The organism is Bradyrhizobium sp. CSA207 (genome assembly GCF_029051685.1).
Classification (GTDB): Bacteria; Pseudomonadota; Alphaproteobacteria; order Rhizobiales; family Xanthobacteraceae; genus Bradyrhizobium.
Window position 1 is genome coordinate 57672 of the sequence record NZ_JAACFT010000017.1, and the last position, 57671, is coordinate 115342.

The 57671-nt window shown below is 62.2% G+C and carries 53 protein-coding genes and 1 pseudogene (1 of these 54 only partly in view); 19 read left to right on the forward strand and 35 right to left on the reverse strand.

All coding sequences use genetic code 11. The features are described from left to right. On the forward strand, positions 1–648 hold the 3' portion of the coding sequence (locus GWG65_RS20240; protein WP_275197300.1) for a cyclase family protein. Its footprint begins 129 nt before the window's first position; the window shows 648 of its 777 coding nt (coding positions 130–777); its start codon lies off the left edge, out of view; it ends in the stop codon at positions 646–648. A gap of 10 nt (positions 649–658) precedes the next feature. Here GWG65_RS20240 and GWG65_RS20245 read toward each other — a convergent pair whose 3' ends face one another. Together GWG65_RS20245 and GWG65_RS20250 are read right to left on the reverse strand one after the other, a co-directional pair. Then, positions 659–1387 carry a Crp/Fnr family transcriptional regulator gene (locus GWG65_RS20245; protein ID WP_275197301.1) on the reverse strand — a complete coding sequence of 243 codons (729 nt, stop codon included), beginning with the start codon at positions 1385–1387 and terminating at the stop codon, positions 659–661. Between the two features lie 488 nt (positions 1388–1875). Next, positions 1876–2589, reverse strand: coding sequence for a helix-turn-helix domain-containing protein (locus GWG65_RS20250; protein WP_275197302.1), 714 nt, complete (start codon positions 2587–2589; stop codon positions 1876–1878). A gap of 159 nt (positions 2590–2748) precedes the next feature. Here GWG65_RS20250 and GWG65_RS20255 point away from each other — a divergent pair, with 159 nt between their 5' ends. Then, positions 2749–3066 (forward strand): cytochrome c, encoded by a 318-nt coding sequence (locus GWG65_RS20255; protein ID WP_275197303.1) that lies wholly within the window; start codon positions 2749–2751, stop codon positions 3064–3066. Between the two features lie 6 nt (positions 3067–3072). Here GWG65_RS20255 and GWG65_RS20260 read toward each other — a convergent pair whose 3' ends face one another. The 3 genes from GWG65_RS20260 to GWG65_RS20270 are packed head-to-tail and all read right to left on the reverse strand — an operon-like array spanning position 3073 to position 6098. Then, entirely contained in the window at positions 3073–4176 is a 1104-nt protein-coding gene (locus GWG65_RS20260) for an ABC-type transport auxiliary lipoprotein family protein (RefSeq protein ID WP_275197304.1), read from the reverse strand. Positions 4177–4179: 3 nt separating this feature from the next. Then, positions 4180–4959, reverse strand: a complete 780-nt coding sequence (locus GWG65_RS20265; protein WP_275197305.1) for an ABC transporter ATP-binding protein — start codon at positions 4957–4959, stop codon at positions 4180–4182. Positions 4960–4961: 2 nt separating this feature from the next. After that, entirely contained in the window at positions 4962–6098 is a 1137-nt protein-coding gene (locus GWG65_RS20270; protein WP_275197307.1) for an ABC transporter permease, read from the reverse strand. A gap of 163 nt (positions 6099–6261) precedes the next feature. On the opposite strand from GWG65_RS20270, the gene GWG65_RS20275 reads away from it, so the two are divergent. Further along, on the forward strand, positions 6262–6537 hold the full coding sequence (locus GWG65_RS20275; protein WP_275197308.1) for a hypothetical protein: 276 nt from the start codon (positions 6262–6264) through the stop codon (positions 6535–6537). Beyond that, positions 6538–7026: a phage holin family protein gene (locus tag GWG65_RS20280; protein ID WP_275197309.1), complete on the forward strand. Its 489-nt coding sequence runs from the start codon at positions 6538–6540 to the stop codon at positions 7024–7026. It abuts the gene before it with no gap. Positions 7027–7036: 10 nt separating this feature from the next. Here GWG65_RS20280 and GWG65_RS20285 read toward each other — a convergent pair whose 3' ends face one another. Beyond that, on the reverse strand, positions 7037–9730 hold the full coding sequence (locus GWG65_RS20285; RefSeq protein WP_275197310.1) for a bifunctional acetate--CoA ligase family protein/GNAT family N-acetyltransferase: 2694 nt from the start codon (positions 9728–9730) through the stop codon (positions 7037–7039). Positions 9731–9799: 69 nt separating this feature from the next. Then, positions 9800–10639 carry a universal stress protein gene (locus GWG65_RS20290; RefSeq protein ID WP_275197311.1) on the reverse strand — a complete coding sequence of 280 codons (840 nt, stop codon included), beginning with the start codon at positions 10637–10639 and terminating at the stop codon, positions 9800–9802. Positions 10640–10814: 175 nt separating this feature from the next. On the opposite strand from GWG65_RS20290, the gene GWG65_RS20295 reads away from it, so the two are divergent. From GWG65_RS20295 to GWG65_RS20305, 3 genes are all read left to right on the forward strand, one after another. Next, the gene (locus GWG65_RS20295) at positions 10815–11798 is read left to right on the forward strand and encodes a zinc-dependent alcohol dehydrogenase family protein (protein ID WP_275197312.1); all 984 of its coding nucleotides are present in this window, start codon (positions 10815–10817) and stop codon (positions 11796–11798) included. Positions 11799–11823: 25 nt separating this feature from the next. Beyond that, the gene (locus tag GWG65_RS20300) at positions 11824–13383 is read left to right on the forward strand and encodes a bifunctional aminoglycoside phosphotransferase/ATP-binding protein (protein ID WP_275197313.1); all 1560 of its coding nucleotides are present in this window, start codon (positions 11824–11826) and stop codon (positions 13381–13383) included. 116 nt (positions 13384–13499) lie between these two features. Further along, entirely contained in the window at positions 13500–14384 is an 885-nt protein-coding gene (locus GWG65_RS20305) for a CHAD domain-containing protein (protein ID WP_275197314.1), read from the forward strand. On the opposite strand, the gene GWG65_RS20310 is transcribed toward GWG65_RS20305, so the two are convergent. After that, entirely contained in the window at positions 14381–16222 is a 1842-nt protein-coding gene (locus GWG65_RS20310) for an alpha/beta fold hydrolase (RefSeq protein ID WP_275197315.1), read from the reverse strand. The genes GWG65_RS20305 and GWG65_RS20310 overlap by 4 nt on opposite strands. A 201-nt stretch (positions 16223–16423) precedes the next feature. Between GWG65_RS20310 and GWG65_RS20315 the strand changes: the two genes are divergently transcribed. After that, positions 16424–17152, forward strand: a complete 729-nt coding sequence (locus GWG65_RS20315) for a CBS domain-containing protein (protein WP_275197316.1) — start codon at positions 16424–16426, stop codon at positions 17150–17152. Between the two features lie 39 nt (positions 17153–17191). Here GWG65_RS20315 and GWG65_RS20320 read toward each other — a convergent pair whose 3' ends face one another. From GWG65_RS20320 to GWG65_RS20330, 3 genes are all read right to left on the reverse strand, one after another. Then, positions 17192–17656: a RidA family protein gene (locus GWG65_RS20320; protein ID WP_275197317.1), complete on the reverse strand. Its 465-nt coding sequence runs from the start codon at positions 17654–17656 to the stop codon at positions 17192–17194. 15 nt (positions 17657–17671) lie between these two features. Then, positions 17672–19363: a benzoate-CoA ligase family protein gene (locus tag GWG65_RS20325; protein ID WP_275197318.1), complete on the reverse strand. Its 1692-nt coding sequence runs from the start codon at positions 19361–19363 to the stop codon at positions 17672–17674. Positions 19364–19511: 148 nt separating this feature from the next. Further along, a complete protein-coding gene (locus GWG65_RS20330; RefSeq protein ID WP_275197418.1) occupies positions 19512–20003 on the reverse strand; it encodes a MarR family transcriptional regulator in 492 nt (163 codons plus the stop codon). A 278-nt stretch (positions 20004–20281) separates the two neighbouring features. Here GWG65_RS20330 and GWG65_RS20335 point away from each other — a divergent pair, with 278 nt between their 5' ends. Both GWG65_RS20335 and GWG65_RS20340 read left to right on the forward strand, forming a co-directional pair. Continuing rightward, positions 20282–21457 carry an ABC transporter substrate-binding protein gene (locus GWG65_RS20335; protein WP_275197319.1) on the forward strand — a complete coding sequence of 392 codons (1176 nt, stop codon included), beginning with the start codon at positions 20282–20284 and terminating at the stop codon, positions 21455–21457. 30 nt (positions 21458–21487) lie between these two features. After that, entirely contained in the window at positions 21488–21943 is a 456-nt protein-coding gene (locus tag GWG65_RS20340) for a cupin domain-containing protein (protein ID WP_275197320.1), read from the forward strand. Positions 21944–21951: 8 nt separating this feature from the next. Here GWG65_RS20340 and GWG65_RS20345 read toward each other — a convergent pair whose 3' ends face one another. From GWG65_RS20345 to GWG65_RS20360, 4 genes are all read right to left on the reverse strand, one after another. Beyond that, positions 21952–23202, reverse strand: a complete 1251-nt coding sequence (locus GWG65_RS20345) for a flavin-dependent oxidoreductase (protein WP_275197321.1) — start codon at positions 23200–23202, stop codon at positions 21952–21954. A 54-nt stretch (positions 23203–23256) separates the two neighbouring features. Then, positions 23257–25608, reverse strand: a complete 2352-nt coding sequence (locus GWG65_RS20350) for a bifunctional salicylyl-CoA 5-hydroxylase/oxidoreductase (RefSeq protein ID WP_275197322.1) — start codon at positions 25606–25608, stop codon at positions 23257–23259. 97 nt (positions 25609–25705) lie between these two features. Continuing rightward, on the reverse strand, positions 25706–26542 hold the full coding sequence (locus tag GWG65_RS20355; RefSeq protein ID WP_275197323.1) for an enoyl-CoA hydratase family protein: 837 nt from the start codon (positions 26540–26542) through the stop codon (positions 25706–25708). A 41-nt stretch (positions 26543–26583) separates the two neighbouring features. Further along, positions 26584–27345, reverse strand: coding sequence for an SDR family oxidoreductase (locus GWG65_RS20360; RefSeq protein ID WP_275197324.1), 762 nt, complete (start codon positions 27343–27345; stop codon positions 26584–26586). 183 nt (positions 27346–27528) lie between these two features. On the opposite strand from GWG65_RS20360, the gene GWG65_RS20365 reads away from it, so the two are divergent. The 5 genes from GWG65_RS20365 to GWG65_RS20385 are packed head-to-tail and all read left to right on the forward strand — an operon-like array spanning position 27529 to position 33261. Continuing rightward, positions 27529–28359 (forward strand): alpha/beta hydrolase, encoded by an 831-nt coding sequence (locus tag GWG65_RS20365; RefSeq protein WP_275197325.1) that lies wholly within the window; start codon positions 27529–27531, stop codon positions 28357–28359. Continuing rightward, positions 28356–29645 (forward strand): acyl-CoA dehydrogenase family protein, encoded by a 1290-nt coding sequence (locus GWG65_RS20370; protein WP_275197326.1) that lies wholly within the window; start codon positions 28356–28358, stop codon positions 29643–29645. Before GWG65_RS20365 ends, GWG65_RS20370 begins: the two co-directional genes overlap by 4 nt. 2 nt (positions 29646–29647) lie before the next feature. Next, complete coding sequence (locus GWG65_RS20375) at positions 29648–31183, forward strand: long-chain-fatty-acid--CoA ligase (protein WP_275197327.1); 1536 nt, start codon at positions 29648–29650, stop codon at positions 31181–31183. Continuing rightward, complete coding sequence (locus GWG65_RS20380; protein WP_275197328.1) at positions 31180–32268, forward strand: NAD/NADP-dependent octopine/nopaline dehydrogenase family protein; 1089 nt, start codon at positions 31180–31182, stop codon at positions 32266–32268. The genes GWG65_RS20375 and GWG65_RS20380 overlap by 4 nt, the downstream gene beginning before the upstream one ends. A 3-nt stretch (positions 32269–32271) precedes the next feature. Then, on the forward strand, positions 32272–33261 hold the full coding sequence (locus GWG65_RS20385) for a 3-hydroxybutyryl-CoA dehydrogenase (protein WP_275197329.1): 990 nt from the start codon (positions 32272–32274) through the stop codon (positions 33259–33261). Here GWG65_RS20385 and GWG65_RS20390 read toward each other — a convergent pair. The 4 genes from GWG65_RS20390 to GWG65_RS20405 are packed head-to-tail and all read right to left on the reverse strand — an operon-like array spanning position 33258 to position 36734. Next, positions 33258–34304 (reverse strand): peptidase M29, encoded by a 1047-nt coding sequence (locus GWG65_RS20390; protein ID WP_275197330.1) that lies wholly within the window; start codon positions 34302–34304, stop codon positions 33258–33260. The two genes, GWG65_RS20385 and GWG65_RS20390, sit on opposite strands and share 4 nt — an antisense overlap. A 38-nt stretch (positions 34305–34342) precedes the next feature. Further along, on the reverse strand, positions 34343–35110 hold the full coding sequence (locus tag GWG65_RS20395) for an ABC transporter permease subunit (protein WP_275197331.1): 768 nt from the start codon (positions 35108–35110) through the stop codon (positions 34343–34345). Further along, entirely contained in the window at positions 35107–35892 is a 786-nt protein-coding gene (locus tag GWG65_RS20400) for an ABC transporter permease (RefSeq protein WP_275197332.1), read from the reverse strand. Before GWG65_RS20400 ends, GWG65_RS20395 begins: the two co-directional genes overlap by 4 nt. After that, a complete protein-coding gene (locus GWG65_RS20405) occupies positions 35889–36734 on the reverse strand; it encodes an ABC transporter ATP-binding protein (RefSeq protein ID WP_275197333.1) in 846 nt (281 codons plus the stop codon). Before GWG65_RS20405 ends, GWG65_RS20400 begins: the two co-directional genes overlap by 4 nt. On the opposite strand from GWG65_RS20405, the gene GWG65_RS20410 reads away from it, so the two are divergent. After that, positions 36661–36831, forward strand: coding sequence for a hypothetical protein (locus GWG65_RS20410; RefSeq protein WP_275197421.1), 171 nt, complete (start codon positions 36661–36663; stop codon positions 36829–36831). The genes GWG65_RS20405 and GWG65_RS20410 overlap by 74 nt on opposite strands. Before the next feature lie 28 nt (positions 36832–36859). On the opposite strand, the gene ilvD is transcribed toward GWG65_RS20410, so the two are convergent. Next, on the reverse strand, positions 36860–38554 hold the full coding sequence (ilvD, locus tag GWG65_RS20415; protein ID WP_275197334.1) for a dihydroxy-acid dehydratase: 1695 nt from the start codon (positions 38552–38554) through the stop codon (positions 36860–36862). Between the two features lie 77 nt (positions 38555–38631). Next, complete coding sequence (locus GWG65_RS20420; protein ID WP_275197335.1) at positions 38632–39615, reverse strand: ABC transporter substrate-binding protein; 984 nt, start codon at positions 39613–39615, stop codon at positions 38632–38634. A 176-nt stretch (positions 39616–39791) separates the two neighbouring features. On the opposite strand from GWG65_RS20420, the gene GWG65_RS20425 reads away from it, so the two are divergent. After that, the gene (locus GWG65_RS20425) at positions 39792–40700 is read left to right on the forward strand and encodes an NAD(P)-dependent oxidoreductase (protein ID WP_275197336.1); all 909 of its coding nucleotides are present in this window, start codon (positions 39792–39794) and stop codon (positions 40698–40700) included. Positions 40701–40725: 25 nt separating this feature from the next. Here the strand turns inward: GWG65_RS20425 and GWG65_RS20430 are convergent, their stop codons facing one another. The 6 genes and pseudogenes from GWG65_RS20430 to GWG65_RS20455 all read right to left on the reverse strand — a co-directional run bounded on the left by GWG65_RS20430 (position 40726) and on the right by GWG65_RS20455 (position 46638). Continuing rightward, entirely contained in the window at positions 40726–41283 is a 558-nt protein-coding gene (locus tag GWG65_RS20430) for a flavin reductase family protein (RefSeq protein WP_275197337.1), read from the reverse strand. A gap of 9 nt (positions 41284–41292) precedes the next feature. Beyond that, complete coding sequence (locus tag GWG65_RS20435; protein ID WP_342760656.1) at positions 41293–42522, reverse strand: acyl-CoA dehydrogenase family protein; 1230 nt, start codon at positions 42520–42522, stop codon at positions 41293–41295. Between the two features lie 109 nt (positions 42523–42631). Continuing rightward, on the reverse strand, positions 42632–43900 hold the full coding sequence (locus tag GWG65_RS20440) for a CoA transferase (protein WP_275197339.1): 1269 nt from the start codon (positions 43898–43900) through the stop codon (positions 42632–42634). A gap of 229 nt (positions 43901–44129) precedes the next feature. Further along, on the reverse strand, positions 44130–44558 hold the full coding sequence (locus GWG65_RS20445) for a GNAT family N-acetyltransferase (RefSeq protein WP_275197341.1): 429 nt from the start codon (positions 44556–44558) through the stop codon (positions 44130–44132). Positions 44559–44980: 422 nt separating this feature from the next. Beyond that, positions 44981–45601: pseudogene (locus GWG65_RS40455) on the reverse strand (phage terminase large subunit); the annotation flags it as partial. A gap of 662 nt (positions 45602–46263) precedes the next feature. Beyond that, a complete protein-coding gene (locus GWG65_RS20455) occupies positions 46264–46638 on the reverse strand; it encodes a hypothetical protein (protein WP_275197344.1) in 375 nt (124 codons plus the stop codon). Positions 46639–47294: 656 nt separating this feature from the next. On the opposite strand from GWG65_RS20455, the gene GWG65_RS20460 reads away from it, so the two are divergent. After that, the gene (locus tag GWG65_RS20460) at positions 47295–48815 is read left to right on the forward strand and encodes an FAD-dependent monooxygenase (RefSeq protein WP_275197345.1); all 1521 of its coding nucleotides are present in this window, start codon (positions 47295–47297) and stop codon (positions 48813–48815) included. A gap of 150 nt (positions 48816–48965) precedes the next feature. Here the strand turns inward: GWG65_RS20460 and GWG65_RS20465 are convergent, their stop codons facing one another. The 8 genes from GWG65_RS20465 to GWG65_RS20500 form a co-directional block, all read right to left on the reverse strand. Beyond that, entirely contained in the window at positions 48966–50624 is a 1659-nt protein-coding gene (locus GWG65_RS20465) for an AHH domain-containing protein (RefSeq protein WP_275197346.1), read from the reverse strand. 435 nt (positions 50625–51059) lie between these two features. Continuing rightward, complete coding sequence (locus GWG65_RS20470) at positions 51060–51701, reverse strand: DUF1629 domain-containing protein (protein ID WP_275197347.1); 642 nt, start codon at positions 51699–51701, stop codon at positions 51060–51062. Between the two features lie 281 nt (positions 51702–51982). After that, a complete protein-coding gene (locus GWG65_RS20475; protein ID WP_275197348.1) occupies positions 51983–53605 on the reverse strand; it encodes a hypothetical protein in 1623 nt (540 codons plus the stop codon). A gap of 677 nt (positions 53606–54282) precedes the next feature. Next, the gene (locus tag GWG65_RS20480) at positions 54283–54639 is read right to left on the reverse strand and encodes a DUF1629 domain-containing protein (protein WP_275197349.1); all 357 of its coding nucleotides are present in this window, start codon (positions 54637–54639) and stop codon (positions 54283–54285) included. Between the two features lie 71 nt (positions 54640–54710). Then, a complete protein-coding gene (locus tag GWG65_RS20485; RefSeq protein ID WP_275197350.1) occupies positions 54711–54995 on the reverse strand; it encodes a hypothetical protein in 285 nt (94 codons plus the stop codon). Continuing rightward, complete coding sequence (locus GWG65_RS20490; RefSeq protein ID WP_275197351.1) at positions 54982–55758, reverse strand: DUF4261 domain-containing protein; 777 nt, start codon at positions 55756–55758, stop codon at positions 54982–54984. The genes GWG65_RS20485 and GWG65_RS20490 overlap by 14 nt, the downstream gene beginning before the upstream one ends. 578 nt (positions 55759–56336) lie before the next feature. Next, positions 56337–56612, reverse strand: coding sequence for a hypothetical protein (locus GWG65_RS20495; RefSeq protein ID WP_275197352.1), 276 nt, complete (start codon positions 56610–56612; stop codon positions 56337–56339). A gap of 178 nt (positions 56613–56790) precedes the next feature. Beyond that, positions 56791–57096 (reverse strand): hypothetical protein, encoded by a 306-nt coding sequence (locus GWG65_RS20500; RefSeq protein WP_275197353.1) that lies wholly within the window; start codon positions 57094–57096, stop codon positions 56791–56793. A 288-nt stretch (positions 57097–57384) separates the two neighbouring features. Here GWG65_RS20500 and GWG65_RS20505 point away from each other — a divergent pair, with 288 nt between their 5' ends. Further along, complete coding sequence (locus GWG65_RS20505; RefSeq protein WP_275197354.1) at positions 57385–57570, forward strand: hypothetical protein; 186 nt, start codon at positions 57385–57387, stop codon at positions 57568–57570. The last annotated feature ends 101 nt before the right edge of the window (positions 57571–57671 follow it).

Below are 57671 nucleotides of genomic sequence, written 5' to 3' on the forward strand. Positions count from 1 at the left end.
GACGGCCTCAAGGCGCAGGATCTGCCGGATGGCCAGGGCTGGGCCGTCGAGCAGGTCTCGCTCTCCACGCATAACGGCACGCATCTCGACGCGCCCTGGCACTTTCATCCGACTATGAACCGCGGCGAGCGGTCATGGACCATCGACGAGGTCCCGCTCGAGTGGTGCTTTCAGCCCGGCGTCAAGCTCGACTTCCGGCATCTCCCTGATGGATACGTGGCCACCGCCGACGACGTCGAGAAGGAGCTCAAGCGCATCGGACACACGCTCTCTCCGCTGGAGATCGTCGTCGTCAACATCAGCGCCGGCGCGAAGTTTGGGCAAGCCGATTACGTCAATTCCGGCTGCGGCATGGGCTATGAAGCCACCATGTACCTGCTCGAACGCGGCGTGCGGCTGACCGGCACCGACGCCTGGAGCTGGGACGCGCCGTTCGTCTTCACCGCAAAGAAATATGCTGAAACAAAAGATGCCGGCCTGATCTGGGAAGGCCACAAGGCGGGACGGCACATCGGCTATTGCCATCTCGAGAAGCTGCACAATCTCGACAAGCTGCCCCCGACCGGATTCACGATCTCATGCTTTCCGGTGAAGATCGAACGCGCCTCCGCGGGCTGGACCCGCGCCGTTGCGATCATCGACAGCTAGCCAAGCACCGTCAGTTGCCGCCGAGGCCACTTTCGACAAGTTCGCGCAGCGCCTCGGTATCGAGTACGACGATGGCACCATGCTCGAGACGAACCCAGTTGCGTGCGGACCAGGCGCGCAATTGCTTGTTGATGCTCTCGCGCGTCATCCCCACCATCTCGCTGATCTCCTGCTGCGTGATGGCGAGCGTGCCGCTGCCGGAGTCGAACTTGCGCTCTTCGGTGAGACCCAGCAGCGCGCTTGCAAGCCGGCCCGGAAGATTCTGCAGGATCACCTGCTCGACTTGTTGGCTGGTCCAGCGCAGCCGCGCACAGAGCAGCTCGATGAATTTCATCGCCAGCGCCGGCTGGCTCTTCACGAACGGCAGGAAGTCGCGGCGGTCGATGATGTAGAGCTCGCAATTGGTGTTGGCGGTCGCATCGGCCGACCGCGGCGCACCATCGAGGACGGCGATCTCGCCAAATATTTCTCCAGGACCGATGAGATTGAGTATGGCATTCCGGCCATCAGGCGACGAAGAGGATATCTTCACCGTCCCCGAGATCACCGCGAACAGGTTGTTACCGGGATCGCCTTTTGCGGCGATGGTCACACCGCGCTTCACCGTGGTGTGCTTGGCGTAGCGGCAAAGCTGATCGAGCGCATCCGGCTCCAGATCCGCGAAGATCGGGTGCTTGCGCAGGACCGATAGCTTATTGCCCGCTGATTGTCGGGGATCGCCGGTCTTGTCCTGAGGCACGCCGGGGCTCCTAAGACTGCGAGGCACTGGAGTTCCTGCGTAGTCAACGTTGCCCGGCTTTTCAACCGTAAAGCATGCACGCGGTTTTAGTCGAATGCCGCAAAAATGCCGCGGTCAGGCTCGGATCTGCACGTGAAGGATGCGCCGACGCATTCCGCTCGATGCAGAGTTGCGGGCACCGCAGGTCGCGATTGCGTTAAGGCGCTGCCGCACAGCCGATAATTGGCCGAGCAAACACCCCGCGGTCCTGCGATCTCAGGAGCTTCGGCGCTTGGACTCCGCATCGAGCCGTACAGCGCTGGTTTGTCGGTCTGCCCAGGCCAAAGCCGCGGCGAATGTGACAAAGACGGATACGACGGCAATTGTCATTAGCAATGCGTCAGTCGGCATCATGACCTCCCGGATTATGCGACGCATTATCTCCGGCACACGGCCGGCAGCATTGATCGGGATCAAAGATTGGAGAGGCCTGCGGTATGGCCGGGCTCTTAGGCTGCAGCAAGGGCCTCGACCTGTGCGGGGTCGAGCAGGCTGATGCCGCCATGGATGATCTCGATCACACCGCGGCGCTCCAGCTTGGTGAAGGTCCGGCTAACGGTTTCGATGGTCAGACCGAGATAGTCGGCGATGTCCTGGCGGCTCATCGGAAGTGGGACCGTGTCCGACGATCCCTTGAGCGAGAACAGCCGCTCGCGCCAGCCGAGCAGAAAGGCCGCGATCTTCTCGTCCGCCGAACGGCGGCCGAGAAGGACCATATGGTCGCGTGCATGGCTCAACTCCCGAATCGCCAGTTCATTGATCCGCCGCAGCAGATGTGGTCGGGCCTCGATGAAGCGCCCGAAAGCGGCTTTTGCGAACTGGCACGCGGTCACCGCGACGATCGCATCTGCCGAAAAATTGTGGCGGCCGGAGACATTCATCCCCAGGAAATCGCCGGGCAAGGCAAAGCCTACGATCTGCCGGCGACCGTCAGGCAGCAGCTTGTACAGCCGCATGACGCCCTCAAGGACATTGTAGAACGATGTCGTGATGTCCTCCTCGGAGAACGCGGTGCCGCTCGCGGCAAAATGGACGCGGCGTCCCAGGTGCTCGAACTCCCTGAGCTCGGCTGGGTCCAGCGACGAACAGACCGCGAAGTCGCGGACCGCACAGTCGCTACAGAAATGCCCGTTCGGCTCGATCGTCACTACGGAAGGTTTCATCCATGCCCCAAGCGCCAGCTGCCCCCGCATCAGGCCGAGTGCACCGCGCGAGCTGCATTTTACTGCACTGAGGCAAAGGCAGTTGACGCAGATCAATTTTGACCAACATCGCCGCTCTATTCTGCATTCCGCTTCCAGAGTTCGACGGGATCACCTTCCATGCTGCAAAGCACGCTGCGTCACGGCCTGATCGGACTGATTCTGATCACTCCTGCCTTCGCCGCCCCGACCGCCGAACAGCGCGGCAAGGCCTTCGCGCGGGCCAATTGCGCGCGCTGCCACGCGATCGACCGTGTCTCGGAGAGCCGGCTCAAGATCGCGCCGCCGCTTCGGGCCCTACACCAGCGTTATCCTATCGAGACCCTCGGCGAAGCGCTGGCCGAAGGCATCTACACAGGCCACGCCGACATGCCCGCCTTCGAGCTCAGTCCTGACCAGATCCACGACCTTCTATCCTACCTGAAGACACTGGAATAGCCGACGTCACACCGCCTGCACGGTCCAGCCGATCAAATCCTTCGCGATGCGAGCAAAGGCGGCGTCGAACGCCGCGACGGCCGCGGCTGGCTCGACCTTGTCGAGCTTCTCACTGGTCTCGACCAGACGTGATGCGATCACCTTGCCATTCTTGTCGACGAGGCGCGCAGACAACCCGATCTCCACCCGTGTCTCACCCTCGGTGGCGATTCGAAAACGTCTGATGTCGATCAGGAGCTGGTAATCGGCCTGTCCGAAGTCGGTCGTTCGCAATGGCGCGTGGGCGATATCGTAGTTCTCGAAACTGTCGATTAGCCGCGCCTGCACCAGCTTTGGAATGCTGTCGGCCCAGAGGAAATCGGCAAAGCCCGGATTCTCCCCCACCGGCGAAAACAGCATGCGCTGCGTCTGGAGCATCGCGACCGCGGTCGGCTCGGGAATGGCCAGGGACGCTGGGAGCGTCTTGCCGGCCGGCCCGAGATTCTGCGGCGTGCGCAGGTCGTAGGTGAGCTTCTGCGCGGGCGTGCCACCGCCGGTCATCTTTTCGAGGCCTGCCAGGATACCGTCGAGCTTGCCGGTATTGCGCGCAAGGCTGTCGGAGAACGTCTTGAAATTCGCGATGGTGTCTTTGAGCGGACCGGAATTGTCCTCCAGCACGGAATCGACCCGCCGCAGCGCCTCGCGCGCCGCCTGCGTCATACTCTGGCCAGCGCCGGCTTCGGCGATCAAGGTCAAGGGCTCGCGGGATTTGGCGACGATCACGCCGCCCTCCAGCGTCACCACCGGCACGCCGGTCAAGCCCTGGAAATCGAGCCCGACCTTGGTATCGGCACGCACCGGCGTCTTCGATGCAACCGAGATCGTCGCATTGACGAAGCGCGGATTATCTGTTGCGAGCCCGAGTTCGGTCACCTCACCTACGCGGATGCCGTTGAACAGCACGCCGGCGCCGGCCAGGAGACCGGGCACCGGTCCTTGGAATTCCACATGGTAAGTCGTGCGCGGCCCGATGCCAGCAGTGTTGTTCAGCCAATAAACGAAGCCGAACAACGCAAGAATGGCGGCCAGCACGAAGGTGCCGATCAGCACGTAGGGAGCTCGGGTTTCCATGTCTCATCTCATCTGGGGTTGCAGCATCTGCGAGCGCTTGCCGTGGAAATAGGCGCGCACCCAGGGATGCTCGGATTGAAGCAGTTCGCGCATCGGACCGATCGCCACGATCCTGCCGTCGGCAAGCGCCGCGACGCGGTCGCAAACCGTCGTGAGGCTGGCAAGGTCATGGGTCACCATGAACACGGTCAGCCCAAGGGTCTTCTGCAAGGTCTTGATCAGCACATCGAAGTCGCCGGCTGCGATCGGATCGAGCCCTGAAGTCGGCTCGTCCAGGAACAGGATCGGCGGATCGAGCGCCAGCGCGCGCGCCAGCGCCACGCGCTTGGTCATGCCGCCGGACAATTCCGCCGGATATTTGTCGCCGTCCTGCGCCCGCAGCCCGACCATCTCGAGCTTGGCGATCGCGACCTCGTCCATCAGTTCCTGCGACAGCACGAGGTTCTCGCGCAACGGAAACTGAACGTTCTGCCGGACCGTGAGCGAGGAGAACAACGCGCCCTGCTGGAACAGGATACCCCATTTCGCGGCCGCGCCTTGCGTCGTGCGGTCGTGCGTGCCGCCGATCGGCTGTCCCATGACTTCGATGGTCCCGCTTTGACGCGGAATGAGGCCGATGATCGTGCGCATCAACACCGACTTGCCACCGCCGGAGGCACCGACGAGACCGAGGATTTCGCCCCGGCGGACGTCAAGCGACAGATGGTCGAGCACGGTCTGGCGGCCGAAGCCGACCATCAGGTCGCGAACGCGGATCGCGAACTCCTGCTGCGCTTCGGGCATCATCACATTCCGATCGAGGCAAAGAAGATCGCGAACAGGCCATCGAGCACGATCACCAGGAAGATCGACTTCACCACCGAGGTCGTGGTCTGCCTGCCGAGCGACTCGGCGCTGCCTTTCACGCGCAATCCCTCGCTGCAGGCGACGATCCCGATCACCAGCGCCATGAACGGCGCCTTCAGGATGCCGACCTCGAAATGGGTGACGGAAATGGCCTCACGTAGCCGCGCGATGTAAATCGCCGGCCCCATATCGCCGTAGAACTGCGCGACCAGGCCGCCGCCATAGAGCGCGGCAATCGATCCGATAAAGGCAAGAATGGGCAGCGCTATGACCAGGGCTGCCACGCGCGGCAGGATCAGCACATCGATCGGGTCGAGACCCATGGTCGAGAGCGCATCGATCTCCTCGCGCATCTTCATCGAGCCGAGCTCGGCCGTGTAGGCACTTCCCGAACGGCCGGCGACCATGATGGCGACAATCAGCACGCCCAGCTCGCGCAGCACGAGGATGCCGACCATGTCGACAGTGTAGGATTCCGCCCCGAACCGGCGGAAATGGAAGAACCCCTGCTGGGCGATAATGGCGCCGATCAGGAACGTGATCAGAACGACGATCGGAATCGCCTGCCATCCGATCCGGTAAAGCTGATAGACGAGCGATGTCAGCCGCAACGAGCGTGGCTTGCGCAGCACGCCCACCACGGCCATGAACAATGCGCCGAGCATTTGAAGAAAGATCGTGATGTCTTCGCGAGCGCCGATAGTTGCCTTGCCGAGATCGCTCAGCCTGAGCAGAACCGGGTTGGGCGCGGAGGCCGGCGCCGGCGGGTGACGGTTGACCTGGCGCACCTCGTCCATCAAGCCGCTGAAATTATCAGCGACTCCGACGAATTCGGCCGATCTGCCGGATGACGTTGCCCCGCGCAACAATTTCTCCAGGAGCCAAGCGCCGAGCGTGTCGAGCTCGCTGACACCCGCCATATCGAGCGTCACGGCTTTCGATCGGGCCACATCCTTGCCGACCGATTGCGAAAGCGCTTCGAGCTTCGACACGTTGGCGGAAATCCATGGCCCCTCGGGGCGCAATTCGAGGCCCTCACCGGACGGCGTCGCCAGCAACAGAGGTTCCGAGTTCACGTTCATATCCTCAGGGGGCGATGGGCCCCCGATAGATGGTGTTCTAGGCCGGCATAAGGCCGCTCGATTGACCTGCCTCAAACACGCCGCATCCGCCCCTTGACGCAAATCAATGGCTGGCTGGCTCGCTCGCATAGGCTTTCGCCATTCAATGGAGACCGCAATGTTCGATACCGGCAGAATGAGCGACGAACTGAAGGCGCTGAAGGTCGACGTCAGACGCCTGCTGAACACCGCCGGCGAGGAGATGCTCGATGGATCGAAGGACCGCGCCGAGGCGCTCGCCGAGCAGATCAAGGCCGCGCTTGCCGAACTCGGCGAGACCGTCGGCGAGGAGCAGGAGCAGCTCCATGACCTCGTCACGGGGCGCCCGGTCGCCTCGCTTGCCTCCGCTTTCGCGCTCGGTGTTGTCGTAGGCTTCATGCTGAGGAGGCACTAAGTGAACGCCGAGAATGTCGTCAGGCATCTGCGCGTGCTGTGGCGCACGGACAAGATCATCGCGGACATCAGGCTGCGCCACCTGCTAGTCGGGCTGGGCCTGCGCGCTTTCGCGGCGCTGATCGCCGCATTCGGACTTGTGATGCTGGAGCTATCGGCCTATTTCGCGCTGGTCCAGATCTGGAGTGCGATCGCGGCGGCCGCCGTTCTCGGTGCGATCAATTTCGCCATTGCGGCGATCCTGTTCGTTGTCGCCGGACGTCCCCCGTCGGGCCGCGACATCGAACTCGCCGATGAAATTCACGGCGCGTCGGTCGAAGCCCTGCAACTTGAGGCCCGTGCGCTCCAGACCCAGATGACCGGCGCGATTCATCATCCGCTCAGCACGATCCTGCCAGTGCTGGTGCCGCTGATCGCGATCATCGTCAAGAGCCTGGGGAAGTCGGCCAAGAAGGCCGACGCGGCAACGACGGCTGAAGCGCGCTCGTAGCCGGCGGCACTCAGAGTTTCAGCCTGACGTCGCAAATGTCGGGTTCGGTCGGATCCGGCTTCACCTCGAAGCCGAGTTGCCGGCACATGGCGAGCATCACGATATTTTCCTTGAGCACGTCGCCCGATATGGTCTTCAGGCCTTCCGACCTCGCATAGTCGATGATCAACTGCATCAGCGCCCATCCGAGTCCCCTGCCCTTGAGGTCGGAGCGCAGCAGAATAGCGTATTCGCCGGTCTCGTAGATCGAGTCCGAATGGAGCCGGACCACGCCCACCATCTCGTTAGCTGCTTCGTCGAATGCGACGAAGGCCATCGCGCGTGCATAGTCGAGCTGGGTTAGGCGCGCGATAAATTCGTGAGTGAACTCCTTCATCGGTGCGAAGAAGCGCAGGCGGAGGTCGTGGGGCGTCACGTGACGCAGGAATTCGTGGATGGTGGGCTCGTCATCCGGGCGTAGGGGCCGCACGAAAATGCGCCGGCCTTCCTTGAGCTCCATGTGGCGCTCCCACTGCGACGGGTAGGCACGAACGGCGAAATTGGCGGGACCAGAGCCTACGAACTTCCGCTCCGGCGGCCCTACCGCGACCCGTGCATCGACTGCCGTCACGCCGGTTTCATCCGCCAGCAGCGGGTTGATGTCGAACTCCCGGATCTCGGGGATGTCGGCCGCCATCTGAGCGAGCTTGACCAGCACCATCGCGACGGCGTCCTGCTTGACCGCGGGCACGTCCCGGTAGGCAGGCAGCAGCCGCGAGACGCGCGTGCGGTCGATCAGGTCGCGGGCGAGCTGCAAATCGAGTGGCGGCAACGCCAGCGCCTTGTCGTTGATGATCTCCACCGCCGTCCCGCCCCGGCCGAACACGACGACGGTACCGAAGGTCGGATCGTCGGCGAGACCCAGGATCAACTCGCGTGCCTTCGCCTTGACGACCATCGCCTGCACGATGACGCCGCCAATACGAGCCTCCGGACGCAGCTTCTTCGCCCGCGCCAGAATGTCGGACGCAGCGGCGCGCACGGCAGCCGGCGTGGTCAGGTTGAGAACGACGCCGCCGACATCGGACTTGTGGACGATGTCGCGCGACATGATCTTCAGCACCACTGTTGCGCCTTGCGCGAACATTTCGTTCGCATAAGCCACCGCCTGCTCGACATCGGTCGCGGCATAGGTCGGAACCATTGCGATGTCATAGGATTCCAGCAGGAGCTTGATCTCGACGGGTTCGAGCCATTCGCGGCCGTCGGCGATCGCAGTCGTAACAATCTGCCTGGCAGCCCGGGCATCAGGCACGAACGTGTCGGGCATCGCGGGAGGAACCTGGCTCAGCTCCTCGACGACCTCGCGGTGCCTCACGAGATACATGAAGCCGCGCACCGCGTCGTCTTCGGTCGGATAATTCGGGATGCCGGCGCCGGACAGCGTTTCGATGATGTTCTGGTCGGCTCCGATCCAGGAGGCGAGCACGGGCTTCATCCATCGGCGCTGCTGCTCGCGATATTTGCCGACGAGCTCCGTCACCGTGGTCGCGATATCGGCGGCCGAGGCGATCGCGGTCTGCACGTTGAGGACCAGGACGGCGTCATTGCCGGGATCGGCAAGCAACACTTCCAGCGCCGCCGCATAGCGCGATGCATCCGCATCGCCGACGATGTCGACAGGATTTGCGCCGGACCAGGTCGGCGGCAATACCGCATCGAGATTTTGACGCACGTCCGCAGTAATGGATGCAGGAATACCGCCAAGCTCCACCAAACGGTCGATAGCCAAGACGCCGATGCCACCGCCGTTGGTCAGGATCGCAAGACGCTTCCCCGCCGGCGATTCGACGCGGCCGAGTGTTTCAGCGCAGTCGAACAGCTCGCGAAGATCGGACACCCGCAGGACACCGGCGCGGCGGAACGCCGCGTCATAGACGGCATCTGCACCCGCGAGCGCGCCCGTGTGCGTGGCGGCCGCCTTCGCGCCCTGCGCCATGCGGCCGGACTTCACGACGACGACGGGCTTTACGCGAGCCGCCGCGCGCGCCGCCGACATGAACTTCCGCGCGTCCTTGATGGCCTCGATATAGAGCAGGATCGCACGGGTCTTATGATCCATTGCGAAATAGTCCAGCAGGTCGGCAATGTCGACGTCGATCTGGTCGCCAATCGACATGATGCCGGAAAAGCCGACGCCGCGCTGCGCAGCCCAATCCACCATGCCGGCGGCAATCGCGCCCGATTGTGAGATCAGCGCCAGGTTTCCCGCCCCAGGCATATGCGCGGCGAAACTGGCGTTGAGGCTCACGCCCGGCATCATGATGCCGAGGCAGTTCGGGCCAATCAGCCGCATGCCATATTTCCGCGCGGCAGTCATTGCGGCCTCGTGCAGAGATCCCGCTCCGTGACCGAGCCCGGCCGAGACAATCAGAGCTCCCGCCGAGCCGCTACGCCCGGCCTGATCAATGATGCCGGGAACCGCGGCAGCCGGCGCCGTAATGACAACGAGCTCGGGCACGAACGGCAGCTTGTCCAGGCTGCTCACCGCTGCCACGCCGCAGATCTCGGAATGGCGTGCATTCACCAGGCCGAATGCTCCCTTGAATTCGGCGCTTCGAATGTTCTCTAGAACGGCGCGCCCTACTGACCCCTGACGAGGGCTCGCACCGACGAGCGCGACTGACCTAGGCGACAGCAGGTTTTTCAGGCGGTAGGTCGACATGATTGCAATCGTCCGATCGGCGGCGGGTCCGACAGTCGCGAAGCTGGCCCGGATATCGAGCTAACACAGTTAGTGCGACATCATAACCCAGCACGGTGGCTGGCCGATGACGGTCTTGGTCACGCCGCCCCAGACGATCTCGTTGAGGCGCGAATGGTGGTAGGCCCCCAGGATGATGGCGTCGATGGCGTGGGAATGAGCCCAGCTCCCGAGCACCTTGCCGGTCGAGCTGCCGCTGCCCTTCACCGTTTCGAAGGACGCGTGGACGCCGTGTTCCCTCAGATGATCGACGAGATTCGCTCCGGATTGCATGATCGCATCGGTCTTGTCGTCCGCCACCGTGATCACACGCACCGAGGCGGCCGCCTGGAGGATCGGCAACGCGTCGCCGACCGCGCGTGCCGCACGTGCGGAGTGATCCCAGGCGATCACGACGTTCTCAAATTCCGCCCGCAGATTGTCCACCTGCTGCTCCGGACAGAGCAGCAGCGGCCGGCCGGATTCGAACAGGAACGTTTCGACGATATTCTCTGTTTGGCTGTCGTGCGGCCTCACGGGGATAAGGATGAGATCGCTGAAGCACGCATACTCGGCCAAGGTCGATGCGATCTGGTCGGCCGGAACCTTGCCCGATCGGCTTTGGGCGCGAATGCCCGTGCGGGAGGCGGCATTGGTGAACGCATTCAGGAGCTGCTGCATATCGCTCACCTCGCGCACGCCTTCGAGCTCGGCAGAATCGCGACCGCCTGGAACCACTACCTTCGGCCGCACAAAAACATCTTCCTCCAGCGCCAGCGCGGTGATCCTGGCACCGAGGTCGGCGGCGACGGCCACGCATCTTTCGATCGCGGCAAGCGCCGGTCCGCGAGGCTGGCCGACAAGTGGCAGAAAGACGTCCTTGATGGGCATCGAGATTCTCCTCGGCCGCCAAAATAGGCTGCCTTTCGTCGGGACGCTTGATCCTCGTCAAGCCGCCGGGGGAACCTTCCGGCCGGACACAGGCGGGCATTGATGAAAATCAAGGAGTGGCCGCACTGCCATTCTATTAGTAGTTCGATCGGAACGGTCGGCCCCGGAGAGACTGATGCGTGCGATGGTGTTGGCTGGCCCGCGAGCGCGGCTCCGAATGGAGGAGCGCCCCGATCCCTTCCCCGGCGAAGGCCAGATCCGGGTGAGGGTCAGCGCTTGCGGCGTCTGCCGGACCGATCTTCACGTCGTCGACGCCGAACTGCCCGACATCCGCTATCCAATCGTACCAGGCCATGAAATCGTCGGCCGCATCGATCTCATCGGCCCAAATGTCACAACGCATGCGCCGGGTGACCGGGTCGGCATTCCCTGGCTCGGGTTCACCTGCGGAGACTGCCGGTTTTGCCGGGAAGGCATGGAGAATCTCTGCGACAGGCCGCTCTTCACCGGCTACACGCGGGACGGTGGCTATGCCACGCACACGATCGCCGATGCCCACTACGCGTTCCCGCTCGGCGAATCCGAGGACGACGTGGCCCTTGCCCCTCTGCTATGTGCAGGCCTGATCGGCTGGCGTTCGCTGGTCCTGGCCGGCCAGGCCGACAGGCTAGGCATCTACGGCTTCGGCGCCGCCGGCCATATCATCGCCCAGGTCGCGGCTTGGCAGGGGCGATCGGTCCACGCGTTCACACGACGCGGCGATACGGCCGCACAGGACCTCGCCCGCCGGCTCGGGGCAGTCTGGGCGGGCGCTTCGGACGACATGCCGGACAAGCCGCTCGACGCCGCCATTATCTACGCTCCCGCTGGCGAGCTCGTGCCGGCCGCGCTGCGCGCCGTGCGCAAGGGCGGCCGCGTGGTATGCGCCGGCATCCATATGAGCGACATCCCGAGCTTTCCGTACGATCTGCTCTGGCAGGAACGGCAGTTGCTCTCGGTCGCCAATCTCACCCGGCAGGACGGTCTCGATTTTTTCAGAATCGCCGCGCAAGCCGGCGTGCACACCGAGACGACCGCATTCCCGCTCGACCAGGCTAATCAAGTCCTGGGCATGCTGCGGAACGGACAGATTCTCGGCGCAGCCGTGCTCAAACCCTGACCGCATCTCGGGACACCCAGCTTCGATGGCAGACGAAACGGCTATCCAGGACCGCATCTTCACAGCGCTCTGCGCGCATCCCGGCGTGACAAGGATCGATACGCACGCGGCTTCAGTTTTTCTCGAGGGGACCCGCGCGCTGAAGATCAAGCGGGCGGTCCGGTTTCCGTTCCTCGACTATTCGACCCTCGAGAAGCGCAAGGCGGCTTGCGAGGAAGAGATCCGGATCAACAGGCCCCTGGCGCCGCAGATCTATCATCGCGTCGCGGCGATCACCGAGGAGCCGGACGGATCGATAAGGGTCGACGGACATGGCCGGCCGATCGAGTATGCCGTCGACATGTCGCGCTTCGACGAAAACCGGACGCTGGATCATCTGGCCAAGGCTGGCCTGCTGGACGCGGACCTTGCCTCGGCCGTTGCGCGCGCGATCGCGGCCTCCCATGCTGCGGCGCCCCGCGACGAGAAGACATGGGCTTCCGGCGAGACTTCGGATGAGACGTCGGGTGAGGCTTGGGCTTCCTCCATCCCGGCCCTGATCGATGGCAACACCAATGGCTTGCGGAAAGGCAAGCATTTGGCGACGGCGGAGATCGGACAGCTGGGCAAAGCCTCCCACGAGGCATTCAAACGCGTCCGCGCTTTGCTCGATGAGCGCAGCCGTCGAGGCTTCGTGCGCCGCTGCCATGGCGACCTGCATCTTGCCAATATCGTGCTGATCGACCGGCAGCCCGTGCTGTTCGACGCCATCGAGTTCGATGCACGGATAGCAACGGTCGACGTGCTCTACGATCTTGCGTTCACGCTGATGGACTTGCTATGCCACGCCCAGCCGCTGGCGGCCAATGTCGTCCTGAACCAATATCTCGCTGGTACGCCCGTCGAAAATCTCGATGCGCTCAGCGCCCTGCCGCTGTTCATGTCCATTCGCGCAGCGATCCGCGCCCAGGTGGCACTGGCACGGCGAAAGCCGCAGTCCGACGATCCCGGCATCCTTGACGAGTCGCGGCGCTATTTTGACCTTGCCCGGGCGCTCATCCATCCGCCCTCCCCTCGCTTGATTGCCGTCGGCGGACTGTCAGGTACCGGAAAGACGGTTTTGGCTCGTGCGCTCGCGCCCGCCGTGACGCCGGCACCCGGGGCTGTCGTGCTGCGGAGCGACGTCGTCCGCAAGCAGATGTTCGGGGTCAAGGATACCGACCAGCTGCCAACATCGGCATATCAGCCCGAAGTGACGGAGCGCGTTTACGAGACATTGGCCCAACACGCCCGACGCGTTCTAGGCCAGGGCCATTCGGCGATCGTCGACGGCGTATTTGCCCGCGATTTCGAACGAGACGCGTTCTCAGCACTGGCCCGGGAATGTAACGCGCCTCTGAGCGGCCTATTTCTGGTTGCGGACCTGGCGACGCGGCAAGCACGAATCGGAAGCCGTCACGGGGACGCATCCGACGCCACGCAAGAGGTTGCCGCGCTGCAGGAGCACTATAATATCGGCCATGTTGGTTGGGCGACCATCGATGCATCCGGGACACCAGAGCAGACGCTCTGGAGCTGCCGGGACGCGATCGCTGAGGGCAAATAAGGCAATCTTGATTGACGCGGGCAAGGAAGTCGCGACCCACCACGACCCCGACAGCGATCGCTCGCGCCAGGCCCGCGACGAGACGCAATGCCCTGCCCGGCCGGCTGAGCGCCGGCATGGCCTGTGACACCGCCTTTCGGATCATCGCTCGCCGTCACCTCGACGCCGTCCTCGCCCAACATGAGGGCACCTGCCGTGGCGATCCGGACGCGCTGCACCAGATCAGGATCGCGCTGACACATCTGCGGACCGCCATTCGCTTCTTTACGCCGATGGTCGGCGACGCGCTGCGGCCGGAGGTCTGGAGAGAACTGAAGTGGCTGAACAGCCAGCTCGGCATGGTACGGGACCTCGACGTGGCGATTGAACGCGTCGTTGCCGAGAGCGGCGACGAGCTCGCCGTGATTGCCGAGCTCCAGCATTGGGACGAGAAGCGCGCCGAGAGTCATCGCCTGCTGGCGCGCGCGCTGCAATCGGCGCGATATCGCCGCCTGGTCGAGCAGACCTCGGCCTGGATCGAGAGCGGGCCCTGGTCGACCAGGCGCAGCAAGGAGGCCATCCGACTTCGCCGCTGCTCGCTCGCCGACCACGCCACTGCGCAGCTGGCCGGATGGGAAAAGACGTTGCTCAAGAAGGCTCGGAAGCTCAGCCAGCTCAACGTCAAGAAGCGGCACAAGCTGCGGCTTCTCAACAAGAGAATGACCTATTCGATCGAGTCGCTGGAGGATCTGTTCACCGACAGGTCGCTGACGAAGCAGAAGTCCATCCTCAAGCAATTGCGCAAGGCGCAACGATCGCTCGGACAGCTGAACGATGACGCGCGAGGCCAAGCGCTGGCGGCATCATTGAACGGAGCCGGCCTCGAGGCCGGCGCCCGTTTCCTCAACCGCAAGCGCGAAAAGAAGCTGCTGCAAATCGCCTCGACGGCCTACCGAAGACTGGGAAAGGCCAAGCCCTTCCGTTCCTCCGATCTCGCGCCGAATTCGGAACCTGGGGACTAGCTATGGACGTAGTCTCCCGGCGCGTCGGGCAGGCCGTCAACGTCTCCAAACCCGATCGGCGGTGGACCTCCGAACTCACCAGAGCGGGAGGCGAGCCATCCGGCCCATTCCGGCCACCACGCCCCCTCAACATGCGGTGCCAGCTTCAGCCATTCGTCCGGGCCGACATAGGGCGCGTCCGCGGCCTTGATCATCACCTGATAGCTGTGTCCGGGCTCGTCGGGCGGCGCGACGACGCCGGCATTGTGGCCGCCGCTGGTCAACAGGAACGTCACGTCGGCGTCGACCTGATAGTGGATCTTGTAGACCGACCGCCACGGCGCCACGTGATCGGCCAGCGTGCCGACCACGAAAGTCGGCGCATGGATGTCGGAGAGGGAGATACCCCTGTCTTCGACGCGATAGCGGCCCTCGGCCAGATCATTGTTGAGAAACAGCTTGCGTAGATACTCGGAGTGCATGCGATAGGGCAGCCGCGTGGCGTCGGCGTTCCAGGCCATCAGGTCGCTCGGCGGCGCCGACTCCCCCATCAGATAGTCGTGCGACAGCCGCGACCAGATCAGATCGTTCGAGCGCAGGAGCTGGAATGCGCCCGCCATCTGCGTCGTATCGAGATAGCCGCGCTCCCACATGACGTCTTCGAGGAAGGAGACCTGGCTCTCGTTGATGAAAAGCGTCAGCTCGCCGGCCTCGGTGAAGTCGGTCTGCGCGGCGAGGAGCGTGATCGTGCCGAGACGGTTGTCGCCATCGCGCGCCATCGCGGCGGCGGCGATCGATAGCAAGGTACCACCCAAACAATAGCCGAGCCCATGTATCTTCCGAGCGGGCATGATCCGGCCGACCGCACCCAGAGCGACCATCACGCCCAGCTTGCGATAGTCATCGAAAGCGACGTTCCGGTCCTTCGCATCCGGATTACGCCAGGAGATCATGAACACAGTAAAACCCTGACCGGTAAGATACCTGACCAGCGAATTCTGGGGCGACAGGTCGAGGATGTAGTATTTCATGATCCAGGCCGGCACGATCAGGATCGGCTCCGGCCGCACTTTTGCGGTCGTCGGCTGGTACTGGATCAGTTCGATCAGCTCGTTGCGGTAGACGACCTTGCCAGGTGAAGCCGCAACCGTCTTGCCGACGACGAACTGCTCATCGCCGGCCGGCTTTGCGGCAGAGAGCAGGCGCATCAAGTCGCTGCACCAGTTCTGCCAACCGAAGACAAAATTCTCTCCGCCGCTCCTGAACGCCTTCCCCAGCACCTCCGGATTGGTCACGGCGAAATTCGACGGCGCCAGCATGTCGAGCATCTGGCGCACCGAGAACTCGACAATGGCTTCATTTGCACGCGAAACACCCCGCACGCCGATCGCCGCGTCGTGCCACCAGCGCTCGCCAAGCAGAAATGCCTGCGCAAGCAGATTGAACGGCGCGGTCTCCCATTGTGAGTCCCTGAAGCGGCGATCTCGCCCCTGCGGCTGGATCACCGACCATGGCTTTTGCTCCGGAGAGGTCGCGTGTGCGACAGCTTCCAGCAACCGGCCGGTGTCGCGAAGGACGTTGCGCGCTATCTCCGTCTGGCGCTGCGGCGCCGCGGCCAGATGCGCACTCCAATCGAGCCAGGCAAGCGACAGAGCCACCGGCGAAATCCCGCTCGTGAAGCGCGCCAGCATCGCATGGAATGCGCGATCGAGAGGATATGGTTCCGACGCCGGCTCGGGATTCGCGGCTGGATTGTTGGCAAGCCTTTTGGTGGTTGTCGTAGAGGGAGCAATGCGCTGGACGGAGGGCGCCAGCGCCGCCGGCTCTTGGGTCCGCGGAACGATCGGTACGACGCTCATGGCTCAATATTCCTGCGCGGTTCTGTTCTTCGTCGGCAGCAGGATATGGCCACGCGGTTCGTACGCGTTTGAGCTGCATCAATTTCGCATGCCAATCACAAGGCACGACCGGCCTTCCCCGCTTGACCTGGGTCAAACCGCGCCTTGCCGCCTGCACTAGATTTTGCCTATCGAAATTGTCCACACCTGCGGAGTTCCACCATGCGCGCCCACCAGATCATGACCCGGTCGGTCATCTCGGTTACCCCCGACGCCAGCATTGTCGAGGCGGCGAACATCATGCTGCAGCGGCATGTCAGCGGTCTCACCGTGGTCGACGAAGCGGGCAAGCTCGTCGGCATCGTTTCAGAAGGCGACTTCATCCGCCGCAGCGAAATCGGCACCGGACGCAAACGCGGGCGTTGGCTGAAATTCATCCTCGGTCCCGGCAAGTCGGCGAGCGACTTCGTCCATGAGCATGGTCGCAAGGTCTCGGAAGTGATGACCGCCACGCCCGTGACCATCACCGAGGATACCGCACTCGCCGAGATCGTCGATCTCATGGAACGCAACAATGTGAAACGGCTGCCGGTGGTCCGCGGCGACAAGGTCGTCGGCATCGTGTCGCGCGCCAATCTATTGCAGGCGGTGGCGGGTCTCGCCCGCGAGGTGCCGGATCCGACTGCCGACGACGATCACGTTCGCAGCCGCATCATCGACGCCATGGAGAAGAGCGACTGGTGCCCGTTCGGCCTCAACGTCATCGTTCGCGATGGCATCGTTCACCTCAGTGGCGTCATCACCGAAGAGGGAGCCCGGCAGGCAGCGGTCGTTGCAGCTGAGAACGTAGATGGCGTGAAAAAGGTGCACGACCATCTATGCTGGGTCGACACCATGTCGGGCGTCTATCTGAACTCGCCTGAGGACGACGAGCTTGCCAAGGCAAGCTGATCGGCGGTCAGGATCGAAGGGTAGAGCGCCGAACGCAGCTTAGCGCGGAACGACGGCGGTGGCCTCGATTTCGACGCGCGCTGCCTTCTCGACGAGACGGACGACCTGAACCAGCGCCATCGCAGGATAGTGCGCGCCGAAGATCGTCCGATAGATCTTTCCGAGCTCCTTCAGGTTCGCCATGTATTCGTCCATCTCGACGACGTACCAGGTCAAGCGAACGAGATGCTCGGGTCGCGCGCCGGCCTCGGCGAGAATTGCCGCAATATTGCGCAGGGTCTGCCCTACCTGCCCGACAAAGCCATCCGCCAGACGCTCCTCGGCATCCCAGCCGATCACCCCGCCGGTCACGACGATGCGGCCATCCGCGGCCATGCCGTTGGCATAGCCCTTCGGCATCGGCCAGCCGGGCGGCTGAAGCACTTGCACCGGAGAAGGAGCTTCATTCTCGGCGGCGGTCGGCAGCACCGCAACCTGCGGCCCCTTCGGCGTCGTCCCGGACACTTTTCTATCCTTTTCTCATTCTGCCGCGACGCCCGATGACGTCGCTGCGGCTTGCGCCAGTTGCCGCAGGGCAAAGCGCTTCAACTTGCCGGTCTCTGTCTTCGGCAATTGCGTCACAAACTCGATCGCGCGCGGATATTTGTAAGGCGCGATCTCGCGCTTGACATGCTCCTGCAATTCAGCCGCGAGCTGGGCATCCGGCGTTACGCCGGGTGCGGCGATCACATAGGCCTTCACGATCATTCCGCGCGCCTCGTCCGGCGCACCGACGACTCCACACTCGACGACAGACGGATGCGTGAGCAGCGCCGCCTCGACATCCGTGCCGGCGATATTGTACCCGGCCGACACGATCATGTCGTCGGAGCGTGACTGATACCAGAAGTAGCCGTCGGTATCCATCAGGTAGGTGTCGCCGGTGATGTTCCAGCCGTTCTGGACGTATTTGCGCTGGCGGTCGTCAGCGAGATAGCGACAGCCGGTCGGCCCGCGCACCGCAAGGCGCCCCATCGTGCCCGGTGGCACATCATTGCCGGCGTCATCGACGATCTTTGCCTCATAGCCCGGAACGGGCTTGCCGGTCGCCCCAGGGCGGATCTCATCTTCGGTCGCGCTGATGAAGATGTGCAGCATCTCGGTCGCGCCGATGCCGTCCATCAGCTTGATGCCGGTCGCCTTGAGCCAGGCATCGAAGGTCGGCTTGGGCAGCGTCTCGCCCGCCGAGACGCACTTGCGGAGCGAGGAAATGTCGCGGCCTGCGAGCTTGCCGATCATGGCCCGATACGCCGTTGGCGCCGTGAAGCAGACGGTGGTCTTGTACTGCTCGATCGCCGTCAGGATATCGTCGGGCGTCGTCTTCTCCAGCACAACGAAGGAAGCGCCGATATGCATCGGGAACAGCACGCCGCCGAAACCGAAGGTGAAAGCAAGCGGCGCCGAGCCGACGAAGCGGTCCTTCTGCTCGGCCCGCAAAATATTGTGCGCATAGCCGTCGCACACCGCCAGCATGTCCCGATGGAAATGTATGGTGCCCTTGGGATCGCCGGTCGTGCCCGACGTGAAGGCGATCAGGCAGATGTCGTCGGAGGCGGTATCGACCGCCCTGAACTCGGGACTTGCGTCGGCGATCAACGCATCGAGCGAGTCCGCCGCACCGTCGCCCCAATACACGACCCGCTTGAGAGCGGGCGCGACCGCTTTCGTCTTTTCCATCTCGTCGGAAAGCTTCCCGTCACAGAGCGCGAGCGCGATCTCGGCCTTCTGGATCGGATAGGACAGCTCCTTGGCGCGCAGCAGCGGCATGGTGGCGACGACGATGCCGCCGGCCTTGATCACCGCGAGATAGGTCGCAACCATCATCGGATTGTTGGCCGAACGCAGCAGCACGCGGCCGCCGGTCACCAGACCGAGCTCGCCGACCAGCACATTGGCGATGCGGTTCACGAGCGCTTGCAGCTCGCGATAGCTGTAGCTGACGGCGGGACTGATGACGCAGGGCGCATCGCCATGCCCCTGCTCGACCCAACGATCGAGGAAATAGCTGACGCAGTTCAATCGCTGCGGATAGTGCAGCTCCGGCCGCGTGAAGATGAATTCGGGCCAGAGCTCTCGCGGCGGCAGATGTTGCCGCGCAAACGTATCGACATGGGCGGTCGCGGCGTTGCCGTCATGCGAGCCCGAGACTTGAACCTTGGCGGCGTTGGCCATCGCACGCTCCTTTCAGCATGGAAAGCACCCGGCAGCACTAACTTGGAAACATTTTAGGCTTAAAACAATTTCGCGCAATAGCCGATTTTGGGCAGCCCATGCTTTTTCCTGCGGCAAATGGGGTCGGTGGGCGCGGAAGCCCGCTGACCTAGGTGCGGCGGCGACCGGCCGATTTCTGGGCCGACGCCTTGGTCTTGGCCAGCAGCCGCATCAGCTCGCGCACATCCTTCGGAGAAAGATCGGCGAAGAGATCCGCGATCCAGGTCTCGTGTTCCGCAGCCATTCTGCGAAAATCGGCCCGACCAAGCTTGGTGAGCCGGATCACCTGAACCCGACGGTCGGTGTCGGACGTGCGACGATCGAGATGGCCGGATTCCACGAGCCGCTCGACGAGGCCGGTGACGTTGCCGTTGGACACCATCATGCGCTTGGAGACATCGGAGAGGGTCATGCCGTCAGGCGCCTTGTCGAGCTGCGCCATCAAATCGAAACGGGGCAACGTGACGTCAAAGCGCTGCCGCAACCGGCCGCGGACCTCGCCCTCGATCAGGGTCGTGCAGGTCAAGAGGCGCAGCCACAGCCGCAGCTCTTCGGCGTGGTCCTCCGGCGTTTCAACGGCCTTGGTCTCGGAATCGAGCATCTGGGGTGCAGTCACTGGCGGCTGGCATTGGCGCCGGCACGGATTCCCTAACATTTTGAGCTTCAAATAAATTGGCGGTCGCCGCAAGTCCAAAGCTGCAACAATCGACCGCAGCCAATTTCTTTTAGGCTTCAAATAATTGGCCCGCAGCTTGCATGAATGCTGCCCGCGATGAGGCTACGCGCGCGGCCTTGCTTGCCGCGGAAGCCATCATCGGCATAAGCTCGGATCGGATTACACGGCTTGCGACGCAAGCCCGACAGTCACGGGGACAGATCATGAAGACCCAATTGATTTTTGCCACGGCCGCTTTGCTGCTCGGCACCGCGGTGAACCCTGTCCTCGCGCAAGAGAAGATCAAGTTGGGTGTGATCGTGACCCTGTCGGGACCCGCCGCCGCGCTTGGCCAACAGGTGCGCGACGGCTTTGCGCTCGCGGTGAAGGATCTCGGCGGCAAGATGGGCGGCCGGGATGTCGAGGTCGTCGTGGTCGACGACGAGCTCAAGCCGGATGCGGCGGTGACCAAGGTCAAGGGTCTGCTGGAGCGCGAAAAGGTCGACTTCGTGGTCGGCCCGATCTTCTCCAATATTCTCCAGGCAATCCACCGGCCTGTCACGGAATCGAAGACCTTTCTGATCAGCCCCAATGCCGGTCCGTCCACCTTCGCCGGCAAGGACTGCAATCCGTTCTTCTATGTGACGTCGTACCAGAACGATCAGGTCCACGAGATCCTCGGCAAGGTGGCGCAGGATCGAGGATACAAGCGGATGTATCTGATGGTGCCGAACTATCAGGCGGGCAAGGATTCGGTCGCCGGCTTCAAGCTCGATTACAAGGGCGAGATCGTCGAAGAATCCTACATGCCGCTGAACACGCTGGACTTTCAGCCGGAGCTTTCCAAGATTTCGTCGCAGAAACCCGACGCGCTCTTCACGTTCATGCCGGGCGGCCTCGGCGTCAACCTCGTGAAGCAATACCGGCAGGCGGGCCTTGCCGATAGCATTCCGGTGCTCTCGGCCTTCACCGTTGATGAATCGACCCTGCCGGCGCAGCAGGATGCCGCCGTCGGCATGTTCGGCGGCGCGAACTGGGCGCCCAATCTCGACAATCCCCAGAACAAGAAGTTCGTTGCCGCCTATGAGGCTGCCTATAACGGCGTGCCCGGCACCTATGCCTTCCAGGCGTACGATGCCGCGATGCTGATCGACAGCGCCGTCAAGGCGGTGAAGGGCGATCTCTCCAACAAGGACGCCGTTGGGGCCGCGTTGAAGAAGGCCGACTTCACTTCGCTGCGCGGCTCCTTCAAGTTCAACGCCAACGGCTATCCGATTCAGGACTTTTATCTCACCAAGGTCGCCAAGCGTCCGGACGGAAAGTTTCAGACCGAGATCGTCCAGAAGGTCTTTGAGAACTACGGCGATCGCTATGCCAAAGATTGCAAGGCGGCGAACTAGGGCCGCGCGTCAAGTTACGGGAGGACATCAATGAAAAGCGAAATCACCGGCATCACGCGGGCCAATGAGGGCATCCAGGGCATTTCCTGGAACATCCTCGGCCAGACCTACGTACCAAAGAGCTACGCCGAGCACAGCTTCTCCTGGCACGCGACGCTGCCGCCGGGCACATTCGTGCCGCCGCACATTCATCCCGACCAGGACGAATACCTCTATATGCTCGAGGGTAAGCTCGACTTCATGCTCGGGAATTCGGAGTCGCAGGCGACCGCGGGCGACCTGATCCGTCTCGGCATGGGCGTGCCGCATGGCATCTTCAACAAGTCGGAGCAGACCGCCAAGGTGCTGTTCTGGGTCTCGCCGACCCGCAAGCTTTTCGACCTGTTCTGGGGCCTTCACAACATGAAGGAACAGAAGCCGGAGGACGTGGTGGCGATGGCCGCCGAGTTCAACATCCACTTCCTGCCGCCACCTCCCGGCGGCTAGCGGCGGTTTTAAGCGCGCACTGCCGCGAGGCCAGGCACCGCGGCGAAGCCGGCTTTGGTGGCATAGCCGCGCACGATCGCCTCGCGCTGGGAATAGCTCAGCACGTTGTCGACATTGTCGAACCCGTCAGGCGCAAGTTGCTCAACCGCGTCGATGACGCCCTCGGGACCGCCGCGCCGGTTGGATCGGACAATATCCGCGGTCATCGGCAGGCGCTTCTTCTCGTATTCCAGCAGCGCCTGGCGCGGGTGCTCGGCACGTACCAGCGCGTCGGCGAGGCAGCGCGCATCGAGGATCGCCTGCGATGCGCCGTTCGAGCCGACCGGATACATCGGATGCGCGGCATCGCCAAGCAGCGTGACGCGGCCGAACGACCAATAGGGCAAGGGATCGCGGTCGCAGGTCGGATATTCGTAGAATTCAGGCGTCGCCGAGATCAGGCTCTTCACGTCGATGTAGGGCACGGAAAAGCGCGCGACATGCGGCATCAGATCTTCACGCCGGCCCGGCCGCGACCAGTCTTCTTTCCGCGGCGGTGGGGCATTGCCCTCGCCGACCTTCACAAGCACGGCCCAATTGGTCAGGCGGCTCGCGGGGCTCGATCCCTCGGCAATCGGATAGATCACCACCTTGGCATTGAGCCCACCAGCCACGATCATCGATTTTCCGGTGAGAAACAGCGGCCAGTCGCGCGCCCCGCGCCACAACATCAGCCCGTTCCAGCAGGGCGGCCCCTCGTTCGGGAACAGCGTCTCGCGGACGCGCGAGTGGATGCCGTCAGCGCCGATCAGGATATCGCCGCGCGCGGTGTGAATGTGCGCGCCCGCGCGATCGAAGAAATAGGCCGTCACGCCGCCTTCATCCTGCGTGAAGGCGCCAAGCCGGGAGCCGGCGTGAATCGCCTCGGGCCCGAGCCGCTCCTCGACAGCGCGATGAATGACGCCCTGAAGCCGGCCGCGATGAATCGAGAATTGCGGAACGTCGTGTCCTGCGTCGATGCCGCGGGCTTCGCGCCAGACTTCCTGGCCGTGGCGGTTGAGGTAATAGAGTTGGTCGGTCCGAATTGCGACGTCATCGAGCTTCTGCAACAGGCCGAGGCCTGCGAGCTCGCGCATGGCATGCGGCAGTGTGTTGATGCCGACGCCGAGTTCTCGGATGGTATCGGCCTGCTCGAAAATCTCGCAACCGACACCGCGCGAGCGCAGCATCAATGCCGTGGTGAGACCACCGATACCGCCACCGACGATAATCGCCTTCATCGCCCTAACTCCACTCGATACACGCAGGCAATGGGGTTAACGTCGCATGGGCAGTCACTCCGCCGCAAGCGGCTTTGTCGCCTCCGCCTTGAGTTCGGCCCGGGTCTTGGGCTTAGCCTTAATTCTCAGCTCCTCGAGATCCTGCCGGTCGCGCTCGCTGTTGCGGAAAATTTGCTCTTTTCCAGGTAGATATTGCGGCGGGCAGAACGTGCCGTCCGCCCCGTACCAGGCCGCCGCCTTCATGGTGAAGAAGGGGTCAACCAGATGCGGCCGCCCCAGCGCAACGAGATCCGCCCGGCCGGCGGCCAAAATCGTATTGGCCTGGTCCGCGGTCGTGATGTTGCCGACGCACATGGTGGCAATGCGGGCCTCGTTGCGGACCTGGTCGGAAAATGGTGTCTGGAACATGCGCCCGTAGATTGGCTGCGCATCGCGCACGGTCTGCCCGGTCGAGACGTCGACGAGATCGACACCGGCTTCGGCAAAGGCGCGCGCGATGGCGACGGCTTTGTCACCGTCAATGCCGCCTTCGGCCCAGTCGGTTGCGGAAATACGTACCGACATCGGCTTGTGCGACGGCCACACCGCCCGCAACGCTTCGAACACCTCGAGCGGAAAGCGCAAGCGGTTCGCCAGCGAGCCGCCGTATTCGTCCGTCCGGGTATTCGTCAGCGGTGAGATGAAGCTCGCGAGCAGATAGCCGTGGGCGCAGTGCAATTCGAGCATATCGAAGCCGCAGCGCTCGCCGCGCTCGGCCGCCACAACGAATACATCTCTCACCGCGTCCATGCCCGCGCGATCGAGCTCGCGCGGCACCTGGCTGTCGGGGAAATAGGGCAGCGGCGATGCCGAGAACACTTCCCAGCCACCCTCGTCCAGCGGCCGGTCGATGCCGTCCCACATCAGCTTGGTCGCACCCTTGCGGCCGGCGTGGCCCAGCTGCAGGCAGATCTTCGCCGCCGAATTGCCGTGGACGAAATCCACGATGCGTCGCCAAGACGCCTCTTGCTCGTCGTTCCAAAGGCCAGCGCAGCCCGGCGTGATCCGGGCGTCGCGGCTGACACAGGTCATCTCGGTGAAGATCAGGCCGGCGCCACCGATCGCGCGCGAGCCATAATGCACCAGATGAAAGTCGGTCGGCACGCCTTCCTTGGCCGAATACATGCACATCGGCGATACCACCGCGCGATTGACGATCTCCATCTCGCGCAAGCGGAATGGCTGAAACAGCGGTACCATCGGCTTGTTGGTATCGACATCAAAGCCGTCGTCGCGAACCTGCTTGGCAAACGACTTATCAACCTCCGCGACGAAATCCGGAGCGCGTAGCTTCAGGTTATCATAAGTGATCGCCTTCGACCGCGTCATCACGCCGAACGCGAACTGCACGGGATCAAAATCCCAGAAGCGATCGACGTGCTCGAACCACACCAGTGAGACGTCGGCAGCGTGTTGCGTTTTCTCGACTTCCTCGCGGCGGCCGTGCTCATAGACCTCCAGCGCAGCCTTGATGCTGGGCGCGTTCTGCATCGCCTCGGCAAGCGCAATGGCGTCTTCCATCGCGAGCTTGGTGCCGGAGCCGATGGAGAAATGCGCGCTCGCCTTGGCGTCGCCAAGCAGCACCATGTTGTCCTTGACCCAGCGCTTGCTACGGATCATCGGGAAATTGCGCCACATCGAGCGGTTGGTGAGCAGCTGGTGCCCGTCGAGGAACCAGCCGAAGATGTCGGCCATCCGCGCCGCGGACTGGGTCTCGTTCAGCCCGGTCAATCCTGCCCGCTCGAACGTCTTCGGATCAGTCTCGAAGATCCAGGTCGAGTGCCCGGCTTCGTATTGATAGGCGTGGGCGATGAAAGGCCCCCACTCCGTCTCCTGGAAGATGAAGGTGAACGCATCAAGCGGCTTGGTCGAGCCCATCCAGGCGAACTTGTTGCTGCGGACGTCGACTTCCGGCTGGAAGTGGTCGACATATTTTTCGCGGAAGCGGCTGTTGATGCCGTCGGCAAGCAGGATCAGATCGGCGTCGGCGAAGCGGGCATCATCGTCGATATCCACTTCGAAAAGCAATTTGACGCCGAGCTCGCGCGCCCGCTCCTGAAGGATCAGGAGCAGTTTCTGCCTTGAGCAGCCGCAGAAACCGTTGCCGCCGACCCGATGCACCGCGCCGCGAAAATGCACGGCGATGTCGTCCCAATAGGCGAATTCCTGCGTGATGCGCCGATAACTCGGAAGATCATGTTTTTCGAAGTTGTCCAGCGTGGCGTCCGAGAATACCACCCCGAAGCCGAAAGTGTCGTCGGCCCGATTGCGCTCATACACCGTGATCTCGGCACTTGGTCGCTGCTTCTTGAGCAGGATCGCAGCGTAGAGACCCGCAGGTCCACCACCGATGATCGCGACTTTCATGGGAGCCTCGCCAATTCAACCGGGCACGAAACTATTTTAAGCCTAAAATAATTTCGCGGCAAGCCCCCATTCCGTTGGGTGGATAGCAAGGCCCGATTTAGTCGCCCCTGAAGACCGGCTTGACCTTGTTGGCGAAGGCCTCGAAGGCGCGCCCGAAATCGGCTGTCGTCATGCACAGCGCTTGAGCAATAGCCTCCGCTTCGATCGCCTCTTCCACCGACATCGCCCATTCCATCGCCAGCATCCGCTTGGTCATGGTGTTGGCGAAGGTCGGTCCTTCGGCGATTTGCCTGGCCAGCAGCTGCGCCTGGGGCAGCACCTGCTCCGGCGTGACGATGCGGCTGAAGAAACCCCAGCGTTCCCCCTCCTCAGCGGTCATGAACCGGCCGGTATAAAGTAGCTCGGAAGCGCGGGACTGTCCGATGATACGCGGCAGGATCGCGCACGCACCCATGTCGCAGCCGGCAAGGCCCACCTTATTGAACAGGAATGCAACCTTGGCCCCGCTCGCGGCGAGGCGCATGTCGGAGGCCATAGCGACGATTGCACCGGCCCCCGCACAGATGCCCTCGACTGCCGCCACGATCGGCTGCGGGCACGCCCGCATCGCCTTGACAAGGTCACCCGTCATTCGCGTAAAGGCGGTCAGCCCCTTGGTGTCCATTTTGACGAGCGGGCCGATGATCTCGAACACGTCGCCGCCGGACGAGAAATTGCCGCCGGCGCCGGTGACGACAATGACCTTGACCGCATCGTCGAACGCACAGGCTCGGAAAAAATCGGTCAGCTCTCGATAGCTCTCGAACGTCAATGGATTCTTCCGCTCGGGACGATTGAGCGTTACGGTGGCAACCCCATCGACCACGGCCAACAGGAAGTGCTCCGGCGAATAGTCCGCGAGCGGCACGGTCACGGGATTGGCTGGTCTGCTCATGCGATCTCCTTAGCTTCCTTGTTCCGCGCGTGCTGTGCGCGCTAGATCTCGCCACCGGCGACGGCAATCGCCTGTCCTGTGATCGCGCCCGCGCCCTCGCCGCACAGCCAAAGCACGGCGTCTGCTACCTCCTGAGGTGCGATCAGACGCCCCTGCGGATTGTGCTTCGCAAGCTCGGCAACCGCCTGCTCGCGGCTACGACTGGTCTTCTTCATGATATTTTCGATACTGCCGGCAACCAGATCGGTGTCCGTGAAGCCCGGACACACCGCATTCACGGTCACGTTGCTGCCGGCCATCTCAAGGGCAAGCGAACGTACCAAGCCGATCACGGCGTGCTTGGCGGCAGTGTACGCGCTCACATAGGCATAGCCTTTCAGTCCGGCCGTTGATGCAATAGCCACGATGCGTCCGTAGGGACGATCCTTCATTCCCGGCAGCACCGCGCGGACGGCGTGGACCACGCCCATGAAGTTGACGTCCATCATGCGCGCGAAGAGCGCACTGTCTGACTTCGAGAACGGCGCGGATTCAGCGCTGCCGGCGTTGGCGATCAGGATATCAATGGGTTGTCGTGCGTGCGCTTCGGCGATGGCCGCCTTCAACGCAGCTTCGTCCGAAACGTCGGCGACAGCGCCGAAATGTGCCGCCCCTGCGCTGATCGCCTCATCGAGAGTTGCTGCATTCCGGCCCAGCACCGTGACCGTGGCACCGGCACCGACAAAAGCCGCCGCAATCGCGCGACCTATGCCGCGGCCGCCACCGGTCACCAGCGCGTGCGTCGAATGCGGCAATCCGGACATGCGCTGACTCCCTGACATCTATTGGTCGCCCCTCGATATATTTTAACCTTCAAGTTTTTGCAACGAAGCGTCTCAAACGGGGCGCGGTGAGGCTCGGCCCGAAAATTGCTTTAAGCATAAAATTATCTCTTCCCATCCCCTGCAGGCCTGTTAGCATCCTCAGACGAAGCAAAAGGATATCACGTGTCGCAACCCGCGCCGATGATAACAAAGGACGGTCGCTTCGCCTACGAAAGCGCAGGCGATCCGGGCGCGATACCTTTGATCTTCCTGCATGGAATCGGCGGCGCGGCGCGGGCCTGGCGGCATCAGCTTGCTAGGTTCGGCGACCGCTTTCATGCGATCGCGTGGGACATGCCTGGCTATGGCGGCTCGGCGCCGCTTGCGAGCGTCAGTATCGCTGCCTTGGCGGATGCACTCCAGCAATTCATCGAGCAGCTTGGCGTCGCCAAGCCCATTCTGGTCGGTCATTCGATCGGCGGCATGATCGTCCAGAAGTGGCTCGTCCAGTTTCCGCAGCTGGCACGTGCAGTCGTCCTGGCCCAGACGAGCCCAGCCTTCGGCAAGGCCGATGGCGACTGGCAGAAATCGTTCATCGCTGCGCGGCTCGGGCCGCTTGATCGGGGCGAAACCATGAAGTCGCTGGCGCCTTCCCTAGTGAAAGAGCTGGTCGGCGATGATCCCGATCCGGAAGGGATGGAACTCGCACGCGAGTGCATGGCAAGTGTGCCAGAAGCAAGCTATCGCGCGATGATGCTGGCCCTGATCGGGTTCGACCAGCGTAGCTCCCTCAAGGATATTTCCGTACCGACGCTGCTGCTGTCCGGTTCCAGGGATAACAACGCCCCCGCCCCGATGATGGCGAAGACGGCGACGTACGTTCCTTCAGCCGAATATGTCGAGCTTGCCGGTGTCGGCCATCTCGCCAATCTTGAGCGCCCTGAGGCTTTCGACGCGGCTCTCAGTCGGTTCTTGGAAGCTGTCGTGGCCAAAACACAGGTGACCGCACAATGACCCTGCAAGTCAGCAAGACCATTGGCGCCACGGATAAGGTCGCACTTGATGCGCCGATCTTCGATCCAGTCGCGTTCCGCTTGAGCGACGAGCAGGCCGGCATCATCGCGCGGGCGCGCGAGATCGGCCAGAGCGTGTTCGCCGCTCGCGCTGCGGCCTACGACCGCGAAGCTATCTTTCCGTCCGAAAATTATCGCGACCTGCATCGCGTCGGTCTGCTCGGCATTGCCGTTCCCAAGAAGCACGGCGGTCTCGGCGCGAGCTACCAGACGTACGCGCTGGCAGCAGCCGAGATCGGCCGCTATTGCGGCGCAACGGCGCTCACCTGGAATATGCACGTCTGCTCGACCCTGTGGTCGGGCCCCCTTGCCGACGATCTCGACATGGATGCCGGGACTCGCGCTGAACACGAGCGGCGACGGGCAATCCACTACAAGCGCATCGTCGAGGACGGCGCGATCTATTCGCAGCCATTCTCGGAGGGCGGTGCAGCGGCGGCAGGTGGCGTCGCCTTCGGCACGGAAGCAAGGCCGGTCGAGGGCGGCTGGATCGTCAACGGCAAGAAGATCTTTGCGTCGCTCTCCGGCCACGCCGACTATTACGGCGTGCTCTGCACCGAGATCGAGGAAGGCGAGAAGGCCTCGCGCCGCAATACCCTCTACCTCGCCACTCCTGCGACATCGCAAGGCGTCTCGGTCGTCGGCGACTGGGATCCGCTCGGCATGCGCGGCACGGTCTCGCGGACGCTCCTGTTCAAGGACGTGTTTGTGCCGCACGATTCGGCGTTGATGCCACGCGGTGTCTACTTTCAGGCCGCGATGCGCTGGCCGCACATGTTTCTGACGCTGTCCCCGACCTATATGGGTCTCGCGCAGGCAGCTTACGACTTCACCGTGCGCTATCTGCGCGGCGGGCTGCCCGGCATGCCGCCAGTCAAGCGCAGAATGTATCCGACCAAGCAAATTGCAGTTGCTCAGATGCAGATCAAGCTCGAGCAGATCAAGGCGATCTGGTTCCAGGCCGTCACCGAGGCGCGCGCCAACCCAAGCAAGGAGCAAGTACTGCGTGCCTATGCCGCGCAATATTCGGTGATGGAAGGCGCCAACGAGCTCGCGGCTCTCGCAATCCGCACCTGCGGCGGTCAGGCCATGCTTCGGTCACTGCCGCTGGAGCGGATCTATCGTGACAGCCGCTGCGGTTCGCTGATGCTGCCCTGGACAGCCGAGCTCTGCCTCGACCGTATCGGGCGCGAGGCATTGTACGAGGCCGGCGAAACGGACGATTGACGGTGGACCTCTGTAGTCTGATCGATCGCAACGCGGCGTTTGCGCCAGACAAGACAGCCATCGCCTTCGAAGGGGACCGGCTGAGCTATGCCACGTTGGCCGCGCGCATAGAGCGGATCGCGACGGCATTGAAGCAGGAATTCGGCGTCGGCCGGGGCGACCGCGTGGCTATCCTGAGCCTGAACCGGCCGGACTATCTGGTCCTGCTCTACGCATGCGCACGGCTCGGCGCGATGCTGGTGCCCCTGAACTGGCGATTGGCCGTCGCCGAGCAACTCTTCATCCTCTCGGACGCTGGCGCCAAGGTTTTGGTACTCGAGCAAGCATTTGCGGAAGTGCTTCCCGAGCTGGAGCGGACCTCGCTGGGAACAGCCGTCATCGGCTTTGACTTCACCCCGCTTCGCGGCGCAATATTTGAAAGTCTGCTGGCACGCGGTGAGGGTAGTGCACGAAACCCGCACACCGACCTCTCCTGTCCGCTCCTCATCGTCTACACGTCAGGGACGACCGGACGACCGAAGGGCGCCGTGCTGCGTCAGGACGCGCTGTTCTGGAACGGGATCATGAGCCAGCACATGCACAACATGACGTCCAACGACCACGTGCTGACCGTGTTGCCGTTCTTCCATGTCGGCGGCCTCAACATCCAGACCACACCGGCGCTCCAGCTTGGTGCGACCGTCACGATCCATGCACGCTTCACGCCAGAGGCTGCGCTCGCCGCCATCGCGCAGGAGCGGCCGACACTGACGGTGATGGTCCCGGCCATCATTCAGGCCGTGAGCGACCATCCCGACTGGGCTACCACCGAGCTCTCGTCGCTGAAGGCTGTCGCGACTGGTTCGACCATCGTACCACCGCATCTGATTGATCGCTTCGTCGCACGCGGTATTCCAGTGCTTCAGGTCTACGGTTCGACCGAAACCTGCCCCATTGCAATTTACACGCGGCTTGGCGGCGATCATTCTCGCGCGGGATCGACCGGACTTACCGGCTTGTGCTGCGAGGCCAAGGTGATCGATCAGGGCGGCACCGAAGTGCCGGCGGGCACACCAGGCGAGATCGCGGTGCGCGGCCCCAACGTGTTTTTCGAATATTGGGGCAATGCGGACGCCACGCGCGATGCGTTGCAGGACGGCTGGTATCGCACCGGCGATATCGGCCTGTGCGACGCCGACGGCTATTTCTGGGTCCGCGACCGCAAGAAGAACATGATCATTTCCGGCGGCGAGAACATCTATCCAGCCGAGGTCGAACGCGTCTTGCTGGAACATCCTGATGTCAGCGAATGCGCCGTGATCGGCCGACCGGACCCGCGCTGGGATGAGGTCCCGGTCGCCTATGTGATCAGGCGATCCGGGTCCCGGCTTGAAGCCGACGAACTAAGAACACACCTTCAGGCGCAGCTCGCGCGTTACAAAGTTCCGCGCGATGTCGTCTTCGTCGCCGACCTGCCGCGCACGGCGCTGGGCAAAGTCCAGCATTTCCTGCTGAAGCAGCTTGATGCGCAGTCTCGCGCGCAGGGAGAAGCATCTTGAAGATTGCGGTTCTGGGCGGCGGGAACGGCTCTTTTGCAGCCGCGGGCGACTTTGCACTATCGGGGCATGAGGTCCGGCTCTGGCGCCGCGACGCAGATAAAGTCGCGGCCCATCGCGCCGCCGGCTCTCGCATCCTGATGAAGGACCACAACGGCCGCCACGACCTCGAGCTCGCACTCGTCACGACCGACTTGGCCGAAGCCGTCGGCGGCGCCGAACTGATCCTGTGTCCTGCCCCTGCTTTCGCGCAGCCCGACATTGCCCGCCTGCTTGCTCCGCACCTACGGGACGGCCAGGTCGTGTTTTTACCACCGGCAACTTTCGGCTCGATGATCTTCGCGCAAGCTGCACGGGATGCCGGCAGTCGCGCCAAGGCGAGCTTTGCGGAAACGGGTACGTTGCCGTGGCTGACCCGAAAGCACGGGCCGTTCGAGGTCGCGATCACCATCCGCGCCAAGCGGCTGCCGGTCGGCGTGTTTCCGCTCGATCAGGCGCCGCACGCAATCGAGGTGGTCGGACGTGCGTTTCCTGGCGTGATCGAACCGTGCGGCGACGCACTTTCCGGCGCGCTGATGAATGCCGGCCCCATCATCCATCCACCACTGATCGTGATGAACGCAGGCCCTATCGAACATTTCGAAAAGTGGGATATTCACAAGGAGGGAACTCAAGCTGCGATCCGGCGGGTCACAGACACGCTCGATGCCGAGCGGATCGCAGTGCGTGAGGCGCTCGGATACGGCGCGCCGCATTTCCCGCTTGCTCATCACTATGCCAAGGAAGGCGAGATCTGGATGTATGGCCGCGGCTCGCATGACCGGCTGACAGATTCCGGCGACTGGCGCGAACGCGTCGTCCTGACTGAGCATCGCTACATGCGGGAGGATCTGCGGCTCGGGCTGTCGCTGCTGGTCTCCGTCGCCGCGAAGGCCGGCGTGGCGACGCCACTGGCGAAAGCGTTCCTGGCGATCGGCGGCGCGATCTGCGGTGAGGATTTTGCGCAAGGCGGCCGAACACTGGAAACGCTGGGGCTTGGCAACCTCGGCAAAGCCGAACTGCAGACGCTGCTTCGCAAGGGATTTTGACCGATGACGCCTCGCGCCAATATCGCCTGTCTCGGCGCTGGCCGCATGGGGCGCGGCATCGCCGTCGCGTTCGCCTATGCGGGACACAGCGTCACCATGATCGACGTCAAGGCCCGTTCCGCAGAAGACTTCGCCAGGCTGGAAGCGGACGCACTCGGCGAAGTCGGGAAGACATTTGCCAGCCTGTCGAGCCTCGGGCTGCTGACCGAAGCAGACGTCGCTCCGCTCGTCGCGCGGGTCGCGGTGGTACCGACCAGCCGCAGCGAGCCGGCACTATCCGATGCCCAAATGGTCTTTGAGGGCGTTCCTGAGATCGTCGAGCTTAAGCGCGAGGTGCTGGGCTCTGCCTCGAGGCAGGTTCGTCCCGACACGATCATCGCATCGACGACGTCCACCATCCTCGTCGATGATCTGTCCAGCGCGGTCGAAAGCCCTCGCCGCTTCCTCAATGTGCACTGGCTGAATCCGGCCTATCTGATCCCGCTGGTGGAAGTTTCGCCCGGCAAAGCAACCGATCCCGCCATCATCGATGAGGTCAAGGTGTTGCTGGAGGGTATCGGCAAGGTCCCGGTGGTCTGCGCGGCGACGCCCGGCTTCATCGTGCCACGCATCCAGGCGCTTGCGATGAATGAAGCCGCGCGCATGGTCGAGGAAGGTGTCGCCAGCGCAGAGGAGATCGACAAGGCGATCCGCTACGGCTTTGGCTTCCGCTACGCCGTGCTCGGACTGCTGGAATTCATCGACTGGGGCGGAGGCGACATTCTCTACTACGCCAGCCGCTATCTCGAAGGCGCCCTGGGCAGCGATCGTTATCGCGCGCCGGAGGTGATTTCGCGGAACATGCAGGAAGGCAAGATCGGCCTGCGAACGGGAGCGGGTTTCCTCGATTATTCCGGCCTTGACGTCGACGCCTACCGCCTGGAACGGCTCAAAGCCATGGTCGAACTGCTCAGGCACTTCGGGCTTGCCCGCCCGCCAATACTTGATCGTTAGCCGAAGACGTCCTGGAGCACGCCTTCCCGCACCACCGCGACACCATCGAGCTCGATGGTCGTTCCCATCATTGGCAGGTCGAAATGACCCGCCGTGTAGCGGCCGGCGAATTCGTTGGCGCCAGTCGAGAACAGGAAGTTGCCGGAGACTGCGCGAATCTCCGTACCGTTGGTGTCGCGCTGGTCGTACATCGACAGCGCCTCGTAGCGCGCGCCGGGGTTCATGCCGAACCCGACATGCGACACGGCATAGGCCTCGCGATCGCCCCAGGCGGCCAGATACGCGCGCATCATCGCGGCATCCGTGCCCTCGCCTTCCAGCTCGACGACATAATCATCCTTCAGCGTCATCTTCACTGGCGACGTCAGGTAACGCTTGAAAGTGAGATTGATATCGCCTGGCGCCATAACCAGCGCACCGTTGATCGTCCCGCTTTTGGGAAAGCTGACCACGATTCCACCCGGCCAATGCGCCAGCGTGCCCGGCTTATCCGTCCAGCCCCACACCCCGACCGTGGAAGCTCCCACCATATCAACATCGAGCGCAGTGCCAGCCCTTGAGGTAACCCGCATCCGCTTGGTCCCGCGCAGCATCTTGGCCGCCGCCCTAACGCGCTTTTCCAGCGCGGGATCCGGCACCATCCGCTCCAGCGCCTCGGGATGTTCGTTGGAAATCACCAGGATGCGCGCACCGGCCTTCAGGATCTCGGGCGTCTCGACCGCGTGCATCAAGCCTTCGATGGTGCAGTCCACCACGAACCCGGCCTGCTGAAGTGCGCTGACCACCGGAGTCAGCCGCTGAATCGCCTCGCTCGCCCCTGTCGAACGAACCGGGACCACGTGCCGGTTGCGCGGGGTCGGCAGCACCAGATGGAACGGCCGCGCCCCCATGCGCAGCAGAGCAAGCTCGGCCAGATGCACGTTCAGTGCGCGCGATTGCGTTTCCGACAGGATCGCCGCGGTATCGCCGGCCTTGACCGCGCATCGTTCAAAAATCTCGCAAAATGCGTCGATCCATTTTGCTTCGATGCGATCAGCCAGCATGTCTCACTCCCGGTATCGTGGTTTCTTGTTCGGTCAGATCACGCTTCGGGAAAGCCCCGCAAGAGGTACGATCGCAAGGCCCCCAACAGGCCGTTCAGGATCAAACCAAGCAGCGAGATCGTAATCAACGGTACGAACATGTCGACCGCCTGAAACGTTCGGGCCGCCGTCACGAGGGCATGGCCCAGCCCGTCCGTCGACGTGATCATCTCGGCCAGAAACACCACGATGCAGGAAATGACAAGGCCGATGCGGCAGCCCGTCAGAATCGACGGCATCGCTGCGGGCAGCACCACCTTGAAGAGGATCTCGTAGCGCGGTGTCCCCGCCGCCATGGCCGACCAGATCAGCTTCTGCTCGACGGTCGACGCGCCATAGTAGGTAGACAGCAAAATCGGAAAGAGCGCGTCCGCGGCCACCAAGGTGACCTTCGATCCATGGCCGAAACCGAGCAGCAGCAGAAGCGCCGGATAGAGCGCGACCTTCGGCAAAGGCGCCAGCACGCGCACGATCGGGCGGACTATGGCATTGATCGCAGGACTGGCGGCGGCGGCGATGCCGACACCCACGCCAAGCACGACCGCAATCGCGAAGCCGGCAAACAGCCGGATCAAAGTCGCCGCGATCTCCTGTTGAAACGTCCACGTCACGAGTTGCTGGAGCAGTCGCCCGAAGACCGCTCCTGGCGGCGGCAGCAAGGCTGCGGGCGCAAGGCCGGATGACACGAGGCCCTGCCATACCGCGATCACCAACACGATTGGCACGAGCCCAAGAGCGACATTTGTCGGGAGGAGTCGTGAGGTCATGAGAAGCTCAGCGGCAGGTCGAATTGAGGCTCGGACCAACGCACAAGCCTTGCGCGGATCCGCTCGAAGGCCGCATCAAGGCAAATTCCCATCGCCCCAACGATGACGATCATCGCAAAGACCGTGTCGTACTGGCCCATATCGAGCGCATTGAACAGGATATTCCCGGCGCCGGACTGGCGGGCGATCATCTCGCTGGTGATCATTGTGATCAGCGCCAGTACCAGCCCGGTGCGGCACCCGGTCAGAATCTCCGGCAGCGCTGCCGGCAGCACGATCCGGACCAAACGCTGCAGGGGTGAGAGCCCCATCGCCGCGCCGGACCACAGCATCTTCTCTTCGACAGCCTTGGCCCCTTCAAAACTGTGATAAATCACCGGCAGGCTGACACCGAGGAAGATCACCAGCGTCTTCGTGATGTCGCCGACACCGAGCCACAGCATGATGATCGGCATCAGGGCGGCCTTGGGCACTGGATAAATGATCATCAGCAGCGGATTGAAGAACGCCGCGACGGCGCGGCTGCGGCCCATCAATAGTCCCAGCGGGATCGAGAAGAGCACCGCGACACCAAACCCGATCGCCATACGGCGAAGCGACGCCAGAATGTTGATCAGCGCCTCCTTGTCGCCGAGGATGTCCGGGATCGCACGGATCGCCTCGATCGCGGTCGGAAAGCTGTCGTTCTTCAGCGCGAGCGACGCGATTTGCCATATCGCCAGCAGCCCGATGCAGGCGAACACCGGGGCGGTACGTCTGGCCAGGGCAGCCGGCGACATCATGACGGTGATCCGGCTTCGTCGCTTTCATCGAACATGCGCTCGATGTCGACGACGTATTTTTGGTAACGGGCGTCAAGCAATAGCTCGCTGCGACGACGCGGCCGCGGCAGATCGATGTCGATGACCTGCCGGATACGGCCGGGAGACTTCGACATCATCACGACCTTGTCCGACAGGAAGACGGCTTCATCGACTGAGTGAGTGACGAACAACACTGTCTTGCGGTCACGCTCCCAGATGTTCAGGAGATCATTCTGCAAGCGCGTCCGGGTGTGCGCGTCGAGCGCACCGAACGGCTCGTCCATCAATAGAACTTCGGGGTGGTAGGCCAGCGTCCGGGCCAGGGCTACGCGCTGCTTCATGCCGCCCGACAGTTCCTTGGGATAGAAATTCTCGTAGCCTTTGAGCCCGACCATTTCGATCAAAGCCCGGCTCTGTGCTTCGGCCTCAGCGGCACGCACGCCTTGCTGGCGCGGGCCATACATCACATTGCCAAGCACGGTCTTCCAGGGAAACAGCGCGAACTCCTGAAACACCGGTCCGCGATCCGGGCCGGGCCCGGTGATCGCCTTTTCCTTCATCTTTGCTGCGCCGCTGGTCGGGCTCACGAAGCCTCCGACGATGTAGAGCAGCGTTGACTTGCCGCAGCCGGACGGACCGAGAATGGAAACGAAAGCTCTCTCTTCGATCGTCAAGGAGATGTCCGATAAAGCCAGATGATCCTTGCGCGACGAGGTCTGAAATACCTGCGAAACCTGGTCGATCTCGATGATTGCAGAAGCCGGCTTTTGTGGCGTCACCGGTTTCACCCATTCGCTCGATCTCGAAGGCACTACCTTCATCCCGTCTCTCGCCTCACTGGCGCGCGAACGTTGCGCAACCGATCTGCTGAATGTCCTCCATCAGCGGCACGAGCTTAGCAAGAAACTTGCCAAATAGGCGGCCATTTTCGCACAGGTGCGGCGCGTCATTCGAACCAGGGCCATTCTGCCGGGCCGTCATGCGTCACCGCTCCACCGGGTGCCTGGCCAACCAGTCGCGCATATTTCGCGAGCGCACCTGCGCGATGACGTGGCGGCCGTGGCTTCCAATCATGCCGTCGCGCCGCAAGTTCCGGCTCGCCGATCAGCAAATCCATACGGCGGCCGGCCGCGTCAATCCGGATCCTGTCCCCGTCGCGAACAAGTGCCAACGGGCCCCCGACAAAGGCTTCCGGGGACACATAGCCGATGCACATGCCGCGGGTCGCGCCGGAGAAGCGTCCATCGGTGATCAAGGCCACCTTCTCGCCCATACCCTGTCCGTAGATCAACGCAGTGACGCCGAGCATCTCGCGCATGCCGGGACCTCCGACCGGCCCTTCGTTGCGGATCACCAGAACCTCGCCTGCCGTGTAGCTGCGGTCGCGTACCGCTACGACGCAAGCTTCCTCGTCCTCGAACACGCGCGCCACGCCTTCGAAGAACTGGCTCTTCAGACCTGCAACCTTGATCACCGCGCCGTCGGGACAGAGATTCCCCTTAAGCACCGCCACGCCACCATCGGGCATGATCGGGGCGCGGGCCGTGTAGACGACCTCTCCATCGGGTGCGTTGGCCGCGCCATATTCTTCCGCAAGTGTGCGGCCCGTGATGGTCAGGCAGCTGCCATCGATGTGTCCGCTCTCGATCAACTCTCGGATCACAACGGCGGCGCCGCCGATGTCGTAGACATCCTTCGCCGTGTACTTGCCGCCGGGACGCAGGTTTCCGATCAATGGCGTCCTGGCAAAGACCTCCCCGACGTCATCGATCGTGAACGGGATGCCGGCCTCGTTCGCAATCGCCGGCAGATGCAGCGCGGCATTGGTCGAACCGCCCGTCGCGGCGACGATTGCCGCGCCGTTCTCCAGCGCTTTGCGCGTCACGATGTCGCGTGGCAGCGGCCCGCCACGTTCCAGCATCTCCATCACCAGCCGTCCGGCGCCCCGGGATATCTGTGCGCGCTCGGTATAGACACCGGGTACCATCGAGACGTTGGGAATGGTGAGACCCATCGCTTCCGACACCATTCCCATGGTATTCGCGGTGAACTGGCCGGCACAGGCTCCGATCGTCGGAAGACACGCACGCTCGATCCGTTCGAGCGTGGCCCCATCGATCTCTCCCGTCATGAAGCTGCCGACGGCTTCATAGGAGTCGAGCACGGTCAGAGTTCGTCCATCCAGGCGGCCAGGCAGCGCACTGCCGCCGTAGATGAAGATGGACGGCACGTTGCAGCGGACCATCCCCATCATCACGCCGGGAAGCGTCTTGTCACACCCGCCATAGCCGATCAGCGCGTCATAGGCGAGACCATGAACGACGGCCTCGATCGAGTCGGCAATCAGTTCGCGCGAAAACAGGGAAAACTTCATTCCCTCGTGATTCATGCTGATGCCGTCGGACACCGAAACCGTCGAAAACTCCCGCGGCGTGCCGCCGGCCTCCTCGATCCCCGCCTTGGCCGCTTCCACCTGGAAGTCGTGCGTCATGTTGCAGGGCGTCTGCTCGCCCTTCATGCTGACGACGCCGACCATCGGCCTGGCAATTGCCGCGTCGTCCAGGCCCATCGCGCGCATGAACGCGCGATGCGGAGCCCGGTCAAGTCCGTCAGTCGTTATCCGTGATCGCAACTTCTTCATATTTGCATCATCTTCACGCAATGTCCCGCCCATGGCGGGGCATTACGACCGGGTTGATCCAACCAACGGCCGATCGCCTACTGCAGTGGCGCGACGATCGTCGGATGCTTGAACTGCGCGACATCCAGCTTCGGCAGCATTCCCGTCTCCGCGTAGATGTCCAGCATCTTCTGGATCGCAGGGAAATTCGGCGCCGCACCCGGGTCGCGGCCGAAATCATTGTCCTTGAGCAGATATGTCTCGAGCACCGGAACCGGCGCCTTCAACACCTCCGACACCACCTTCAAAGTCTCTTCGCGGTTCGCCAGTGCCTTTTTCATGCCCGAGGTGATGTCGCGGACATAAGCCTTGACCGCCTCGGGATTCTTGTCGACGAAATCGGCACGGCAGGCTTCCAGGATGTGCACGATATTCGGCATGACCTGCGACAGCGAGAAGAGCTTGCGGGTGCCTCCTTTCGCCTCCGCGCGCGCGGCAAATGGCTGATTCATGTTGACCGCATCGACGCGGCCCTGGCGCAGGGCGTCTTCGGAGACGGCAAAGCCGACCTCGACGAGTTTGATATCCTTGGACGGATCCACACCATTTTGCTTCAGGAGCAAATTGAACGGCCCTTGCGTCCCGCCGCCGATCACGGAAATCCCGACCGTTTTGCCCTTAAGGTCGGCGATCGTCTTGATCGGGGAGTCATCCATCACCGCCCAATAAACCGAGAATCCGCCGGGCTTCTCGAACACGTGCTGTGCGACGATGTAGGCCTTGAGATTGCCGCCGACCACACCATTGGAGAGCGACAGCGGCGCCTGCGTTGCGCAATCCAGCGCTCCAGCTGCCAACGCCTGCGTCATCGGCGCGGTGCCCTGGAACTGGGTCCATTCGATGTTGTAGGTCTTGCCGATATTGGGAAATTCGGCCGGCCTGCGCATCATCCAGTATTTGGATTCTTCGGCGGGGATCGTCCAACCGACGCGGATCGTCTGCTGCGCCCGTGCGGGACCTCCGGTCGCGAACACGGTCGCCACCGCTCCCAATGCCAGCATCCACGTCGAAACCGTTCGCATCGCGCCCACTCCGTTGCTCCGGCGCCGACAGCGCCACCCAACCCGACCAGGCCAAATGTTTCATGGTTCAAACAATCAAGCAAGCCATGCAGACGGGCCGGTTTCCCGGCGAAATGTACCCTGTAAGGTACGGCGGCGGTCTCGGGCCGTTGCGCCGCGATAGAAGGAGGCAACCTATGGCTGACGCGATCAGGACAAACCCGCAACGCGTCGAGAGGCTGGGCTATCTTGGTCTTGGACTCATGGGGACGCCGATGACCCGCCGCCTGCTGGCGGCCGGCCATCAGGTCACCGTCTGGAACCGCTCGCTCGGCAAGGTCACACCTCTCGTCGAAGTCGGCGCAAGGCGCGCAACGGCGCCGCGCGACGTCCTCGCCAACTCGGACATCGCCTTCATGTGCGCGACAGATGCCGCTGCCGTGGAGGAGGTGCTTTTCGGCGCCGAAGGCCTTTCAGCGGCGCCCGGTGCAGGCAAGCTGGTGGTGGACTTCTCATCGATCCATCCCGATGCCGCGCGCGATCTCGCATCGCGACTGAGAGAGACGAACGGCGCAGGCTGGATCGATGCGCCCGTGTCGGGCGGCACCAGGGGTGCCGAGGAAGGGACGCTAGCCATTATGGCCGGCGGAGACGCGGCGGACATCGAAAGGGTGCGGCCTTACGTCCTCGCCATGGCGCGCAGATTCACCCACATGGGTCCCACCGGAGCCGGTCAAACCACAAAGCTCTGCAATCAGGTGATCGTCGGATGTGCCATGGCCGTCCTTGCCGAGGCAACGCGCCTTGCGACGAATGCTGGAATCGACGCCGGTCGACTGCCCGAAGCGCTTGCCGGCGGCTTCGCCGATTCGATTCCGCTTCAGCTTTTCGTGCCGCGGATGGTTCAGGGCATTCACTCGCCGCCGCTTGGGCACATCGCAACGATGCTCAAGGACCTCGATACAGTCGCCGACGTCGCCCGGGCGACATCGACGCCCGTGCCAATGGCCTCACTCGCCGGACAAATCTTCAGGCTGGCAAAGGCCGCGCGCGGCGCGGATGCCGACGCACTGGAGATTTACAAGCTTTCAGCCGCAGAGCCTTGAGCAGTCGAGAGCGATCTGAAACGCGTTACGCTTTGAGTTCACCATCCGCCAAGAACCTGCCAAACGCCCCACGCGCGAAGAGCAGCGGCTCTTTGGCATTGTACGTATAGGCTTCGACCGCGCCGAGGAAAATCACGTGATCGCCGCCATAGTAGCGGTTGACGGAACGGCATTGGAAATTGGCGACGCTCTCGGCAAGTACGGGAGCGCTGCCGAGCCCCGGGGTCCAGTCAACGCCTGTAAATTTGTCGTCCGAGGATTTGGCGAATTTGTTGGCCAGCGCCTGTTGCGACGCGCCGAGCACGTTCACCGTGAAATGGCTAGCATTCTGGAACACGGTCAGGCTCGATGAATAAACAACGAGACTCCACAGAACCAGTGGAGGATTCAGCGACACCGAAGCGAACGAATTGCACGTCAGACCGTAGGGCTTCCCATCAGGCGCCGCGGCCGTGATGATTGTGACGCCGGTGGCGTATGAGCCGAGCGCGTTGCGAAAATCGCGGGGATCGATCGGCGAGCTATCGCTCGCAAGTTCATTGGCTGAATCAGGGACAGCCGGCTGCTTCGGCAGATCATTCATCGGCCGGCCTCACAGCGTGAGATTTTCGGACGGCAGGCCAAGCGCCACACGTCCATAATTGGTTCCGGCCGTGTCGAAATTGAATGCGAGATGCGAATTGATCGCATGCGCGTCGCGGAATTGCCTCTGCAACACCCCCGTCGTAAACAAACCGCGCGCTCCACTCGCCGCAAACAGCATCGACACTGCATCGGTGCACAGATTGACCGAGAAAGCCCCGTCGCGCCGATATCTGGTCTTGGTCGCCGTGTCGGGAATACGGCCAAGCCGCGCGGCCTCCATGGCCTCGATACAGGCCGAACGCATGATCAGACGCGCAGCGTCGATCTTGGCCGACGCCTCCGCGATCTTGATCTGGGTACTTTGAAAGTCACTCAGCTTGGCACGGTTGTAGGTGGAAATGCGATGACGTGCGACCTCAGCATAGTCGTCCAGGCATGCCTGTGCATTCCCGAGAGCCACTCCCGACAGGACGTAGGGAAACAGCGAGAACACCGGCAATGCGTACAGCGGATTGGGATTGACGTTGCTTCCCGGCGTCGGACCGCCGGCGAGCTCGCCGACGGCGACCGTCATGTGGTCCGCCACAAAGGCTTCCCTGACCTCCACGTCGCAAGAACCCGTACCCCGCAGCCCCGTGACGTTCCAGGTATCGAGTACGTTGTAGTCGCTCTTCGGCAGCAGAAAGATCCGATACTCGATGCCGTCTGCCTCGTCCTCGGAATAGACCACGCTTGCAAGCATGTTCCATTCGCAGGAGGCGACGCCGGAAGAGAACGGCCAGCTTCCGTGCAGCCGGTATCCGCCCTTCACCCGGGTGGCACGGCCGGCAGGAAAGATGAATGACGATGCAATCAGCGCGTCGGCATCCCTTCCCCAAACCAGATCCTGCGCCTTCGCATCGAACATGCCGAGCATCCAATGGTGGCTCGCCAGGTTGGCGAGATTCCAGGCCACGGACGCATCGGCTTGTCCCAGCAGTTCGGCGCAGTCTACCAAGGCAACATAGTCGAGCTCGGAGCCGCCAATGCGCTTCGGCTGGAGCATCCGGAACAGACCGGCGTCGTGGAGATCCCGCTCGGTCTCCGGCGGAAGATGCCTCAGTTCTTCGGTCCGGGCCGCCCGTTCCTGCAGCCGCGGCAGGAGCATCCGGGCCCTTGCGACAATCGTCGCATAGGCGCTTTCGCCGGCTTCCGGCCCGGTGGACTGACCCATGCTCGGCTCTTGACCAGGCGCCATTCCTGTCCCTCGCTTTCAGACAGTTATGCGGCCGGAACCTGACTAAATCAAGCCGATGCAAATCAAAGGCGCGCACGACTGCTGCATGCGACCGGACCAGCCACTTCGCTCACGTCGACGTTGCGGCTTTCCCTGGCCCCAAGGCGCCCTTCCGGACGAGCTCAGCGATCCGACGCGGGTCATAACCAAGCGTCTCGCGCAAGACTTCCTCTGTGTGCTCACCCAGCAGCGGCGCAGCCACGGGATCAACCGCCGTGGTGAAGCTCATGGTAATCGGCGGCTCGATATTGGGGACCCATTCCGCCGTGCGATGTCGGATCTTACTCAGGCGATGGCGCTCACGCGCTTCGGGTGCATTAAACCCCTCCTCGACGGTGCGGAGATAGCCGACCGGGATATTAGCCAGCTTCATCTTCCCCACCCAGTTCTCGAGGCTGTCGCTTGCAAAGACCGCCGCAATGGTCGCGCGCAACAGCTCCTTGTTCTCGGAGCGTGCTTTTCGCGTGGCGAACTGCGGATCGGTGATGAGATCAGGCCGCTTCAACACATCGACCACCAGGCGGCGATAGAGCCGGTCATTGGCGCAGGCCATGTAGAGCGGCCCGTCAGATGCCTCGTAGACGCCGACAGTGGGAGAGCCGCTTGGCGAATTGCCGAACCGACCTGGATTTTGTCCATTGATCAGATAGGCCATACCATAGAAGCCGGTCATCGCCATAGCGATGTCGAACAGGGCGACCTCGACATGCTGGCCGCGACCGAGCCGATCCCGCGCAAGCAGGGCCAGCAGGATGGCATTGCACGCTGACATGCCCGTTGCCATGTCCACGATGGGTGGGCCGGTACGAACTGCCGGGCCATCGGCAAATCCGTTGAGCGACATGAACCCGCTTTCGGCCTGGGTGATGGGATCGAAACCGGGACGGGAAGCAAACGGCCCGGTGCGCCCATAAGCCGAGATCGAGCAATAGACCAGCCGCGGATTGAGCGGCGCGACCGCTTCGTAATCGAGGCCGAACTTCTTCATGACCCCGCTCGAAAAATTTTCCACGACCACATCCGCCTTGCGGATCAGGTCCCGCGCCACGTCGCATGCCTCCGGCACGCTCAGATCGAGCGCGATGTCCTGCTTGTTGCGGTTCAGGCTGAGATAGGCTGCGCTCTCGCCGCCAATCTCAGCGTGCTCATAGGCGCGCGTATCGTCGCCGCCGTCCGGGTTCTCGATCTTGATGACGCGGGCGCCGAAGTCGGCAAGCGTCTGCGTGCAGGCCGGCCCCGCCACAACGCGCGTAAAGTCAACGACCAGCAGACCATCAAGTGCAGTCGGCGCTCCCGTCGTCCGCGGCGAACGTTCCGGCAATTGAGGCTTGGTGGGCATCGATAGGGCTCCCTTATATCGGCTTGTGGTCGCCGACTTTCCTGCAAGAACAAACTTAAAGCCTGACGCCGCGGACTTCGCAAGTGCTTCGCTCACCTCGCCTCAAAACGCGAAACGGCCCGGCAGCCGTCGGGCTGCCGGGCCGTTGAACATGCTGCGCCAGGTCTTCGCGCGCCATTCTACATTACGAGAGTCACGTTCCGCATCACGGGAAACCCTGCTCCATCGCTCAGCGCAGCCACTTTCGCCAGTACAGCGTATGCGACCAGGCCCACGGCACCTTGGGTTCGTAAAGCCGATAGCCCGCCTGAATAAAATTATTGGCAGACACCGGATTGTCCGTCGTATCCGAGACGATGCTGTTCCATCCGATACGCCGCCCTCTCGCCTCGATGGCTCGCATCAACCTGAGCTGGAGCCCCCGCCCCCAATGCCGGTGTAGGACACCGACCCTGGAGAAGTACCCGCTCTTTCGCGCGTGAGTCGACGGCACAACGCCGGCGAAAGCGATCGCCTGATCATCATGATAGGCGAGCCACCACGCACCCAGCTCAAACCGTGGCAGGGTTGCACCATCGAGGAATGTCAGCCGGTGCAGATCGCCGAGAGTCTCGGCAATCTCATCTTCACCCGCATCGACCATACAAATTCTGTACATCGAATGCCCCATACATCGCATGCCCAATGCGACTGGCTGATCCTGAGCGCCAGCGACGCCAGCCTCCCCACCGTGTAGGTCTATTTGCCCAATACGACCTTGACGCCGAGCCAGACGGCTCCCATCAGACCGGTGGCAATCACTGTGATCACCGCCTTGAATGTGTAGCTCTGCGCCTGTTCCACGCTCTTCCGCCACCGGCGCAAGTGCTGGAAATCCGCTCTGAGTTCGTTCCCGACCCACTGCGCGATCCAGATCGTGAAGGCATCCGCCGCGGCTCCAGCGCCACCGATATCGATGAAGGCACGCAGCGGCAACAGCGGATCCACAGCGACTTTTCCGATCCGACCCTGCGCGCGCGCCTCCGACAGCAGCGCGGCGAAATAGGCGCCTTCGAAGGCGCGTGCATATTCGCCTTCCCAGATGTGGTCGTAACGCTCCGGATAAAGCTTTTGGTCGAGCAACCGCTCCTCCTCGAGCACATCGGGAAACCACGGGTTGTCGCGCCAGTTCGCCTTGACGATGACGGACCCGTCCGGTCGGCGCCCCCGCAGAAAGTCGTCGATCGCATCACTCTTGCGCCGCGGATTCCAGCTCGCCCACAGCTCGGAATCTTTTGCGCGGATGGTCGGTCGCAACAGCGCGAGGCTGCGCGCGCTGAGAGATTGCGCCTCGTCGATCCAGGCGATGCGGAATCCCTCCAATGACTTGATCGAGTCCGCCGTGTGATCCTGAAGCCCGCGAAAGATGATCAACCCGTCGCCGGGCGTCTCGATCTTGTCGCTGAAGAACTTGAACCCGTGGCCGAGACCGAGGCTCGCGATCTTGCCCTCGATCAGCCGCTTGGAAGACTGTGCCAGCGTCCGTTGCGCCTCGCGGATGCAGACCGCGAGCGTGCCGCGCTCGGCCTGGCAGGTCTCAACCAAGAGCTCGCCGAAGAAATGCGATTTGCCCGAGCCGCGCCCGCCATAAACGCCCTTATAGCGCGCGGGTTTCAACAGCGGCTCGAATATCTCAGCGGTTGGTATTTTCAGGATGGACAATGGATGCGCTCGCTCGCCTCATCGCAGGCCCGTGCGCCTTCCACGGTCCCGAATTGCGCCGTATGGGCTAGTAGTGTGCGGTTGGAAACCGTCGGTCGGTGGCAGCATTCGTCGCAGGGCATCTTCCCAAGACATCTGTCTTTCCACTTCGTTGAATGGATCGAGGGCAAACCAGTTAGCCAAAACGCACGTCGCTTGCTCAACCCATGGTCGATCTACTATTCTGAGGTTTAGTCCGGACGAGCTGCACGCTTGTATCGCGAACGCAACAAGAAGAGCTGATCTGAGCTCTATCGATTGTCATCGCGCCGGGCATGGCGGGCCACTGCAGGCGCCTCGAGGCCAGGAGGCCGTCAGCGCGCAATATATGGCTCTACGCCAGACCGGGAGAATTTTGATGTTCAAGAAGATCGACGACAAGACCGTCATCCGCTGGATCATCAAGGATGGACACTTCACCGGCGAGGGCCGAACGCTGTCCTATTGCAGCGACCAAGGTGCAGCGCGACTACACCCGGGCAACGCCGGACCGGTATGCCGACCAAGAACTAGCGAGAGGATTTTCGAGACGAGAAACCCGCGGCCAATTGCTCGGCGCGGGCTGAACCAACTGAATCTCGATGATGCCATTCTGCCAGTGTTTTGCCCGACGAGTCAAACGATCAATCGAAATTCCGAATCGAGATTTCTGCCAGCTCAGACGTCACGCCCCCGGCACCGGCGCCGCCAGCGCTTTGCGGATGCACGATGATGCGCTCGATTCGGTGAACCAATTCCAGCGACCCGCCGTCGCCATTCTCGATCGGCTGCGTAGCCTTGCCCCAGCCGCGATCGAGAATGGCATTGGCCGCGGAAACGCGCGCGGCCGGCGTTGCATCATCGCTGCGCATGATACCGACGAGAACCCTGATGGCTGTTCGGGTGTGACTGCGCGCCAACGAGCGGATTTCGGTCAGCGTCCGTGCCTTGGACGCTCTCCTGGCGGCAGGCAGGCGGACGGGGCCACCGTCATGCCTGCATTCGATGTCGTCACTCATGAAAACGTCTCACACAAGGCAATCGCGAACAGGCCCGCAAGTGCGAGCGATATCAGGTACGCGGTCATCGCTTCTCCATGAAAACAACGGTGCGGCAGATCGCGAGACGAAGCGCGATCGTTTCGGGCGCGAACCCTATCCCCGTGTCATCCGGGGACCGCAGCGGCGCGGAGCGAGTGGCCCAGCGCCGCGGGCCGGCACGTTCGCGCGTGCACGGCCAATAAACAGGTTCGGACGGCGGCGCGCCGATCGGCGCTCCAGTTCTGCGAGTGCGTGGCCGTAATGCGGTCGCCGTCCGATTGCGAACCGAGACGAAAGAACCCGCGGCGGATTGCTCCGCGCGGGCTCAACAAACTCGTCTCGATGATACCATTCTGCCGGTGTTTTGCCCGACGAGTCAAACCTTGTGTTGAGCGAGGCTGCCGTCACACGAAGCAAAAATGAAAAAGCCCGCCGCAGATTGCTCCACGCGGGCTGAACCAAGCTTCTTTCGATGATGCCATTCTGCCAGTGTTTTGCCCGACGTGTCAAACATCGTCGGACACGACAGAACAGCCTGTCCTCCCAGCTTGATATGTGGTGCGCAAGGGGCTTGCTTCAAGTCCCTGATCATCGCGTAGAACCCCCGGCCCAAGCACAACTCGAGGGGTCACGAGATGTCTGTACTGCTTCCGCGCGGCCGGACTGAGCGCACCGCAAGGAACTCGGCGCCGACCAAACATGCGGTGTTGATCGCCGGCGGCGGCCCGACCGGGCTGATGCTCGCGGCCGAGCTCGCGCTCGCCGATATCGACGTCGCCATCGTCGAGCGGCGCGCGACCCAGGAGCTGGTCGGCACGCGCGCCGGCGGATTGCACGCGCGCACCATCGAGATCCTCGATCAGCGCGGCGTAGCTGGCCGCTTCCTCGCCGAAGGCCAAGTCACCCAGCTCGCAGGCTTCGCCTGGACGAGGCTCGACATCAGCGACCTCCCAACCCGGCACGCGTGCGGGCTCGCGCTGCGGCAGAGCCAGATCGAGCGCATCCTGGCCGACTGGGCCAGCGAGCTCGCAGTGCCGATCTATCGGGAGCGCGAGGTGACGGGCTTCGTTCAGGACGAGACCGGCGTCGACGTCGCGCTGTCGGACGGCGGGTCGCTGCGAGCAAACTATCTGGTCGGCTGCGACGGCGGCCGCAGCCTGGTGCGCAAGGCCGCCGGAATCGACTTCGTCGGCTCAGGTCCAACGCTCAGCAACCTCATGGCCGAGGTCGAGATGAGCGCGGAGCCGGCCTGGGGCCTGCGTCACGACACGCTCGGCTTTCATGGCCTGAGCAAATCGGAGAGCGGGCGCGTGCTGGTCGTCGTGACGGAAGCGACGCTCGAGCGCACCGGCAAGCCCGGCTTGCGCGATCTCAGCGACGCTCTCCTCGCCGTGTACGGCACCGACTTTGGACTCCATAGCCCCTCCTGGATCTCCGGCTTCACCGACGTGAGCCGGCAGGCGGCGTCGTACCGCAAGGGGCACGTGCTGCTCGCCGGCGATGCCGCGCATGTCCATCACTCCGTCGGCGGGCAAGGCCTCAACACCGGCGTGCAGGACGCGGTCAATCTGGGGTGGAAGCTGGCGCAGGTGGTCAAGGGCGTTTCGCCGGAGAGCCTGCTCGACACCTATCACGCCGAGCGCCATCCCGTCGCCGCGCGCGTGCTGCGCAACACCATGGCGCAAATCGCCCTGCTCCGTCGCGCCGACGACGGCCTCATTGCCGCACGCGAAGTCATGTCCGAACTGCTCGCCATGGACGAGCCGCGCCGGCGCATTGGCGCGATGATGTCGGGCCTCGACATTCACTATGATCTCGGCGAAGGACACAAGCTGCTCGGGCGCCGCATGCCCGATCTCGACCTCGTGGTCCACGGCCGCCCGCAAAGACTGTTCACGCTGCTGCATCGCGCCCGGCCCGTGCTGCTCAATTTTGCCGAGGCGCGCGCCCTCGACATCACGCCATGGGCCGATCGCGTCGACAGCATCGACGCCAGCTACGACGGCCCGTGGCAGCTTCTGGCGATCGGACAGGTCGCCGCGCCGCAAGCGGTGCTGGTGCGGCCCGATGGTCACGTGGCCTGGGTGGGTGATGCGAGCCGGCACGGACTTGCGCAGGCCTTGACTGCGTGGTTCGGACCGGCTGGGACGACGTAGCGCACGATCTCTCGCGCACCGTCGAAACAAACAAAGCCCGCGACATCCCGCGGGCCTGATCCGAACTCTTTCGATGATGCCATTCTGCCGGTGTTTTGCCCGACGAGTCAAACGATCGATCTGGCATACGCACGGCTCTGTAAGCAATCTTTACTCCGGCCGAAGGAACGGCCGTATCCAGCGCGAGAACCACTCCTCAGCGTCATTGCGCGGATTGCCTGGGCCATCCACTCCGAAGATCGGTGGCGGAATGAGGTAGCTCGGCTCATCCCCGAACATACCGATCGGCTTGCTCATCTGCGATGGTCGACCGTCAGCGATCGGCATGGTCCAGTTGCCAAACCGGTCGTTGAATTCCGTGGAAGGCAGATATGGGACTGGCACACTCCCGGACACGAACACGCTACCCGCGTTTGACGCGCTAACTCGGGTGAGGCGTCGAATTTCTTCGGGCGCGAGAGTTCCTGCGGCAGGAGCGGCTGGCGCTTCTTGTGTGTTCGATGGCTGGGCAGGCATGGTGCCGGCCGGCGTGTTGGTCCAGTTTCCAAAGCGATCGGCAAAGGTGCTGCCGTGAGCTGCATCTTGATCAAGCGACGCCGATGCGGTCAGCGGAGCACCGAACGTCGATGAGGCGGGATAGCCGCCGTTAGTGGTGCTTCCTGCAACACGGGCATCGACGAACGTGTTGTACGCAGGTGCTCCCGTCGAGAACACGCCTCCGCCGGTAGTGGCCGCGCCCCCTGTAGCATCGGCCCTGATGTCCTGCGCCCTTGCAACGCTAGTACCTGCCGCGACGCCTGCTCCTAACAGGAGGAGCCAAGCGGGAATGAATGGGGCCGCTATACCGAGAGCGGCCCCTCCGGCCAACCACGGCAGAAGATCCTGGGCCAGCGATGAGCCGTTTGCCGACGGATAGCCTATCAGCGAATTCTCGTAAAATGGAAGTGGCGCCCCGGTTGCCGGATCGTATCTGAGAACCAATGGGTCTGACGGCGTTGCCGTTGTCGGCGGCAATTGACTGAGTTGTTGCTCATTCGGACTCAGCACCGGAAAACCTGGCAATCCATTGGCCAGGCGCGGGTCAATTCGCGTAAGCCCCTCTGTTTTGCTAAGATCGGCGAGAGAAGGCGGAGCAAAGGCCGGTAGCGATGGAACATCCCCCGGATTAATCGGTGCTGATGGCGGTAAGCGGAAAATGTCGTCAGCCGCTGTGAAGTTGGATTCCCAGCCTGTGCCGCCCAAATTTCGATTTCTCGAAGTAATATTGACGCTGGGATTCTCTGTGATTGCCTCACTCAGCTGCTTCTCTCTCAGGGCATTCCGTAGGATTGCCGACCATTGGATCAGATGACTCTGTCCTGTCTCTGAGCCCTCCCGTGAGAGATTTCGCGAAGCTTGGAGCTGAGCCGGATTGCCCTCACGATACGTCCTATAGTTTTCGACCACTCGCTTGATTGCGCTGATGACTTCTTCGCGGGTCTTTCCAATTGGTACATTGGTGTAAAGATCGCCTTTTGTGAAACCGATCCGCATCGCGTCGATCAAGGCTTCTATTTCTGCAGCACGAATTTCCGGGTCGGCAATTTGTTCAATTTGATTGAGCACTCTATCCACGGACTCGTAATATTCAGGCATGTGCCCGCCGGGATGCGGCGATATGCCCATTCTTTTAGCCAGCCCATGATCGGCCGGCAAATAAATCCGATTTCCGGGAACGTGAACTCCAAGCTTTTGCCTATCGATGCCCCTAAATGCGCGGTGGTTCTCGAATTGCTTCGGAATAATGTGGTGGTCTATCAGAATTGACATGCTTAGGCCCCCAATGCTCGATATTTCGAGCCGGGTTGAATCGTCCTGGCGGACTCGTTTGGCTGGTTGGGAACTTCACCGGACCTTTGGGAACGGTCACGAAGGAAGCGAGCTGCCGCCGAAATGCGGATCGCCGTTTGCGCCGTCAACGCAAGCGGGTACAGCGCGCCCAGGGAGCTAAGGTAACTTGCGAGCTCTCTGATATTCGACCTTTAGGCGAACTTACCGCGAAGCATAAGGGTAGGGTCAGCTTCGCAACCGACGCAAAGCCTCACTCAATCCTGCACCCGCAGCGAACGACGGCAACGTGTCAAGAAAGGACGTAGTACTGGTGTTGCCGTAAGTTTTTCTCGGTTCATGTTTCCAAGCATGACCACGAAACAAGCTCTCGGCCAGGGGATGACGCCCAGGCAACCGTCCCGAACAGCTCAGTTGCTAGAAGAAGTGACCAAGGGTCAGAACGTCTCTGAACAATAACCCCTTCAGCCCTGCTGACTTGCAGGCGTCTTTCAATTCTCCATCGCATATGATGCGACTGTCATAATACGCCATCCGAAATATGTGCGCGTTGCCGATGACTTCCTCCCTGAAGATCAGCTCGGTCTCCCCGGTGAACTCGTAGACTTTTCTGCCGAAGTCTTCATAGCGTCGATCATCGCGGATGCTACTCTTCACCCGCGTTTTTGACTCATCCAGTGCGTCTAAAACCCGGACAACGTCGCAAAGCCAGTAAGGCGATCCCTCCCAAGCACCTCGCGGGGTGCGCACAGTGCACGGTACGAATGAAAAACCTTCCGGATCGATGGATTCGAACACGAGCTTCGCCCGGTCGGAGATCAGCCAATATCTGCGATAGATTTCTAGATCCCGCGGCATACGCCCGAGCGATTTTTTGAACATGAACCGCGGAGGCTCGATCATACCCGTCAGACCTCCCACTTCATCCGGAAGAACACCCTCGTTCTCCATGTGGAATCCAAGCGATCCGCCTCTGAGGTAGTCAAAGGTGATATGATAAAACTTGCGCTGGTCCGGATTGGATCGCCTTGTGCTCGATTTCGGATTTTTCTGGCTCATTCGTTATCCGGTGTTTGTCCATCGGGCGCAGCTTTGCTCCACGCTTCCTTCAGACCCCACCTCGCGATGGAGCCCTTGCGCTTTGCTAATCCTTCGCCGCCAGGCTGGATAGAAGACTTTCACCTCCAAACTGTCGATCATGCTCGGCACACAACAAAAGAGACCCGCGGCACCACCGCGGGTCTGGTCCCGAACTCTTTCGACGATGCCATTCTGGCAGTGTTTTGCCCGACGAGTCAAACGACCGACTTCGAATGGCATACACGACTCCATAACCATCTTTACTCCGGCCGAAGGAACGGCCGTATCCAGCGCGAGAACCACTCCTCAGCGTCATTGCGCGGATTGCCTGGGCCATCCACTCCGAAGATCGGTGGCGGAATGAGGTAGCTCGGCTCATCCCCGAACATACCGATCGGCTTGCTCATCTGCGATGGTCGACCGTCAGCGATCGGCATGGTCCAGTTGCCAAACCGGTCGTTGAATTCCGTGGAAGGCAGATATGGGACTGGCGCGCTCCCTGACACGAACACGCTACCCGCATTGGACGCGTTCACGCGTGTGAGACGCCGAACCTCTTCGGGCGCGACCGTTCCTGCGGCAGGAGGGACTGGGACTTCTTGGGTGTTCGATGGCTGGGCCGGCATGCTGCCAGCCGGCGTGTCGGTCCAGTTTCCGAAGCGATCGGCAAAGTTGCTGGCATGAGCTGCTTCACGATCAAGCGCCTTGTCGTCGGTCGGCGATCCAGGCGCAGACCAAAGAGAGTTGCTTTCGCTTATGCGAGGGGTAGCATTGCTCGAGACGAATGCGTTGTAAGGAGTTGTGCCTGCAGAGAAGACGCCACCGGCACTGCTCTCTGCTCCGCTCTCCGCGCCGGCCCCGCGAGCCGACGCTGCCCTCGCAGCGCCTAGCACTCCCCATAAGGCCAAGAATTCCGGGGCTACTGCCGTGAGCGCGGCGAGTGCCGCCACACCATACAGTGCATTCGGCGGCGTGCCGACGGAAGGGGCGTCCGGCTCGAGGATCGGTGAGCGCTCGGAGAATGGTAGGGGAGCTCCAGTGGCCGGATCGAACTTGAGAACCAAAGGATCGTTCGGGACGGCGGTGCTGGGAGGTAGTTGCCCAAGCCCTTCCAGCGCCGGATTGGAAACCGGAAATCCCCGCAGTCCATAGGAGAGAAGCGGATTGCTCGGCGTGAACCCTTCCGGCTGATTCAGCCCCTCAAGAGGAGGTGGAAAGAAGCCCGGCAGACGAGTGTCGACAACCGTCGGAATGAGGCCCGGAAGACCTGGAACAGGGCCGACCGCGGTGAATTGCAGCGAGATAGGAGAGCCGTTCGGGTCTCTCTTGAAGATTTCGATCCTGTCCGCCAAGCCAAGGCTGCTGGTCGGAGAGAGAAGCGGCCAACGCAAAGCCGCATTGCGCTGACCGGCGCTGTGAAGCTGGTGGATGGTCTCCTGCATCTGCCGGATCTGCGCTTGATTGTCGGCGGCATATTTCCTCCAGTTCGCGAACCATTTCTCGTTCTCTTCATTTGCCTCTTCACGCGTCATTCCCGTGGGGGTATTGGCAAACAAATGGCCGTTCCCCAGTGCGTACTTGGCAGCGGCGACAAGCTCGCTCACGTCGGAAGCCAGTTCGTCCAGCGCCAGTTTATCGCCGGCGAGAGCCGCACCGAATCTCGGAGACGCTTTGACCGCCTCAAGATACTTAGAAAACCCGTCGTAGTAACTTCCGAGATGCCCCCCTGTGTGCGGGCTCGAACTGAGATCGCTCGCGAGGCCCTGCCCTGAAGGCAAGGCCATAAGATTTCCGATCGCGTCATGGTTGAACTGGCCCCGCAGGAAATAGATTACCGGATGATCTGCAAATTGCTGCGCTAGGACGTGATGAGTTGGAAACATGCAAATACTACTTCCTGACGCACGCCAGCATCCGAGCTGCGAGATTTTCAGCTGGCGGCTCCGATCTGAGATGCGTGACGGATGACCAGCCAGGAGGGCCGGTCGATTCATTTGTCGCTAAATATCGATGCGCCGCGCGAGCAGACGTTGCAGTCTGACCGACAGCCATCTTTAATGCAGGTGTCTTCTAGGCTGGCGTAACCGCCGTAGCCTTCTGCGCTGTCGGAATGAAATTGGCGCACGCGCCCATCTATGCCGCCATCTGTGCAGATGGTCTCGAATGTGGCGTTTACGGAGCGGGCTCACGAACGCTGAGGCCGCTTAGTCTCAACGTGTCCCAATTTAAGGAAATTACGCCTGAACGATCCAGGATAGTCAGCGGCATCGGTAAATCCTATGCCTCTCGGGCCGGCGGATTCACGTGCGTCCGTCACTGCTTGATCGCAGATCATCCCGGATGCAGAAAGCGTAGACATGAGCAGAACCGACAGCCTCTTCTCTAAAGACGAGGCGGATCTTGCCATCAGATTGTACTTCTTCCAGCGCCCCGGAGCAGCCTCGCGTTCTGACCTCAGCTATTTCGTAACTACGCCCGACGGTAGGCTTTACTTACCAGCCAGATCAACCGCAACGAACGTCATCAATTCTCGGCCGAATCGGTGATCAAACACGCCAGCTTAGTACTTGGAGGCATCTCTAAATCCGATCCCTCGCATGCCCGCTTCTTTGCACGCATCCTTGACCGTTTGGTCGCAGACGATCTTCTGACGGAGAGAGCGCAGCCTGAAGATATGAACGGCTCCCACACTCTCCTCTTTAAAGAGAAAGCTCGACGACCCCAACGTCAGGTATTCCTTTCGGCCTGGCGCTGGATAAGTGATATTGACACGTGATTTCTCTTCGTCGAGCGCATCAAGAAGTCGAATAACATCGCAAAGCCAGTAAGTCGGCGCGGCGCTCCCATCAGGGTATCGCATCTCGCACTTGACGAAGGCAACTCCCTCCGCATCTAACGATTCGAGGAGCGTCTTCATGCGATCGGAAGCTAGTCAGTAGTCATGGTAGAGTTCCCAACCTGTGGGCGCCCGACCAAGAGACCTGTCGATCAACAATCTTGGCGGTTCAGGGAAAGGTTTGAAGCCTCGGTCTGGAGGCGCACCGAGCGCTCGTCGCCCGCCAGTGAGAGCAGCAAGATCTCGCATCCTGCGGCCGTCTCAAATCCGCCAAGCTCGACAAAATAGAACTTTCGACCTTTCACCTTGCGATGGCGCTTGTCCGCGGAAGACTGAATCATATCTTTCGTTCTCGTGGCTCCAGCCATAACTCTCAGCGACGGTCCCATGGCGGACGCAGCAGGAGGCGTTTCGTCGAGCCCACTATTTGATTTCATCGCTACATCGGAACACAGGCAAGCCGCTAAACACGTCCGAGTTCTTGTAGTGAACGGCGAAACGCTCATTCTCGTCTACTCCGATCGTGTCGCCATCCTTGACCACGTTGCCGTGCTCAATCAGATAAACCGCAAATCCAGCCACCTTGTCGATCAATGCTGGCAGAGTGAGCTTGCCAGTCTCGAACTGGACCTCGCGACCGACGAATGCGGACAGGCCCATCGTAACCGCGCCGATCTTCACTTCCGACCGATACGGCAGTATGTCCGTCCACAGCGTGAACGGGTAATCGGGAAACGACGCAAAGGACCGGGTGGACATCTCGAGCCAAAGCTCGGCCGGCCGCGCCACCTTGCCGCCCCACACCACGGCACAGCATTCCGGCATCGTCGCAACCAACGCGCCAATGACGGCGGTGGTGGCACGCGCCGCAACCAATGGCTGCTGGTTTTCACCGAGCGTCGAAACGATCAGGTGCCCTCGATGCCGCGCCGCCACCGCCTTGCCGTCCGGCCAGGAGCTGGCCGCGCGCGACCAAAGGCCGGGATCCTGCGGAATGGGCGCCGGCATCGACATGACGGCAACGAGCTCGTTGCCACACCGAATGAGCAGAGAGTTCGCCTGAGTCTGTTGCGCGCCGGCGTCGTCTGCTAGATTCGTTGCCAATTCGGGATGCCGGGCGTGGAGGACTCTCACAACCGCCGACATATCCGGCGTTGCCGGAGTGTCCAATAAGATGAGGGAGAGAAGCGAATTACTCATTGACTTCCTCGCGACAGTTTCAAAACGCAACTGACCATCGTCGTCGACTCGCCCACAGGTTGAGCTCAAGTCAATTAGAACAAAAACGGAACATTGTCAACGGAGTCTTCGCTTCGGGGCAGCGCAGCCAATTCTCGCAAAAGTTCATCGAGACAGACGGCTGCGCCGGGGCGGCGCTGCTGATGGACACATAGCAACCTGGAGACCGGATACGACGCAGCGTTCAAAGCGACGCCCGCGCCGTATCGCAAGTACGGCCTAATGATCGGGACACATTGAGCGACGACCGGCCGGGCGCCCTCAACCAGTTTCACGCGCGTTCCGGGGGTAACTTGCAGAGTGTCCAATGATGGCACTGTACAGGTGTTTTGCCCGACGCGTCAAAGCGACTTATACAAATCCGAAGTCGCCAGCCGCAGCCCAGGCTCCGCTGATGTAGGCAGCAAGGCCCGCCGAGGCTGATCAAGCGGTCGCTTTTGCTCAGGTGATATGCCTGCCCAAGCACGTCGAGGTTGGCGACTGATCGGTCTCAGCAACCCAAGTCCTCCGTGTGCGCCGAACTCGCGGGCCCTCGCATGTCAGCTCAAGGCGCGGTTGACCGCGCCCTTCTCCTCCGCAAGCTTCCGCGCGATGTAGGCGTCCACCGTTTCGGCGAACGAGCGCTGCACGCCGACGGCGGCGCCGTGCTGGTCCAGGGCGTCCTGCTGCAGCACGCGCAGGACGATCAGGCGCGCGCGTTCCGGGGTGACCTGCAGCGTGTCGTCGATCGCGCTTTCGGCGAGCCGGATGGCACCCGGATCTCCCCGGGAGATCAGCGAACGGAGCAGGCTCTGGCACTTGTCTAAACCTTGCACCTGTTCAGCCCTGTCCGCGCGCCGATTTCGGCTTCGGCTTCCGGACGGGCTGGGTGTGCGTTCCGAACAACGCCAAAAGAAACGCGACTTCTTCCTTCGAACCGACCTGGATCATGACTGTCTCCTGTTAGACCCTTTGGTCGGAGCCAGCGGCCGCGGCGTTCAGGACTATCTGGTTTCAGCAATGTTTCAGGCGTGTTTCGTCGGGCTGAAGGCGTCCCGCAGCCGTGCTTTGCTTGCCAGTGATGATCCGTCCCGAAAGGAACGCTGCGAACGGTGATCCGTTGCAAGCTCGATGTACAAAGACGCGCTCTTTGATCAGTTGAGGCAGATCGAATGCGAGGTTGTCGAAGGAGAGCGGCAGCTTGCAGCGCAAGAGGCGCGTGTCATCGAAATGAAGAAACAACATCAGGACATCACCACTGCCCAGGCCGAGCTCGAGATGATGCGCTGCAACCAACGCCAGCGTGAGCACGACCGTCAACGTCTTCTCTATCTTCTTCAGCCGTAGTGAGTTTCAACAGCGGCCGAAGTGGAGACATCGCCAAGACGTCCTCCTGTGGGCCAATGCAGACGCGCACCATAAACCCACGATAAGGGTGTCTCCGTGACGGCCTCGCTACGCCGTTTGCTTTGCCCGACGGTTCCAACTTTAGTCAAATGCCCCATATCGGATTCGGCGGAATGAAATCTGTCTGCGCCATGCTGGGGCATCAACCGCCGGCAATTGCGGCGCAAAAGGATACCGGAGCCGCCGAAGGAGAAACCGCCGATGTACTACGTCGCCGCCGCATTATTGGTGCTGTCGGGACTGTTCTACTCCGCGAGCCATCACGAGCTCGGCCAGTTCGGCACGAACATGTGCAGCTATGGCAGCGCGTTCTGCGACAACCCCCTGATCGTCTTTTCCGGCGCGGCGCTCGCCGCGGTCTGGGGCATGTTCGTCAGCATCAAATAAGCGAGCCAACCGGGCCTTGCCGCCGGAGCGACGAAGCCCGCCGCCGGCACCGGGGCGGGCTCGAAGCAATTTTTGGACGATATAGTTCTACACCTGTTTTG

Excerpts from the sequence above, each read along its gene's own strand:
- GWG65_RS20250 (WP_275197302.1), bottom strand. The coding sequence starts at position 2,589 with ATGAAACCTTCCGTAGTGACGATCGAGCCGAACGGGCATTTCTGTAGC.
- GWG65_RS20255 (WP_275197303.1), top strand. The coding sequence starts at position 2,749 with ATGCTGCAAAGCACGCTGCGTCACGGCCTGATCGGACTGATTCTGATC.
- GWG65_RS20260 (WP_275197304.1), bottom strand. The coding sequence starts at position 4,176 with ATGGAAACCCGAGCTCCCTACGTGCTGATCGGCACCTTCGTGCTGGCC.
- GWG65_RS20265 (WP_275197305.1), bottom strand. The coding sequence starts at position 4,959 with ATGCCCGAAGCGCAGCAGGAGTTCGCGATCCGCGTTCGCGACCTGATG.
- GWG65_RS20275 (WP_275197308.1), top strand. The coding sequence starts at position 6,262 with ATGTTCGATACCGGCAGAATGAGCGACGAACTGAAGGCGCTGAAGGTC.
- GWG65_RS20285 (WP_275197310.1), bottom strand. The coding sequence starts at position 9,730 with ATGTCGACCTACCGCCTGAAAAACCTGCTGTCGCCTAGGTCAGTCGCG.
- GWG65_RS20290 (WP_275197311.1), bottom strand. The coding sequence starts at position 10,639 with ATGCCCATCAAGGACGTCTTTCTGCCACTTGTCGGCCAGCCTCGCGGA.
- GWG65_RS20295 (WP_275197312.1), top strand. The coding sequence starts at position 10,815 with ATGCGTGCGATGGTGTTGGCTGGCCCGCGAGCGCGGCTCCGAATGGAG.
- GWG65_RS20300 (WP_275197313.1), top strand. The coding sequence starts at position 11,824 with ATGGCAGACGAAACGGCTATCCAGGACCGCATCTTCACAGCGCTCTGC.
- GWG65_RS20305 (WP_275197314.1), top strand. The coding sequence starts at position 13,500 with ATGGCCTGTGACACCGCCTTTCGGATCATCGCTCGCCGTCACCTCGAC.
- GWG65_RS20310 (WP_275197315.1), bottom strand. The coding sequence starts at position 16,222 with ATGAGCGTCGTACCGATCGTTCCGCGGACCCAAGAGCCGGCGGCGCTG.
- GWG65_RS20315 (WP_275197316.1), top strand. The coding sequence starts at position 16,424 with ATGCGCGCCCACCAGATCATGACCCGGTCGGTCATCTCGGTTACCCCC.
- GWG65_RS20325 (WP_275197318.1), bottom strand. The coding sequence starts at position 19,363 with ATGGCCAACGCCGCCAAGGTTCAAGTCTCGGGCTCGCATGACGGCAAC.
- GWG65_RS20330 (WP_275197418.1), bottom strand. The coding sequence starts at position 20,003 with ATGCTCGATTCCGAGACCAAGGCCGTTGAAACGCCGGAGGACCACGCC.
- GWG65_RS20335 (WP_275197319.1), top strand. The coding sequence starts at position 20,282 with ATGAAGACCCAATTGATTTTTGCCACGGCCGCTTTGCTGCTCGGCACC.
- GWG65_RS20340 (WP_275197320.1), top strand. The coding sequence starts at position 21,488 with ATGAAAAGCGAAATCACCGGCATCACGCGGGCCAATGAGGGCATCCAG.
- GWG65_RS20345 (WP_275197321.1), bottom strand. The coding sequence starts at position 23,202 with ATGAAGGCGATTATCGTCGGTGGCGGTATCGGTGGTCTCACCACGGCA.
- GWG65_RS20350 (WP_275197322.1), bottom strand. The coding sequence starts at position 25,608 with ATGAAAGTCGCGATCATCGGTGGTGGACCTGCGGGTCTCTACGCTGCG.
- GWG65_RS20355 (WP_275197323.1), bottom strand. The coding sequence starts at position 26,542 with ATGAGCAGACCAGCCAATCCCGTGACCGTGCCGCTCGCGGACTATTCG.
- GWG65_RS20360 (WP_275197324.1), bottom strand. The coding sequence starts at position 27,345 with ATGTCCGGATTGCCGCATTCGACGCACGCGCTGGTGACCGGTGGCGGC.
- GWG65_RS20370 (WP_275197326.1), top strand. The coding sequence starts at position 28,356 with ATGACCCTGCAAGTCAGCAAGACCATTGGCGCCACGGATAAGGTCGCA.
- GWG65_RS20385 (WP_275197329.1), top strand. The coding sequence starts at position 32,272 with ATGACGCCTCGCGCCAATATCGCCTGTCTCGGCGCTGGCCGCATGGGG.
- GWG65_RS20390 (WP_275197330.1), bottom strand. The coding sequence starts at position 34,304 with ATGCTGGCTGATCGCATCGAAGCAAAATGGATCGACGCATTTTGCGAG.
- GWG65_RS20395 (WP_275197331.1), bottom strand. The coding sequence starts at position 35,110 with ATGACCTCACGACTCCTCCCGACAAATGTCGCTCTTGGGCTCGTGCCA.
- GWG65_RS20400 (WP_275197332.1), bottom strand. The coding sequence starts at position 35,892 with ATGATGTCGCCGGCTGCCCTGGCCAGACGTACCGCCCCGGTGTTCGCC.
- GWG65_RS20410 (WP_275197421.1), top strand. The coding sequence starts at position 36,661 with ATGATTGCAGAAGCCGGCTTTTGTGGCGTCACCGGTTTCACCCATTCG.
- GWG65_RS20405 (WP_275197333.1), bottom strand. The coding sequence starts at position 36,734 with ATGAAGGTAGTGCCTTCGAGATCGAGCGAATGGGTGAAACCGGTGACG.
- ilvD (WP_275197334.1), bottom strand. The coding sequence starts at position 38,554 with ATGAAGAAGTTGCGATCACGGATAACGACTGACGGACTTGACCGGGCT.
- GWG65_RS20420 (WP_275197335.1), bottom strand. The coding sequence starts at position 39,615 with ATGCGAACGGTTTCGACGTGGATGCTGGCATTGGGAGCGGTGGCGACC.
- GWG65_RS20425 (WP_275197336.1), top strand. The coding sequence starts at position 39,792 with ATGGCTGACGCGATCAGGACAAACCCGCAACGCGTCGAGAGGCTGGGC.
- GWG65_RS20430 (WP_275197337.1), bottom strand. The coding sequence starts at position 41,283 with ATGAATGATCTGCCGAAGCAGCCGGCTGTCCCTGATTCAGCCAATGAA.
- GWG65_RS20435 (WP_342760656.1), bottom strand. The coding sequence starts at position 42,522 with ATGGCGCCTGGTCAAGAGCCGAGCATGGGTCAGTCCACCGGGCCGGAA.
- GWG65_RS20440 (WP_275197339.1), bottom strand. The coding sequence starts at position 43,900 with ATGCCCACCAAGCCTCAATTGCCGGAACGTTCGCCGCGGACGACGGGA.
- GWG65_RS20445 (WP_275197341.1), bottom strand. The coding sequence starts at position 44,558 with ATGTACAGAATTTGTATGGTCGATGCGGGTGAAGATGAGATTGCCGAG.
- GWG65_RS20455 (WP_275197344.1), bottom strand. The coding sequence starts at position 46,638 with ATGAGTGACGACATCGAATGCAGGCATGACGGTGGCCCCGTCCGCCTG.
- GWG65_RS20460 (WP_275197345.1), top strand. The coding sequence starts at position 47,295 with ATGTCTGTACTGCTTCCGCGCGGCCGGACTGAGCGCACCGCAAGGAAC.
- GWG65_RS20465 (WP_275197346.1), bottom strand. The coding sequence starts at position 50,624 with ATGTCAATTCTGATAGACCACCACATTATTCCGAAGCAATTCGAGAAC.
- GWG65_RS20470 (WP_275197347.1), bottom strand. The coding sequence starts at position 51,701 with ATGAGCCAGAAAAATCCGAAATCGAGCACAAGGCGATCCAATCCGGAC.
- GWG65_RS20475 (WP_275197348.1), bottom strand. The coding sequence starts at position 53,605 with ATGTTTCCAACTCATCACGTCCTAGCGCAGCAATTTGCAGATCATCCG.
- GWG65_RS20480 (WP_275197349.1), bottom strand. The coding sequence starts at position 54,639 with ATGAAGACGCTCCTCGAATCGTTAGATGCGGAGGGAGTTGCCTTCGTC.
- GWG65_RS20485 (WP_275197350.1), bottom strand. The coding sequence starts at position 54,995 with ATGAAATCAAATAGTGGGCTCGACGAAACGCCTCCTGCTGCGTCCGCC.
- GWG65_RS20490 (WP_275197351.1), bottom strand. The coding sequence starts at position 55,758 with ATGAGTAATTCGCTTCTCTCCCTCATCTTATTGGACACTCCGGCAACG.
- GWG65_RS20505 (WP_275197354.1), top strand. The coding sequence starts at position 57,385 with ATGTACTACGTCGCCGCCGCATTATTGGTGCTGTCGGGACTGTTCTAC.